Genomic DNA, 57,671 nt, shown 5'->3' with positions numbered 1-57,671 from the left:
ACGTGCAGCATGAAATGAAATTATTATCTGAGAAGATAAATAATCAAGTTAACAAAACCTTTTCGTTTAAACGATTTTTCAGAAGAGCGAAATCCAAAGCTTCGGGCATTAACGAATCAGAATTAATTCTTCAAGAACAAACCAATGCCAAAATCGAACAAATAATTGTTATTGAAAAAGGCTCTGGACTTCTATTAGCAGAATATTCAAAAAACAAAATGGCAGATGAAGATATGGTGGCTGGTATGCTTACAGCTATTAAAAGCTTTGTTGAAGATGCCTTTAAAAAAGAAAGTCAAAATTTGCAATATATAGAATATGACCTTTACCATATTCATATTCAAAATTTTTCTTCCTTCTATATTGCCGTTGTAGTTTCAGGTGCTTACAATGTTATATTTAAGGACCAACTAGAAGACAAATTATTTGAATTTGCCGACAAGGAAAAAATAGTAAAACACTTAAAAAACAAATCGCTATTATCTAAAAAAATAGAAGATTTCTTTAAAAATGACAGTATCTAAAAAAATTGTATTAATAGGTCATTTTGGAGTTGGAAAAACCTCATTAATAAGGCGCTTTGTTGAAAATACTTTTTCTGAAGATTACAAAGTAACCATTGGTGTTCATATTTCTAAAAAAACTATAACTATTCCCGAAGGAGAACAAATTTCTTTAATAATCTGGGATTTAGAAGGACAAGACGATATAAAAAAAACGAGACCGTCTTATTTATTAGGTACTAATGGGTTTATTTATGTTTTTGATTTATCAAGACCTGTTACCTTCCAAAATCTTAATTCTGAACTGTCCTTTTTAAAAGAAAATTATCCTAATATCCCCGTAAAAGTAGTTGGGAACAAAATGGATTTAGTAAATAAAATTTATTTAAAAGAACACCAAACCTTTTTTGAACCCCATGTGGATTATTTTGTAAGTGCTAAAACAGGAAGTAAAGTTGAAAAACTATTCTCTAAACTTGCTGAAGACTTAATTTAAAGTAGATGCTAAAACCCTATTTAGAAAAATATCATACAAACAATTTTCAATATATTTTAGTTGATGATTCTGGATGTGTTTTAGAAGTAGACAATCCTATTTTTCCCATAAAAGTAAACGATAAAATACAAGACACCCATCCTTTCTTTGAGGTTTTAAACAACTTGATTTTAATAAAAAATGAATGTTTCGAGTTTACTTGTATTAACCTAGAGTTTAATGGTAAACCTTATGTTGTCGACCTTACTTTTAGACCTCAAAATAATCAAGAAAATCTTTTAATTATTGAGAATTTAACCAAACATTACAATAACTATCAACTTACCGCACAAACTAGAAACGAATCCATTATAAACTCTCAAATTCTTGTTCTTAAAAATGAATACTTACAAGAAAAAGAGACATTTAAAAATAATTTTATTGCCAATTTTAGCCATCAACTTAGAAACCCAATTACGGCATCTATAATATTTAGCGATTTATTAAATAATAGTGATTTAACAACTGAGCAAAAAAACTACATCAATATTATTCAATCGGCTAACAAAGATTTAAAAAACAGAATTGAAGATATACTTGATATTTCAAAAATAGAATCGGGAAAGTTAATTTTAGTTGATAAAGTATTTAATTTAAAAGAATTGCTGAATGAAGTTGCTATTATGTACGAATACATGGCAAATAAAAAGGGTATTGATTTTAATTTCAAAATAGCCGAAAATATTCCTGAATTTGTTGAGGGCGATCAATATCGATTAAAACAAATCTTAAACAATCTTTTGAATAATGCCATAAATAATACCACAAAAGGCTCCATAACACTAGATATATCACTTAATTACAAAAGGGCGAAAAAGGTTAATCTTCATTTTGAAATTACAGATACTGGTTGTGGCATAAATAAAGAACATCTTGAAACTATTTTTAATCGGTTTACTAACTTAGAATCGGATGTGAAAATTGACAGAGGTTTTGGCTTAGGTTTGTCTATTGTAAAATACTTAATTACCGAAATGGATGGTAATATAAAGGTTGAAAGTGAAATAGATAAAGGCTCTAAATTTATATGTAATTTAAGTTTTAAAACATCAAATTACAACCAGAGCCAAAAGGAAGAATTGTTAAATAAACAATTACTGAAATTAGACAGAAGATATAATGTTCTGTTAGTTGAAGATTCAGAATTAATACAGCTTACTATTTTAAAAACATTAGCCTCAACAGGGCTGTTTTATGTGAATATTATAAATAAAGGCGAAGAGTTAATTCCCAATATTATTGATAAAAAGGTAGATATCATATTATTATCCAATACAATAGAAGGTTTCTCTGCCATAGACTTAGCGGCTTCAGTAAGAAATCTTTCAAAAGAATATAAAAAAACTCCAATTATCGTTTTATCAACTCAAGCCTATAAAGAAGACATTAAGCGCTTTAAACAAAACGGCATCAACAATGTTATAATAAAACCTTTTGATAAGAAAAACCTGTTGGAAGGAATTCAGAAATACTTAAAGTAATCAACGGGTTAGATAATTTTTTACTTAATACATTAAACTGCCATGGCATAAGAATTCGCTAAACGTTCTTTGGCTCTCTTAATTCTCATTTTTACTGCACTTTCACCAATTCCTAGAACATTTTCGATGTTTTTAAGACTTAAATTTTGCTTATACTTTAACTCTAGAATAGAACGATCATTTACCGGTATTTCTTGTAAAGCATTATTTATTCGTTTACCTTTTCTTTCTAAGTGATCCATAGAATCATCTCTATCTTCAGCGTAGTTTTCAATATCGAAATTTTCTGTTAATCGCATTTCATATTTACGTTTAGGATTTCTATTAACGTAATTAACACAGTGGTTATAGGTAAAAGAATACACCCAAGTAGAAAATTTAGACTTACCTTGAAAACTAGATAGCTTTAAATATAACTTTAAGAAAATATCTTGAGTTAAATCTTTAGCCTCATCTTCATTTTTTACAAAATGGTAGCATTTATTATAAATATTATGTGAAAATCTGTCATATAATACACTAAATAATGCGGTGTCGTTGTGGTCTACAATTCTGGATACTAATTCTTGATCTGTCAAAACTAATTGGTTTAAATGTTAAGGTATGCCAATATTAAAGCTTGATACTTTGTTCTGATTTTTGTAAATAAATAATTTACAAAACTAGACTAAATGTAAATTATATAGATAAAGCGAATATATTAATGTAGGAAATGACGTGTTTGATAAAAAAGTAGAATGCAATTATTATAGAAGTGGACCAATTGTATTCTTAAAGTCTCACTTAATTCATTAAAAAAAAATCCCTTTTCAAATTCATGAAAAGGGATGATATCATGTAGAGAGCTTTTCAATTTACAGAAAAGTAACCAACCAAATTTTAACCCTAACTTAAAGTTAATCCTGTAATCTTACTTGACTCTCTACAATATCTTTAATAGGCACTATCACTTTGCCTGTATCTGTTAATATGGTTATTGTGATGCCATCAATTGACTCTACTTCACCTTTAATATCATTAAATTCTATTTTTTGTCCTATTTCATAGGTCTTTCTTGTATAAAATGTTCTCATCAAATCTCCAACTACTTTTTGAGACCCAAAACCAAATGCCAATGCGAATGCCAATAAAAAGGCCGCAAGAATCATAGTTATATTACTTGTAATGATTTCGGTGTCAATTCCAGCTTGGTTTAAGGCTGTAATCGAAACATAGATTAAGATTAGAAAAAATACAAACTGGCTTATCAGTTTTGCTCCTGATAAATCCATGGACTCAAACAGCGATTTCAATCCTTTCTTAACAAGGTTTGCTAAAATTAAACCTACAGTAAATATGACTAACGCTGCAAATAATTGTGGCAAATAAGCTAATAAATTGCTTATTTGTTGAGAAATCATGGTTAAGTTCATAATATCTGATGCCATAATAATAAGCATCACATACATGACCCATTTTACAAAGTTTGAAACTATTTTAACCGTATCAAAGTTTAACTTCTTGCCTTCAATAATCTCAATTTCATTAATAGCATCATCCAATTTGTTAGCATTAGCAAGCTTTAATACCTTCTTAATAATTTTTACAATTAATTTGGTAATTAACCAACCAAAAATTAAAACAATTAAAGTTCCTATTATATTTGGAAATATTTTTGATATTTCAAGCCACATCGTTGATAGAGATTCCATGGCCATATCTTTCCATTTTGTCGCTTTTTCCATTTTTAAATTATTTTTTTAGGGATTTTAGGTTTGGTTTATTATAATTTACTTTGATTTTCTACTCTTAATAACGGTTTCAATAACATCGCCAATATTATAAGAAAATAACGTTGCCAGGTCCATGATGAGTTTTGCCATGGCAATATCATTCATCACTTTCTCCTTGAGTTCTGGCGGAACTTCCTTAATAGGCTGGTTTATATGTTTAAATGGATTATCCATTATTTGTCATTTTCGTTATAAACGCTTATAAGTTTATCTTTTGCACGTTTTATTCTCATTTTAACTGCACTTTCTCCTATTCCTAAAGCACTTTCAATTTCCTTAATACTTAAATTATCTTGGTACTTTAATAATAAAATCATTTTCTCTTGCGGAGAAATGAGTTCTAATGCTACTTTTAATTTATCAACCTTCATACTTAGAAAACTGTTGTCGTCTTCCTCCTCTGATAAGTTTTCTAAATCAGTATAATCTACCGACTGCTTTTCAAATTTTTTAGCCGTGTTTCTGGTTACGTAATTTACACAGTGATTATATGTAAACGCATATAACCAAGTTGAAAACTTCGATTTACCTTTAAAACTAGCCAACTTTACAAAGAGCTTTAAAAACACATCTTGTGTTAAATCTTTAGCTTCATCTTCATCTTTTGCAAAACCATAACATTTATTGTACACCAATCGTGCGAACCTATCATATAACGTCTCGAAAAGCAATGTGTCATTTGTTTTAACAATTGCTTGTACCAAATCTTCATCAGATAAACTATTTATATTGTCGAGGGTTTTCAAAATTAGCTTGCGCTATTTACGTGTTATGTAGATTAAGACACTACATTTTATAATTAGTCACGCGTTTTTGAAAAAAACTAAAAATATACAGTTTTATTAAACTTTTGTTAACTCCGTATTATTTATGAATTTCTTTATCCGTTATATTTAAATTAGCTAAAAATTAACGGCATGAAATTTATTTACACTTTACTTTTAGCTTCACTTTTTATTTTACCATATCAAACTTTTGCAAATGATGATTTTTGGGGACAAACCGGACACCGCGTCGTTGGTAAAATTGCGGATGACTATTTATCAGGAAAAGCTAAACGTGAGATACAACGTTTGCTTAACAGAAAATCTCTCGCGTTCGTTTCAACCTTTGCCGATGAGATAAAAGCAGATAAACGTTATAACGAATTTTACACATGGCATTACATCAATATGTCTTTAGATGAAAACTATGAGGATTCAGAGAAAAACCCTGAAGGCGATTTAGTTTCAGGAATTAATTATTGTAAAAAAATCATTTCTGATGATGAAGCTTCAGATGACGATAAGGCGTTTTATTTAAAACTTCTAATTCATTTAATAGGCGACTTACATCAGCCCATGCATATTGGTTTAAAGGAAGATCGAGGCGGAAACGATTTTAAAGTACAATGGCATTATGAGGATTCTAATCTTCATAGAGTTTGGGATTCCGATATGATTGAAAAATTTGATATGAGTTATGTTGAATTAGCTGAAAATGCCGATGTTTTAAGTAAGGCACAGGTGAAAGCCATTCAAAAAGGATCAGTTATTGATTGGGTAAATGAAACGCATGAATTAACTAGAAAAATATATGACTCAGCAGAACCAGAAGAAAATTTAAGATACCGTTATTCTTATCATCATTTTAAAACAGTTAGAACGCAATTACAAATAGCTGGAATTCGTTTGGCTAAGGTGCTAAATGAGCTGTTTTAATTATAATTGTTTCCAGTTTTGAATCATAATCCTTAATTAGCCTTATAAACAGTAGTAGGCGAAATGGTTTATTTAAAAATTAACTATCTTGTTTGAATAAACTAACTATATAAGGTATGAACAAATCAGTTAAAACAGTTTTATTAGTAGTCGGATTAGGACTTTTAGGCTATGGTATATACACGCTAGTGGCTCCAGAAGCTGCTGTAAGTATTGGAGAATTAAGTATAGAAGCCCAAGATAATACTAACTCATATATTACTATTGCTTTAGGTATTGTAGCCTTAGCATTAGGATTCTTAGGAGGTAAAAAATAAAAAAAGGCTTACCAAAATGGTAAGCCTTTTTTTAATTATTTTATTTAATAATCTATATATGTAAAGCTCTATCCTCAGTAGCTGCTAATGCTGCTTCTTTGATAGCTTCTGTGAATGTTGGGTGCGCATGAGACATTCTAGAAACGTCTTCAGCAGAGGCTCTGAATTCCATAGCAACAACAGCTTCGGCAATCATATCCGCCGCACGTGCACCTATCATATGTACGCCCAAAATTTCATCTGTAGATTTATCTGCAAGAATTTTTACAAATCCGTCTAAATCCATACTTGCTCTACTTCTACCTAAAGCTCGCATTGGGAAAGAACCAACTTTGTAATCGACACCAGCTTCTTTTAATTGTTCTTCAGTTTTTCCAACAGCAGCAACTTCTGGCCAAGTATAAACTACACCTGGTATTAAGTTATAGTCTATGTGTGGTTTCTGTCCAGCAAGTGTCTCTGCAACGAATACACCTTCTTCTTCCGCTTTATGAGCTAACATCGCGCCTTTTACAACATCGCCAATAGCATAAATATTAGATGCACTAGTTTGCAAATGATTGTTTACTTCTACTCGACCTCTATCATCAAGCTTCACACCTGCTGCTTCCGCATTCAAGCCATCCGTATATGGGCGACGACCAACAGAAACTAAACAGTAATCACCTTTAAATTCTACTTCTTCTCCTTTTTTGTTATCTGCTTTTACTATAACTTCTTTTCCTTTACGCTCCACAGATTTCACTTTGTGAGACACCTGCATTGAGAATTTAGCTTTCTTAAAAACCTTATTAAGTTCTTTAGATAAACCAGCATCCATGGTTGGAATAATTCTATCCATGTACTCTACAACAGTTACTTCTGACCCTAAACGTTTGTAAACTTGCCCTAATTCTAAGCCAATAACGCCTCCTCCAATTACAATTAAATGTTTTGGAATTTCTTTAAGTTTTAAAGCTTCTGTAGAAGTTATAATTCGCTCTTTATCAATGTTTATGAATGGTAAACTTGAAGGTTTACTTCCAGTTGCAATAATTGTGTTTTTTGCTTCAATTTCAGTCGTTTTATCACCTGAAATTGTAATATGCGTAGCATCTTTAAAGCTTCCTAAGCCTTGATAAACATCAATACTATTCTTCTTCATTAAAAAATCAATACCACCTGTAGTTTGGTCTACAACAGCTTGTTTTCTAGCAATCATTTTTTCAAGATTAACCTTAACCTCGCCTGGTACTTCTATACCATGCTCTTCAAAATGCTTAATAGCATCTTCGTAGTGGTGTGACGAATCTAATAACGCTTTACTTGGAATACAACCTACATTTAAACAAGTACCACCAAGTGTGGCATATTTTTCTATAATGGCAGTTTTCATGCCTAATTGCGCGCAACGAATCGCTGCAACATATCCTCCAGGACCCGAACCAATAATGGCTACATCGTATGAATTCATATAATAACTTTGAAGTTTTAGTATTTAAAAATCTAAATTCAAAAATACAAATTTAGATTCAAGGCATTCAAGGAATACTCTTTTTTTTGGAAATTAATCGTGTTTATGAATATCTTTTAAAATCCAATCTAATTCGGTGTCAATATTTAATTGTCTGTCTTCTAATTTTGGTAAAATGGTAATATCTGGTTTTACACCGTAACCATCAGGATTTTGTTTTTGTGGAGCTTCTATTTGCATGAGCCCCATCCGTACTTTAATTTTAGTATTTGGCAATTGGTAAATTTTGTAAATACCGGCTACTGTACCGTTATAAGCTCCTCCAGTTTCTTCACCTACAAAAGTAGCGCGGTTATTTGCTTTTAAATGCGTTGAAATCAACGAAGATGCCGAAAAAGAATTGCCATTAATCAAAACATACAATTTCCCATTATAATGCATAGGTTTAGGTGGTTTTATCTTGGTATGCTTGTTAAACTTGTAATATGTTTTACCATCGCGGTTTCTAGTTTTAAATAGATTATGAGCCGCTACAACTGGATAAAATACCGCACTCAATACTTTTAAACTATTAGGGGTTGTGTTACTCATAAATGATTTTAAAAAAGGTGTTCTGCTCGTTACTTCGCTTTCTGTAATAAACTGGTAAGATTCATCTGTTAAATAGGAATATAAATAATCTATTTCGGCTATTCTACCACCACCATTGTCTCTTAAATCTAAAATAAAATACTTGGTATTGGCAGAATCTAATTTAGTAAAACTCTCTTTATAAAACCTTTTATAATTGCCATTGGAAAAGCTACGAAGCTTCATGTAAGCTACACAACTATCTTTTCCTATAAAACTAAAATTTCGGGTGTACTTGTTATTTTCACCCAGATATCCATATTTTCTGTTATCTTTTCTTCTCTTCCGCTTTGCCAGTTTTTTTACATTCTTTTCTTCTTTTGAAAGTTTATTGACTTTTACTTCTTCTACAGAAGTACTATCTTCAGGAGCGCGTTTTTTCTTCTTCTTATCTTCTTTCTCAATACGTTTAAAAACTCTCGAAAACAACGAATCTTTCGATCTAAAAGTCACTTTTAAGCTATCAGCAAACCCTTTATCTCGATAATAAAATGTTGAAAAGCCCTTTGAAACATAGCGATTATGCAATGTTATGTTATAACCATCTGAAGCAAATCGTGTTTTATATCTTTTCACTAAATCTTTTGCAGATTCTCCTTCAATAGTAACCACTTCTTTGCCTTTTAAAATTGAATCTTTGCCCTTATAATGTTTTACCCAAAGCTTGTCTTCTAAATATTCAAATTCTAATTTATAAAACTCAAAAGATGTCTTCTTTAATTGTTTTCTTTCATTTCGCGTAAATCGTTTTGAGACAGAACTTACAGCTACATGACCTTGTTTTACATAAGCTACCACTGGCGCTATTTTTCTATAAAAAGTGCGAGAATCTATTGGTTGATTTATGGTGGATTTCAAACTATCAAATTTAAAATCTAATTCTTCTTTAGAAATGTATTGATATAACTTAGGGTGATGCCGCTTAAGTTGATGGTATAGCTTATCAATATCGCTATGCAAATTTTCAACACTATGTAATTTGGTAATCTGCTCGTTATGTTTAGCCACACTTTTACATGACACTAAAACAACAATAACCATAAGCATAAAAAGTATTCGCTTCATTCAGGCTAATTTAATGGTATTTAAGTAATCAAAAAACCGATTAATCATTCTTTAACTTTTTCAATGTCGTTAAGTGAAAATCTCACAATAAATTATGTAGTTTTGTGCTTCATGCAAAAGAACATTAACATACAAAATAAGAAAGCGCGCTTTCAATATGAAATTTTAGATAAGTATACTGCTGGCATTGTGCTAACGGGTACCGAAATAAAATCTATTAGAAGTGGTAAAGCCTCTATTGCTGAAAGCTTTTGTGAATTTAATGAAAAGGGTGAGTTATTTGTAGTTAACATGACCATTGAAGAATACCTTTATGGCACGTATTACAACCATAAACCTAAAGCTACTAGAAAGCTGCTTTTGAACAAAAAAGAGCTTAAAAAATTAAATAAGGAAGTTCAAAACACTGGACTCACCATTATTCCGTTACGCCTGTTTATAAATGAAAAAGGCTATGCAAAACTTGTAATTGCATTAGCAAAAGGTAAAAAGCTTTATGATAAGCGAGAGACCATAAAAGACAGAGATAACAAGCGAAACCTAGACCGTATTAAAAAAATATACAAATAATTTAAGGGTTTATTAACGCTTATAATTATTGAGTTTTCCTATTTTTCAACTTTAAATTTTTATATATGAAGAAGTTCTTAGTTGTACTCTTAGTCATTGCTGTTTCTGCAAGTATTCAAGCACAACAAAAAAACAAAAAAGCAATTCAAGAAGCTCTTGAATTTAAGATAGATAGCACTTCCGTTTTAACTTTAGATAGTACAATCAAAACACTTTATGCCGTTATCTCTGGTGAAAAAGGTCAAAAAAGAAATTGGAAACAATTTAAGTTTCTATTTAAGCCAGATGCAAAATTAATTCCGTCAGGGCAAGATAAAGAAGGTAATTTTGGAGTAAGATATATGAGTCCGGATGATTATATCAAGAGTTCAGGAAAATGGCTAGTTGAGAATGGTTTTTTTGAAAAAGAAATTAATAGAAAAGTTGATACCTTCGGAAATATTACTCATGTTTTAAGTACATACGAATCGTTTTATAGCGAAGCCGATGAATCTCCATTTATGCGAGGCATCAATAGTATCCAATTAGTAAATGACGGCAAGCGCTGGTGGGTTGTAAATATTTTTTGGACTCAAGAAACCGAATACAATCCCATTCCAAAGTTATACTTACCATAACCATCAATTAATTTCAAATTTTTATGATCAAGAAATACTACATCCTTACTTTCTTTCTAAGTTTTTTTATCTTAAAAAGTTTAGCCCAAGACAAAGCAAAACCTATTTTTAAAGATGGTGAAGCACAAATAGTTGAAGCTTTTAATACACCAGATAAATGGATTAGACATGATTTATTTGTTGAAACCACATTTGATACTGATGGTGATGGGAAACTAGACCGCATGCACGTATCTGTTACTAGACCATATCAAACAGAAACTGAAGGTTTGAAATTACCTGTGATATATGTTTCTAGCCCGTATTTTGCTGGAGTTGCTCCAGATGTGGATGGTCTATTTTGGGATGTTAATAACGAACTTGGTGAACTATCTGAAAAACCACGTGTACATCCTGAAGTGACACGCAGAGGCAAACGACCTATAATTTCGAATTCGCATATTAAAAAATGGGTGCCACGAGGTTATATTGTGGTGCATTCGTCTTCACCTGGTACAGGGCTTTCACAAGGTTCTCCAACAGTTGGTGATGACAACGAATCTTTAGCACCAAAGGCTGTTGTGGATTGGTTATGCGGAAAGGCAAAAGGGTTTACTGAACCTTATAATAATAAAGAAGTTAAAGCTTATTGGAGCACTGGTAAAGTTGGAATGACGGGAACTTCATACAACGGCACCATTCCCTTAGCGGCTGCAACTACTGGCGTAGAAGGGTTGGAAGTGATAATACCTATTGCACCAAACACATCTTACTATCATTATTACCGCTCTAACGGTTTGGTGAGATCTCCGGGAGGCTATTTGGGTGAAGATATTGATGTATTATATGATTTTATTCATAGCGGTGGCGAAGAACCAATTATACCATTAAAAAACACAAAACTTAACGACTCCAAAATTCCTGAAAAATCTATATCTAAACGTGTATACAGTAATGCCAAAGTGAGAGATACCGAAATGAAAAACGGAATGGATAGAATTACAGGCGACTATAATGATTTTTGGGCAGGACGGGATTATTTAAACGATATGGACCCTATGAAGGCTGCATTATTGATGTCTCACGGTTTTAACGATTGGAATGTTATGCCAGAACACAGCTATCGTATTTACAAAAAAGCGAAAGAAATGGGATTACATACCAACATCTATTACCATCAAAATGGACATGGCGGACCACCACCTTTAAGTATGATGAACAAGTGGTTTACTAAGTATTTACATGGTGTTGATAATGGCATTGAAAACCAACCCGATAAAGCTTATATCGTTCGTGAAAATGATGAAAGAAATCAACCAACTCCTTATAAAGATTACCCTAACCCTGATGCGCAAGATGTTACGCTATTTTTAAGTTCTGGAGCACCTAGCATGGGAGGATTAACTACTGAACAGTCTCAAACTTTAGGGCAAGAAACTTTAATAGATGACTATTCAATAGCTGGCGAAGAATTAGCTAAATCAGAAACAAGTAAACACCGTTTATTGTATGTGTCTCCCACGTTATCAAAAGACTTACATATATCGGGAGTTCCCAAAATAACAGTAAAATTGGCGAGCAGTAAACCTGCAGCTAATTTATCAGTTTGGTTGGTTTCGCTACCTTGGAATGAAGGTAAAGTAAAAATTACCGATAATATCATCACTCGTGGTTGGGCAGATCCTCAAAACCATAAATCGTTAACTGAAAGCGAACCGCTTATACCTGGTAAATTTTATGATGTTACTTTCGAATTACAACCAGATGATCAAATAATTAAAGCAGGACAACAAATAGGTTTAATGATTTTTTCAAGCGATAAAGAATATACTTTACATCCAAAACCAGGAACTGAATTAACCATTGATTTAGACGGCACTAGTTTGACATTGCCTGTTGTTGGAGGATTAGAAGCACTTAATTTAGCAATTGAAGAATAACAAAATTGAATCAAGAAGATACAAACAACGAAGAAAATTACTGGACCCAACGTTACAATGAACGGCAAACAGGTTGGGATGTTGGTGAGCCGACAATACCTTTAAAGACCTATATAGATCAAATAAAAAATAAGTCGTTAAAAATATTAATTCCTGGAGCTGGTAATGCTTATGAAGCAGAATATTTATTTAAAAATGGATTCAAAAATGTACATGTTTTGGACATTTCTAAAAAACCGTTAGCACAATTTAAAGACAGAGTTCCAGATTTTCCAAACTCACAATTAATTCATGCCGATTTTTTTACACATCAAGATTCTTATGATCTTATATTAGAACAAACTTTTTTCTGTGCCTTTCCACCAACAAAAACCAACCGAGAGCAATACGCTGCTAAGATTCACAACTTACTTAATGAAAATGGAAAATTGGTAGGCTTATGGTTTTGTTTCCCACTTTTTGAAGACACAGAAAATCCGCCTTTTGGTGGCTCTAAAGCAGAATATTTAGAATATTTTCAACCGTATTTTAAAATAAAAAGTTTCGAAAGTTGTTACAATTCAATTGAATCAAGAAAAGGAAGAGAATTATTCGGAATATTTATAAAAAAGAACAATTAAGTCCTAATTTTTATCTCCTAGTAAAGGCACGAACCTAAACTCACCAAATTCTTCTTGTTCATATTCTTTAGGCCCTTTTCTTGTAAACATGGTCATAACTTGAATATCGTCTCCAACCGGAATTACTAGCCTACCTCCTATTTTTAATTGACTCAGTAAAGGTTTAGGGACATAAGGCGCACCTGCGCTTACAATAATGCCATCAAAAGGCGCTTCTTCTTCTAATCCTAAATAACCGTCGCCAAAAACCAATTTCTTTGCGCGATACCCTAATTTTGGCAAAAATTTGGATGTTTTTTTAAATAGCTCATTTTGTCTTTCAATACTATATACCTTAGCCCCTAATTCACATAAAACAGCAGTTTGATAGCCACTTCCGGTACCTATTTCTAAAATTTTATCACCAGGGGTAATTTGTAACAATTCAGTTTGAAACGCTACTGTATAAGGTTGCGAAATGGTTTGGTCTGCAGCAATAGGAAACGCTTTATCTTGATAAGCATGATCTAAAAAACTCGAGTCCATAAACAAATGCCTCGGTATTTTTCCAATAGCTTTTAATACTTTAGGGTCCTTTATTCCTTTGGCTTCTATGATGTTAACGAGTTGTTGTCTTAATCCTTTGTGTTTAAAAGTATCTTTCAATTTTAGTAGCGTTTATTTTGCTAAAATTAGTCAAACAATTTCAAGCTTAAAACTAAATTATCAGTTTTTATTTATCACACATTTTTAAGCCAAATTTTTAGATGAATTGCTTAACTTCACGTTTTAAATATCTTATTTTTGTTGAAAACGTAAATATTATGCTAAAAGCTGGAGTTCTAGGTGCTGGACACTTAGGAAAAATTCATTTAAGACTTCTTAAACAATCTGAAAAATATGAACTTGTTGGGTTTTATGATGCCGATGAAGAGAACGCTAAAAAAGTAGAGGCAGAATTAGGATATAAATATTTCAACTCCATAGAATCTTTGATTGATGCCGTGGATATGGTGGATATAGTTACGCCTACGTTGTCACACTATGATTGTGCTAAACAAGCCATTGCAAAAGGTAAGCATATTTTTATTGAAAAGCCCATTACAAATACTGTAGAAGAAGCTGAACATATCAGAGAGCTTTTAGCAGAAAATAATTTACGCGGACAAGTAGGTCATGTTGAGCGTTTTAACCCTGCATATTTGGCAGTAAAAAATGAAATTAATTCGCCTATGTTTATCGAAACACATCGATTGGCAGAATTTAATCCGCGAGGTACAGATGTGCCTGTAGTTCTGGATTTAATGATTCATGATATTGATATTATTTTAAGTGTTGTGAAATCGAAAGTTAAAAACATTTCAGCTAGCGGAGTTGCTGTTATTAGTGATACGCCAGATATTGCTAATGCCAGATTAGAATTTGAAAATGGTTGTGTAGCTAATTTAACGGCGAGTAGAATATCACTTAAAAATATGCGTAAAGCACGTTTTTTTCAGAAAGACGCCTACATTTCTGTAGATTTCTTAACCAAAAAGTGTGAAGTTGTAAAAATGAAAGATGCCCCGGAAAATCCGGGTGATTTTGATATGATTTTACAAAATGCTGAAGGTGTAAAAAAACAAATTTATTTTGATAATCCTCAAGTGCCTGTAAACAATTCGATTCTAGACGAATTAGAAACCTTTGCTGATGCTATTAATAACAATACGACTCCAATTGTTACGCTTCATGATGGTACTGAAGCCCTGCGTGTTGCGACTCAAATAATAAATAGTTTTTAAGTTATAACAAAACGAAAAATACAATACCTATGAAAAACGTAGCTGTTATAGGTGCTGGAACCATGGGAAATGGTATAGCACATACATTTGCACAAAGTGGATTTTCTGTAAACCTTATAGATATAAGTGAAGCATCACTTGAACGTGGAATAGCTACTATTACCAAGAATTTAGACAGAATGATTGCAAAAGAAAAAATTTCTGAAGCAGATAAAAAACTGACATTGTCTCATATCAAAACACACACAAGTATTAGTGAAGGTGCAAAAAACGCAGATTTAGTGGTTGAAGCGGCTACCGAAAATTTAGAATTAAAACTAAATATTTTTAAAGAGCTCGATAAAGCCTGTTCAGATTCAGCAATTTTAGCATCAAACACTTCCTCTATTTCTATCACACAGATTGCTGCTGCAACATCAAAACCAGAACGCGTTATTGGCATGCATTTTATGAACCCCGTTCCTATTATGAAGTTAGTAGAAATCATTAGAGGTTATAACACCAGTAATGCTGTGACTCATACCATCATGGAACTTTCTAAGACTTTAGGTAAAGAACCAGTTGAGGTTAACGATTATCCTGGGTTTGTTGCTAATCGTATTTTAATGCCCATGTTAAATGAGTCTATAGAAACGCTTTACAATGGAGTGGCTGGTGTTGAAGAAATTGACACGGTAATGAAATTAGGTATGGCACACCCTATGGGGCCTTTACAACTAGCTGATTTTATTGGTTTAGATGTATGTTTGTCTATATTACATGTGATGTACGACGGATTTAAAAACCCTAAATATGCCCCTTGCCCTTTATTAGTAAATATGGTAAGAGCGGGTAAATTAGGTGTGAAGTCTGGTGAAGGTTTTTATGATTATTCTGAAAATAGGAAAGCCGAAAAAGTAGCACAACAGTTCCGAAAGTAAGCCAAGTGTTTTCAACCCATAAAATAGTTCATAAGCAAGGTTTAACATTAAAATAAATGGCTAAAATAATTCCTTTTAAAGCAGTACGACCAACGCGCGATAAAGTGAGTTTGGTGGCATCAAGGTCTTATCAAAGCTATACCCAAAAAGAATTAGAAGCCCGTTTAGATGGTAATCCGTTTTCATTTCTTCATATTATAAATCCTGGTTATAAATATCATCAAGAAATTACTGGAAAAGCACGCTATACTTTAGTAAAAAACAGGTATTTAGAGTTTAAAGAAGATGGTGTTTTTATACAAGACGAAACACCTGCATATTATATTTATAAAATTGTTAACAGGGACGGAATTGCATTTTCAGGAATTGTAGCTGCTGCAAGTGCCGAAGATTACAAAGCTGATATTATCAAAAAACATGAAGATACGCTTGAATTTCGCGAAAACATTTTCAAAGATTATTTAAAAACGGTTGGATTTAATGCTGAACCCGTACTCCTTACCTATCCAGATAATGACGTTATAAGTGATATAATTGCGGAAACACAAAAAGAACGTGCGGAATTTGAATTCACCACCCATTTTAGAGACACCCATTATTTATGGCTCGTGAAAGACGAAGCCTCCATAAACAAAATAAAGACTGCGTTTAACACTATGGATAGTATTTATATTGCCGATGGTCACCACCGTTCAGCTTCATCATTTTTACTAGCCGAAGATTTAAAAGCAGAAAATAAAATGCATTCTGGAGACGAAGCTTATAACTATTTTATGAGTTATTTAATTCCAGAATCAGAATTAAAAATATACGAATTCAATCGTTTGGTTAAAGATTTAAACGACTTAACAAAAGATGCTTTTCTAATAAAATTAGATGCCGTTTTTAGAATAGAAAACCGAGGAACAGAACTTTATAAACCCACCGGAAAGCATCATTTTAGTATGTATTTAGATGGCGAGTTTTATTCACTTTACCTCAGAAAGCATAATTATAGTCTAGATAATCCGTTGCTCGCATTAGACACACATATTTTATACAAAACGGTTTTAGAACCCATTTTAGGGATTTCAGATTTACGTAACGATACACGAATTGATTATTCTCATGGTAAGAACGATTTGGTAAACATAAAAATGAAAGTAGATAAAGGCGACTATGCTGTTGGGTTTGGTCTGGTACCAATATCAGTCGACGAACTCAAAGCTATTGCAAATTCAGGGTTAACCATGCCTCCAAAAAGCACCTTTATTGAACCCAAATTAAGAAGCGGTGTTACAATCTATGAATTTTGATATCATTAAAAAAATGAGCATTAAAGAAAATCTTCTAAATATAAAATCAACATTACCAGAGCATGTTAGTTTAGTGGCTGTTTCTAAAACGAAACCTGTAAGCGATTTAATGGAAGCTTATCATGCGGGTCAGCGCGTTTTTGGAGAAAACAAAATCCAAGAAATGGCCGAAAAGTATGAAGAGATGCCAAAAGATGTTGAATGGCACATGATTGGGCATGTACAGCGCAACAAAGTGAAATATATGGCGTCTTTTGTGTCGCTAATTCATGGTGTTGATAATTTTAAATTGTTAAAGGAAATAAACAAACAAGCTGAAAAGCATAATAGAGTGATTGATTGTTTGCTTCAAATAAAAATAGCTTCAGAAGATTCTAAATTTGGAATGACGTCCAATGAGGCGTCTGATATTATGCAATCAGAACCCTTTTCAGAATTAAAGAACATCAAAATTACTGGACTTATGGGAATGGCAACATTTACCGATGATGAAACTCAAATAAAACGTGAATTTAAATTTCTTAAATCAACTTTCGATAGTTTAAAAGACCTATCAAATTTTAACTGTAAACTCGAAATTATTAGTATGGGTATGAGTGGCGATTATCAATTAGCAATAGCATGCGGAAGTAACATGATTAGAGTTGGAAGTAGTATCTTTGGTGTAAGAAATTATTCAAATTAAAATTTAGTAATAAATTAAAATAAGCATACCATTTACGCAATATTAGACATAGAAACAACTGGCGGAAAGTACAATGAAGAAGGCATCACCGAAATAGCTATATACAAATATGATGGTCATGAAGTTGTCGATCAATTTATTAGCCTCATAAATCCTGAACGCGATATACAACCTTTTGTAGTTAACCTAACAGGTATAAATAGTAACATGCTACGTAATGCGCCAAAATTTTATGAAGTTGCAAAACGCATTGTAGAAATCACTGAAGATTGTATACTTGTTGCCCATAACGCTCAATTTGATTATCGCATTTTATGCACAGAATTTAGCCGATTAGGGTTTGAATATGAACGCAAATCCTTATGTACTGTTGAACTTTCTAAAGGATTAATTCCTGGGCAAGCATCTTATAGTTTAGGTAAATTAGTGCGTTCTTTAGGAATACCGGTAACCGACAGGCACCGAGCTTCTGGCGATGCATTAGCAACCGTTAAATTGTTTAAAATGCTGCTAGATAAAGATTCTGAAAAAAGCATCATAAAAAATTCTGTTAGGCTAAATCCGAAACATCAACTCGAACCAAGACATATAGATATTATAAGTGAGTTACCTTCAATAACAGGGGTATATTACATTCATAAATCTGATGGTGAAATAATCTACATTGGGAAGAGTAACAATATTAAAAAACGCATTAACCAACATTTTACTGGTACAAATGCTAAATCAAAAAAAATACAATCTCAGGTTACCGCAGTAACTTACGAAGCAACCGGAAGTGAATTGGTGGCGCTTCTAAAGGAAAGCGAAGAAATAAAGAAAGTAAAACCCATCTATAACCGGGCGTTACGTCGATCGATATTTACTCATGCATTATATCACTATAAAGATGAGCACGGTTATATTAACCTGAAAATTGATATCGCAGATGGTAGAAAAAAACCCATTACAACCTTTAGTAATCGCATGAGCGGAAAAAGTTTTATAACAAAAGCTGTTGAAGATTACAACTTATGCCAAAAATTAACTGGATTGTATAAAACCAAAACCAGTTGTTTCAACTACGAAATTAAAAACTGCGAAGGGGCTTGTATTCAAGTAGAATCGCCAGAAATTTACAACAAACGTGTTTCCGAATTAATTAAAAAAAACAGCTATTCAAACAAAAACATGGTAGTAGTTGATAGAGGTCGCGATGTAGACGAAAGAAGCGCTATTCTTATAGAAAACGGCGTATTTAAGGGCATCGGCTTCTTTAATCTCAACTATCAAATTAATAATCTTGATGTATTAGAATCTATTATTACGCCTATGCAGAATAATAGAGACACTCAACATATCATACAAAGTTACCTAAGAAGAAACAAACGCCTTAGGGTTATAGAATTAGACTAACCTATGAAAAAATATATTTTACCAATTTTATTATTTACAGCCTCATTTGCCCTTTCTCAAGAAAATTATAATACTGAATCTTACAGTGTCTCACTTGAAGACATTGAGAGCAGTACTTTTGTAAAAGATTCCACCGCTAATGCATTTGTGATTTATGAATATGGCAATAGTTACATTCATAAATATGATTACGATTTAAGAACGGAAGAAAAATATAAAATTAAAATTATAAATAGAGAAGGCTTTGAAAATGCCAACGTAGTAATCTATCAATATAAAAATTCATATCAAAGTGAAAGAGTTGAGGATATCTTTGGAGCCACATATAACATGATTGATGGTAAAGTCGTAAAAACACAGTTACAAGAACAGGATATTTACAAAGAACAACTTGATGAAAACCGAACTATTATAAAATTTACATTGCCAAATATAAAAGAAGGTTCGGTAATTACTTATAGTTATAAAACAAGATCTCCATTTATTTTTAAATACCACGGGTGGGATTTTCAAAGTGAAATTCCTAAGCTCTACAGTGAATACAACACAAGTATTCCCGGAAATTATCTTTATAATATAAAGCTTGTAGGAGGACAAAAACTAGTGATTAATGAATCTGCAATTGAGAAAAAATGCTTAGAAACATTTAGAGGTGCTAGTGCCGATTGTGCAGTAAGCAAATATGCCATGAAAGATATACCCGCTTTTATTGAAGAGGATTATATGACCACTAAAAGCAATTATTTAGCACGAATTGAATATGAGCTACAAACATTTAAGGGTATGGATGGCACCGTAAAACACTATACCAAAACATGGGATGCCGTAGATAAAGAATTGCGAACGGATAAAGAAATTGGCAAACAACTTAAAAAAAAGGTCGATGCCGAGGAAATTTTACCTACTTCTATTTTTAATGAAGCAGACGATTTAAAAAAGGCAAAAGCCATTTTCCAGTTCGTTCAAGAAAATTATACATGGAATGAAGAATACAAATTATTCACAGGTGCTTCAATAAATGATATTATTAAAACCAAATCAGGTAACGTTTCATCTATAAATATTTTACTTCATAATCTATTAAAAGAGTCTGATATTGAAGTTAAACCTGTTTTACTTTCGACTAGAGAAAATGGATTTCCTACAACTTTATTCCCAGTTCTTTCAGATTTTAACTATCAAATTGTCCAAGCCAAGATTAACAATAAAACTTACTTATTGGATGCCACAGACAATTATTTAAATTTTGGCGAAATTCCTTTTAGGTGTTTGAATGATAAAGGTAGACTAGTAGATTTTAAGAATGGAAGCTCTTGGATTGATTTAAAACCAAGCACACCTTCTAAAGTGTTTTATAACGTTGAAATAAATTTAAACGACGTTATTCTTTCGGGCAATGTTAATACTAAACGAACTGGATATCATGCATTTAATTCAAGAAAATTGTATTATAAAAATAATAGTGAATACTTAAATAAACTAGAAAACAGGCACCCAGATTTAGAGATTTTAGATTTTGAAGTTATAAGTGAAAGCAAAACCAGTCCAGATTTTAAAGAAGCCTATAACATTGAATATAACTATGCTGGTGCAGGCGATAAAATTTACTTAAACCCTTTTATATTCAAGTTTTTTAATGAAAATCCTTTAAAATTACAAGAACGAACTTATCCCATCGATTTTGGATATGAAGACAGTTATTACTACCTCTTCAAACTCGAATTAAATGATGAATATGAAGTTATCGAAATGCCGAAAACGGCTAATTTAATTTTGCCAAACAATACAGGTCAAATTTTATTAAATGCGTATCAAATAGGTGAAAATTTAAACATACTTTTTAAAATTGATTTTAATAAATCCATATATGAAGTTGAATATTATCCATATTTAAAAGAGTTTATGGCTAAAATTGTAGACATACAAAACAATTCACTTATCTTACTTGAAAAAACTAAATAATCTTTTTAGTACTTTTGAGAATATGAGCAACACAACAAAAAAATCCTGGAGAACATCGCTTTATAAAATTATATATGAGGCTGAGACTTCTGCCGGAAAATTATTCGATGTTGTTTTAATGATTACCATTATTGCGAGTATTTTACTTGTTATGTTAGAAAGCGTTAAGAGCATTGATAGTAAATTTCACAATTTTTTAAACATATCTGAATGGGTTATTACCATCCTTTTTACTATTGAATATATTGCACGTATTATTACCGTAAAACAACCTGCCAAATATATTTTTAGTTTTTATGGTATCATCGATTTGTTATCAACCATACCAAAATATATATCACTTTTTTTCGGTGGTATTCATGCTTTGGCAGCGTTAAGAGCCTTACGTTTGTTGCGTATATTTAGAATTTTAAAACTGGCCAGATATTTGGGCGCATCAAATAATCTTGTAAATGCTTTAAAAGCAAGTCGCGCAAAAATATCAGTTTTTCTTTTTGCTGTCATTATAGTTGCTATCATTTTAGGAACTGTTATGTACCTTGTAGAAGGAGAAGAGAACGGATTTACCAACATACCAAAAAGTGTGTATTGGTGTATTGTAACCCTTACTACTGTAGGCTTTGGCGATATTGCACCACAAACACCATTAGGCCAATTTATAGCCTCAATGGTTATGATTTTGGGTTATGGCATTATTGCAGTTCCAACAGGAATCGTATCTGCTGAATATGCTAGCCAAGGCACTAAACAAAAACCCGAACCGCCCAAAACGAATTTAAACACACAATCTTGCGAAAATTGTCTTGCTACAAACCATAAAGACAAAGCAGACTATTGCTACAACTGTGGAGAAAAGTTATACGGTTAATGTTTATGAAGTTATTAATCGTATCAATAATTCATAATCACGGTGTGAATAAATCCAGCATTTATTAATCTAATTCAGTTAAAAAACAATAAGGCTTCAACTTTAAAAAAAGCATTTATTAGCCATAGTTTATTAATTTCAAAATTGGTATTAATCATAAATTCAATTTAACTTTACAAAATAAATTTTGGTTATTATCAATTCAAAAACAAAATATCTTATTTCGGTTGTTGGTCCTACCGCCATTGGAAAAACGTCTCTAAGCATTAAGCTGGCTCAACACTTTAAAACCGAAATTATTTCAGCCGATTCGCGTCAGTTTTTCTGCGACATGCAGATTGGTACTGCAGCCCCATCACCAGAAGAATTAGCTGCAGCAAAACACCATTTTATTCATCATAAATCAATAAACGATAATTATAATGTTGGCGCTTTCGAAAAAGATGCAATACAATGTTTAGATAAACTATTTAAAACTCACGATATTGCTATTATGGTTGGTGGCTCTGGCTTATATATTGATGCCGTTACAAAAGGTTTAGATTATTTTCCTGATGTAGATCCTAACATTCGTGAGAACTTAAATAAGCAATTGGAAACTCATGGTTTGAAGTATTTACAGGATCAATTACATGAGTTAGATTCGGCTTCATACAACACCATTGCCATTGATAATCCGCATCGCGTCATTCGTGCTTTAGAAATTTGTTTAGGCACAGGCAAGCCTTATGCTTCATTCTTAAATAAAGCGAAAGGACATAGACCATTCAAAACCATTTCTATAGGTATTAATGCAGAAAGAGATATAATTTACAATCGAATTAATCAACGTGTTGATATGATGATGGAACAAGGTTTATTACAAGAAGCTAAAAAACTTTATCCTTTTAAGAACCTAAATGCGCTAAATACAGTTAGCTACAAAGAATTGTTCAATTATTTAGATGGCACTTGGGATTTAGATTTTGCCATTTCAGAAATAAAAAAGAATACACGTCGTTTTGCAAAAAGACAACTCACCTGGTTTAGAAAAAACCAAGACACCATTTGGGTAGATTATAATGAATCTGTTGAAACCATTATAACAAAAATTGAATTGCAATTAAAATGAAAAACGAATCGGTATTAGACAATCCAGTTTGGTATGCACTCACAGAGCAACATGACGCACATTGTATCGACTATGGCGCTGTAAAATTTTATAAAACCGATTTTACGCCTTTTGGTGCAACTCAAAATCCAGAAGAAACCGCAAGCGCCATTGAGCAACATTCTAGATTACTAAAAATTTTTTTTATTGTTGGAAACAAACCTACAATGCCGGCATCGTTTAAACCGCCAATTAAATATGTTGGTTTACAAATGATTATTTACCATAAAATAAAATACCCAATAACCGAAACAATAATAGAACTAAACGAAGCGCATTACCAAGACTTAATGGCTTTAACAAAGCTTGTTTATCCTGAATTTTTTAAACCTAAAACTAATACTTTGGGGCGATACTATGGGATTTACAAAAATGAAAAGTTAGTTGCTATTACTGGCGAGCGCATGCAAACCAATAACTTCATAGAAATAAGTGCGGTAATAACACATCCTGACTTTTTGGGTCATGGCTACGCAAAACAACTAATAACACATACTGCTAATAAGATTTTTGAGAATAATAAAATTCCGTTTTTACACGTCGATGAAACAAATTTGGGACCTATAAACCTGTATAAAAAATTGGGTTTTGTAAGGAGAAGAAAAATTGAATATTGGAAAATAAGTTGTTAAAATGTAAATTTTTAAGGGCTTTAAATTGTCGTTTTATTGCATAGAAACTTGACTATATTTCGCATTAATAACTATATTTTTTCCGTTAGCTAAATTCCCAAATGTGAAATTAGTAACTTGATGACCATCGGTATTGTTAGGATGTATAAAATGCGATCTGTTTCCTTTATACCTTAAATTAGATGGTGTTTGAGGTAAAGCTATTTCCACATCATTATTTTGAAGAATCATATTTAAACTAATAAAATCATCATCAATATTAAAAATTTTAATGTTCCCAATATTCCCATCTATAATAGCGCTTCCAAATAAATGCTCCACTTCAATATTAGACGATACAGCGTTTAATACTAAATGTTTCACATTTGAAAGTTCAGCATTGGTAACATAATTTAAATTTAATTCACCTAAATTCCAGTTTTTCACATAAATAGGTGAATATGAAGCATTAATGGAAGTTAAACTTCCATTAATGCTTTCTGCTTTAAATTTGGTATGTGATAAATCGGCTTCTAAATTATCAATATTAGCTGCAAACTCAATTTCACCATGCCTAACGTTTACTTTTAATTTAGCATCTTTTGGCATTTTTATTTTTATTGTTTTCTTAATGTTAGGGTTCGCTTTGTTATGAAACAATCGTTCTATTTCTTTCTCTCTATCTTTTATTAAAATAGAGCGCTCTTTCATATGATTTTTGTGTTCTTCTGCTCGCGCTTTATGTTCTGCAATACGTTTCTTTTGTTCTTTTAATCGTTCTTTTTGCGCTAACATACGTTCTGCTTGCGCTTCAGCACGTTCAGCTTGATGTTCCATACGTTCTGCGTAGCGTTCACTCCAATTTTCTATTTGTTCCGCGTAGCGTTCGCCAAATTTTTCACCCCAAGCTTCCATCTTTCTAGCATAGTCTTCACCAAATTTTTCACTCCATTCTTTTCCAAACTTCTCGCCCCATTCTTCCATTTTTTTGGCATAATCCTTTCCATATCTAGATTCAAACTTTTTTGTCCAGTCCTTTAAATACTGTTCACCATTTTTCTGGTAGGCATCATAATCAAAACTAAAAGCCCTAACACCTTCAGGCAATTCTGGTAGTTCTGGTAACTCAGGCATTTCGGGCATCTCTGGCATTTCAGGCATGTCAGGCATGTCAGGCATGTCAGGATTAAAATGCATCTGTGGCATATCTGCCAATTCAAATTTTAACTCCTGAAGCAAGGCTTTTACATCGTTTTCATGAAAATCACCCGAGTCATGGCTCGCCCATAAAGAAGATGTATGACCTCTATTTGTTCGTATAGACACCTCGTTACTGGTAGCATCAATATCTACATTCCACTGCTTTAAAGCTTCTTGAAGCTCTTCTTTACTTAAACTTTCGCCTTCTATATAAGCTTCAATTTCAATGGTGTTCTTATTCCATGTGTCAAAGACAATATTGCAATAGCTCGTGTTCAAATCAACAACAACATCCTTATCAACTTTTATAGATTGAGATACTTTTGTTAATTTTTGTTGCGCCAAAATATTCCCTATACTTAGAAAACAAAAGGCTATTAATTGGATTATAATTCTGTTCATTTTTTGATTTTTTTAGATTGATTTTGTCATTCCTTCGGCATTCACCTCCGAAGTATTAAATGCTTTCAATTGAGATTTCAAGCGGTACAATAAATTTAACCTAAGCTTTAGGTTATCAATCAAAGCATTAACTGTTAATTCACTTGGCCCTGAATCGGTTAACTCCAAAGATAATTTTTGGTATTCTTTATCTAGCTCATTCAATTGCATCAAATACCCATCAAATAAAGCTTTGGTTTCCGGAGTATATGTCATTTTAGACAACTCCAAATTAATACTCGCCAAATAGTAATCTTCTACCTTTTTTAAACCAGGGGAAATATCACCCAAGGTTTTAGTATCAACTGTTTTGGTCTTAGCAAGCATTGGAGTATCATCAATATTTTGTGTAGAAAAATACTTGAAACCAGCCAAAGTAAAACCTAAAAGTATCACCGCACTTGCTACAATTCGCAGCCAACTAAATCCAGATGTTTGAGTTACAGGCAAAGCCTCATCTAACTTATTTAAAAAGCGCTCTTGATGATTTTTGGGCATCTTTTCATTCGTTATTTTATCATTTTTAAATAACTCTCTAAGATCTTGTGCCATTTTTTTTAAGTGTTAACAGTTTTTGTAATTTTACTTTTCCTCTAGATAGTTGTGTTCTTGATGCCACTTCGGTAATGTCTAGAATCTCCGAAATTTCCTGATGGTCGTAACCCTCAATTAAATAAAGCATCACAACATATCGATACTTATCAGGCAACTCATTTATCGCCGCTTTAACATCGTTTAATGTTATCGTATCGTCTACTAACCATTTGCTGTCTTCTTCTGTATCTACAACTTTCAACGAAACCGCATCCAAAGCAACAAGGTGTTGTTTCTTCGCTTTCAAAAAGTCAATACATTTATTAACAACAATACGTTTTAACCATGCCCCAAAAGTGACCTCTGCTTTGTATTGATGCAATTTTGTAAAAGCCTTAATAAAAGCCTCTTGCACCACATCTTCAGCATCGGCAGCATCCTTTAAAAACCGTTTAGCAACAATATACATACCATCGCAGTACTGGTTGTATAACTGCAGTTGTGCTTTGCGGTTGTTCTGTTTACATTGTTCAATAATGTCAACTTTAAACATGCTGGTTTTACTTTTGGTATAAGTTAGTTCATTTTAAAGACGAATAAAAAAACAGAGTGTTGCAAAAAAAATGAAATTAAAAATTAAAAATAATCTTTTTTAGGGCGTTACCCCACTTCTGTCGGGGTCAGGCTATTCGTTGCAAGTCCTCGTGCCTGTGGGCTTTCCACTGCTATCCTTAACGCGGGCGTTTCTGTTAAAACCTGTTTTTAATAGCAAAATTTTACACTTTTATAACAGGCCAATTCACATGCAAAATCATGTACAACAAAACTAAATAATTTCACGTTTGTATATTTATTAGTTATTCCTTTTAAATTATCTTTGCACCTTAATTAATTGCTGTATATGAACACCTTTTTAAAGAACACCTTAATCCTTTTATCCATTCTGGCTTTAGGATTATTTTTATATTCTGTTTTTGTAGAAAATATATTTGCCAAACGCCTTAGTCCTAAAGATACTGTAGAGTTTAAACTAAACGACTTAAAACTAGAAGTTTTCTATAACCGTCCATCTAAAAAAGATCGCGAAATTTTTGGAGCATTAGTCCCTTACAATCAAGTTTGGAGAACTGGAGCTAACGAAGCCACTACCTTCGAAACCAACAAACCGTTAGAAATTAAAGGCGTTAATATTCCTGCAGGGAAATACACCTTATGGACAGTACCTAAAGATTCTACATGGACTGTTATTTTCAACTCCAAACAATATTCATGGGGTGTCAATGCCCAAATGCAACCTATGTGGGATCCAAATTACGACGTATTAAATATTGAAGTACCGGTGGAAAAATTAGATAATACCGTAGAACAGTTTACCATCGCATTCGATAATTCTACAGACAAACTGTATCTAACTATGGCTTGGGATGATGTAAAGGTAGCAGTACCTTTAAAATAGAAGCCGATATTAAGTTCGGCTTGAAACGAAATATTATCGTAAATTTAGACAAACATTCGTCTGCTTGTGTCAAAATCTAAAAAATCAGCCTTAGAAGAAAAAAAAGGGGTTTCCATTTCCGAAATCACGAGTAAATCTTCAATTGATGCTTTTAAAAATAAGCGAAAAGCAGATATTGACACTTCCAATTTAATAGAATCCCTTCTCAATAAAGATATAACAGCATTAAGTAGAGCGATAACTTTAATAGAAAGTAAAAATCCTCAACATAAAGAAAAAGCCACTAACATCTTGCAAGCTTGTTTACCACATGCTAATAATTCCATTAGAATTGGTATTACCGGAGTTCCTGGAGTTGGCAAAAGCACCTTTATTGAAACCTTCGGAAAACATCTTACCGCGATTGGTAAACGAGTTGCTGTTTTAGCGATAGACCCGAGTAGCACCATTACAAAAGGTAGTATTTTAGGTGATAAAACCCGAATGGAAGAATTAGTAAAAGACGAAAATGCTTTTATCCGTCCGTCGGCTTCTGGAGATTCTTTAGGTGGTGTTGCTAGAAAAACAAGAGAGTCCATTATTCTTTGTGAGGCCGCAGGTTTCGATGTGATTATTATTGAAACTGTTGGTGTTGGCCAAAGCGAAACAACTGTACATAGTATGGTCGATTTCTTTTTGCTTTTAAAGTTGGCTGGTGCTGGTGATGAACTTCAAGGTATTAAACGTGGTATTATTGAAATGGCAGATGCCATTGCCATTAACAAAGCAGATGGCGATAACCTAAAACGAGCCAAACTTGCTAAAGTAGAATTTAATAGAGCACTTCACCTCTACCCTGCAAAATCATCAAATTGGCAGCCCCAAGTAACCCTTTGTAGTGCTTTAAAAAATGAAGGAATTGATGCTATATGGGATATTATTTCAGAATATATCAAAACAACAACAAATAATAATTATTTCAATACAAATCGAAACGAGCAAAATAAATACTGGCTCATTCAAACCATAGAAGAACAACTCAAATCGAATTTCTTTAATACCCCAAAAATTAAAAAGGCACTTAAAAATCAACTCGAACTTCTAGAAACAAATCAAACCACACCTTTCGCCGCGGCAGAGTATTTACTAAAACTTTACAGCTAAATACTTACGCAATAAAAACTTGCTGAGTTTGTAAAACCCAAATCCAGAAATAGCGCCAAAGGTCATACCACAAAATACATCCAGCGGGTAATGTACCCCAACATAAATCCTACTGTAAGCCACTACTGCACTCCAAAATAGTAAAATAAAGATTAAATTTTTGTAGTATGGTTTCAGCATTAAACCCGCAAAAACCGCAGCAGCCATAGAGTTTGAAGAATGCCCTGAGAAAAAACCATATTTACCACAGCGCACTGCTATAAAACGTAATTCATCTGCAATTTCGGCAACACCGCACGGTCGAGGCCTCATAAAACCTCTTTTAAAAACGTTAGTTACTTGGTCTGTAAACGTAATCATTAATACAATTACAACAATAAATACTAATAAAGCATTGACTCCAAAATGCTTGTGCAGCAAATAAAGTAAAATCACATACAAGGGTATAAAAGCAAATTTGTTGGTAATTAAAAGCCACAAACCATCCCAGGTTGTCGAGCCTAAATTATTTAAAAACAAGAATAATTCTGTGTCGTATTCTAAAAGTTGTTCAATCATTAGTAATTATTTCAGCGCCTGCCTGCTGGCAAGCAGGTTACCACAAGGGTCGGGCTTTCCTTTACAATCTTTTTGCTCGTGCCTTACAAAAAGGATTTCCATTACAATCCCTAACGCAACTTAGTCTTCGTATTTAGCTATTTCGTTATCATAAAACGCTGTAGCCTCTTTTATAGCATTTTCGGTTTCAGTTTCTAATTCCTTTTGGTCTTCCATATCAAAATCTTCAAACCATTCCACCTCATCATTCTCAAGATTAATAATAAACCTAGGAAATTCAGTATGAATAACATAAATGGCGTTAGGAAATTCGGTATTATCACCAAGTATAAATTTAGGAAGTTTCATTTTCATAATTATTTGTTAGACAAAATTAATTTTTTTGTCAAATAGTTAAATCGAATATACAATAAAATTGCAGCTGTTGTTAAACCTGCTAGTAATCCTAACCAAATTCCAAAGCTACCATAAGCATCTTCTTTCCCTAAAAACCAACTTATAGGAAAGCCAATAAGCCAATACGAGATGAATGTAATTACCGTTGGAATTTTTACATCTTGTAAACCTCTTAACGCGCCCAATACCAAAACTTGTATACTGTCGCTTATCTGAAAAATAGCAGATGCAATTAACAATTTAGAAGCAATACTTACCACTTCTTGATTGTCTACAAAATTTTTAGCGTCATCAAAATCTACATATATTTTTGGCAGATTCTCATGAAATACAAAGAAAAACAAAGCAAAAACTAAGGCAAAAATTGTACCCATAAAAAATAAGGAATAGGCAATTCTACGTAACTCAAAATAGGCTTTTAGTCCTTTTTGATTACCAACACGAATCATGGCCGCAACACTTAAACCCATGGCAACCATGAACGTCATGGAACTTAGGTTTAAAGCAATTTGATTAGCTGCTTGCGGATTTTTACCCAATAACCCACTTAACCAAATGGCAGCTGTAAATATGGCGACTTCAAAAAACATTTGCATTGCACTGGGTGCGCCAAGGTTTATAATTTTTCTAAGCATAAGTTTATCAAGTATAAAAAACTTAATATGAGTTACATAAGCCTTCGATTTCTTTTTGCCTTTTAATAAAACCCATAAATGCCAAACCATAATTATTCTAGAAGCCAACGTGCCATAAGCTGCACCAACAATACCTAACTCAGGGAATCCAAATTTCCCAAATATTAATAAGTAATTTAGAATGATGTTAACTATGTTCGCTAAAAGCGTTGCATACATAGGATACTTGGTCATAGATAAACCATCGCTAAATTGTTTAAACCCCTGAAAAATAATTAATGGTATTAATGAAACTGCAACCAAGTCTAAATACGGAATTGCTAATTCCACAACCTCAACAGGTTGCTTCATTAAATACATTAATGGCTTTGCAAAAAATACTAAAAGAAAAAGTAAAACGCCCAGAACGGTACATAAAAACAATCCATTTTTAAAAGCCGATTTCCCTTTTACAAAATCTTCAGCAGAGTCTGCTTCAGCAATTAATGGTGTAATAGCAGTAGAAAAACCTATACCTAAAGACATGGCAATAAACATAAAACTGTTTCCTAAAGACACTGCCGCTAATTCAGCAGTTCCCAATTGCCCAACCATAATGTTATCAATAAAACTAACAAAAGTGTGTCCAAGCATTCCTAACATTACAGGTGCGGCAAGTTGCCAATTGTATTTAAATTCTTTTGTATAGTCGCTAAATTGCATTTCACAAATGTAGTATTTAGCTATTATTTAATATAAATATTAAACTATTCTTTTAATTTATTATCAAATTAACAAATGTTAATAAAACATGATAACTTGTAAGTTTTATATTATAGATTTTTAATATTTTTACGGTGCCTTAAGTCGTTCTCACTAAAACTATATAGCATTAGGAAACATTTAGCTATTTATAGGGATGAATTATTTATGCTGTGGTTTCTAAACAAAAAGGAGGAAATAAATTTCCTCCTTTTTAATTCTATATTCAATTCATCATTAATGATGAAATATTAAATTTTCACCTTGTTTTACTGTACTAAAATTATGCTCTTTTAATTTAGTATCAATAAATTCAGTGACACCTTTTGAATACATTTCATGTAATTCTACAATGCCATATTTAGTTTTTGATAACCAATCACTGTAGTTTTCAGTAAAAACAATTTTCTCAGAACCTTCTATATCAATTTTCAAAAAATCTATCGAATCTAATTGATACAATTTCATTATATCATTTATCGAATAGCCTTTAAACTCACCTTCATCTTGACTAACTTCTTGAACTTGAAACGCCCACTTTCCTGCTTTCTTATTTCTAATAGATAAATGAGATGTTTTACTCCATACACCCCCATGAATACCTTTTACGTTATTATAAGCAGATGTGTTTTTCTTAATCATATTAAAATTTGATTCATCAGGCTCTACTGCGATAATTAGTGCGTTTTCAAATTTCTTAGCAAAATAAAGTACAGAATAACCACAATTAGATCCTGCATCAATAATTGACTTTACAGGAAAATCAATATCAATATTATGATCTTCTTCAAGAAAAATTTGCTTAAATATTTTAAAATCACTTGTGTTGGCTCTGAGATATATTGGATTATTATAACCTTTAACATTAAGCGCAATAAGGTGCTGCTTTTTAAATTTGTTTTTAAACAATAATGATATGAATTGAATGGGTCCTAATAAATAAATCCATTTGGGAACCCATTTTATCTGATATATTCTATTAATAAGTTTATATATAAATGTTTTTTTTAATTTCATAAGTTATTTTAAACTATTCTATTAGAGTTGTTGAATATTCGACTTTGCATTCTCAAATTCCTGCATTATTTCTTCAACAATCTGATGGACAGGTTGTATATCGTGTATCAGCCCTGAAATCTGGCCTATTTCTAATTCGCCTTCTTCTAAATCGCCTTCAAACATACCGCGTTTTGCTCTTGCCCTACCCAATAAGTCTTTAAGTTGCTCTGGCGTTGCACCAGATTTGTAAAGTGCTTCAATATCTCTATAAAACTTATTCTTTATTAATCTAACGGGAGCTAATTCTTTTAAAGTTAATTGGGTATCGCCTTCTTTGGCATCAACAACGACTTGTTTAAATGCTGTATGTGCCGAACTTTCCTCACTAGCCACAAACCTACTCCCTATTTGAACACCATCGGCACCTAAAATCATAGTGGCTAACATCGCTCTACCTGTTGCAATGCCACCTGCAGCTATTAAAGGAATATGTATTTGCTCTTTTACCATTGGTATTAATGTTAGTGTAGTAGTTTCATCTCTACCGTTATGTCCGCCAGCTTCAAAACCTTCAGCAACAATAGCATCAACTCCAGCTTCCTGAGCTTTCAATGCAAATTTTACACTGCTTACAACATGCACAACAGTAATACCGCGTTCTTTTAACCAAGAGGTCCAAGTTTTAGGGTTGCCTGCCGAGGTAAATACTATTTTTACATCTTCCTCTACAATGATATCCATGATTTCCTGTATATTAGGATAGAGCATTGGTACATTGACTCCAAAAGGTTTATTTGTTGCTTTTTTACATTTAATAATATGTTCTCGCAATACATCAGGATACATAGAACCTGCACCAATGAGTCCAAGAATACCAGAATTGCTAGATGCGGACGCTAGTCTCCAACCACTATTCCATATCATGCCCGCTTGAACAATTGGATATTTTATATTAAAAAGTTTGGTAATTCTATTCGACATTATTGTTTTATAAGTTTAACAGATTTTGAAAACGTTTTACTAGTAAGTTTTACAATATATAGTCCTTGTGCCAAAGAAACAGTACTAATTTCATTTATACTTTCAGAAATATTATAAGTATTAATTTCTTCTCCTAAAATGTTGTAAATTTTCAAAGTAGTGCTTTCAGCTAAATCAGGTAGTTTTATAAAAAGATTATCCCTTACAGGATTAGGATAAATTTGTACATCAAAATTATCAGCAAGATCCGTGTTAAAAGCCAATGTTGTATTCAAAGCCCATTCAAGATTGGGAATACCGTAACCTAAAAAATAATCTGGTGAAGTGAATTGAGAGCTAGACTCACGAACCAGTTGCATAATTTCAGCGTTTGTTTTGTTTGGCAATGCTTGCCATAAACAAGCTATCCCTCCTGCTAAAATGGGTGAACTAAAAGAGGTTCCGTTTAATGTTCCAATGACATCGTTTGTGCCTATTACATAACTTGCTTGACCTTGAGCAACAACATCTGGTTTTTGATTGGGCTGTGTCGCATTTCCTCTTGAGCTAAATGATGCATAATTACCATTCAAATCAACTGCTCCTACGGTAAAAGCACCTGATGCATCAGCTGGTGCACTAACAATGCCCCAAGACGTATTTCCAGAGTTTCCAGCCGATGTTACTAATAAAAGTCCTTTCTCAAATGCAATATTAGCACCTTTACTTATAAAAGCGGTATTGCCATCCATATCGGCTTGGGTATAACTGTAGTTAGGATTGTCATATGTAGTATAACCTAATGATGTATTAACAAGATCAACACCTAAACTGTCCGCACGTTCAACAGCTTCAACCCAATAACTTTCTTCTACTGGATTTTCATTAGGGGCATCTTCAGTTATAAATAGATAATAAGAAGCATCAGGTGCTGTACCCACAAAATTATTTTCAATGTAACCTGCCATATCACTTAAAACCCAAGTACCATGGCTACTTGTAGTCCCTGTGTAAACATCAATATCGCGGTTAACAAAATCATAAGTTCCTAGTATATTACCTGCATTTCTTAATCTTTGAAACGATGTCATGTTATCTACGTTTGGAAAACCAGAATCTAAAACTGCTATGGTCATGCCGTCTCCCGTATAATCGGCTAGATGCAGTTTATCACCATTAAACATTTCAATTTGGTTGGTTGCATCACCGTAATTGAAAACTGTAAAGTTGTTTTCTTCTTTCGAAAGTTTGGTATGGTTTAGTTTAGTTTTCGTTTTCGTGTTTTTCGCATTTAAATTTTTATCTGCAAAATCAATTACTGAAACAAAAGTAAAACTAGTTAAAGACTCAATTTCTGTTTGTGAGCCTCTCACATGCACAGCATTGAACCATTTCGATTTTGCCAAAACAGAGATTCCTGTTGCATTTTTTAGTTGCGTAATATAGGTTTCGTTAACGGGTACATCTCTGTCGTCAATAACAACGCCATGAGCATTTTTTCTATCTATTGCTTTTTGCGTAAGAATACTTAAGGGGTTGGCTATTGAAGCAGCTACATTTTCCTTGTAAGCAAAGTAAATCCAGGCATCTTCAATTTGCGCAATTAAATTGTAATGGAAACAACAAAATACCAGAAGCAGCAACACTTTTTTCATAACCTAAGATTAAGCAATGCTAAGTTATGAAATTACTCCCGAACCTATTAATTCATTTTCAATATACCATGCAACAAATTGTCCTTCTGTGATTGCTGATTGAAATTCTTCAAATTCAACGTACAAACCACTATCCACTTTATACAAAGTAGCTTTTGCTAATGGTTGACGATAACGAATTCTCGCTTTTACCTGCATTGTTTGATCAACTTGTAAAGCCAAATCTTCGCGAATCCAATGTAACTCTTCATTAGCTACGAAAAGCGCTTTTTTGTATAATCCAGGATGCTCTTTACCTTGTCCTGTATAGATAACGTTTTGTTCAACATCGGTATCGATTACAAATAATGGCTCAACAGTTCCACCAACCGATAATCCTTTCCGTTGGCCTTTAGTAAAATAATGGGCGCCTTGATGTTTACCAACCACTTTACCATAATCAACTTTATAATTTATTTTTCTAGATAAGTGTTTTAATTTTTCTTCTTCCGAATCAAATAACAATCTATCTTCTTTATATATGTCTTGCTCTTTCGGAATTTCAACAATAATACCTTCTTTAGGTTTTAATTGTTGTTGAAGAAAATCTGGCAACTTTACTTTACCAATAAAGCATAAGCCTTGGGAGTCCTTTTTTTCTGCAGTTACCAAATCTAATTTTGTAGCTATCTCTCTAACTTCTGGTTTAGTTAACTCACCTATAGGAAATAAAGCTTTTGATAATTGCTCTTGCGATAATTGACACAAAAAATACGATTGATCTTTATTACCATCTACCCCGGCTAAAAGTTGATAAACTTTACTGCCATCTTTTTCAATAACACCTTTTCTGCAATAATGACCCGTAGCAACGTAATCTGCACCAAGCTCTAATGCTATTTTCATGAAGACATCAAACTTAATCTCTCTATTACATAGTACATCTGGGTTTGGTGTTCTTCCTTTTTCGTATTCATGGAACATATAATCTACTATACGCTCTTTATACTCCTCACTTAAATCGACTGTTTGAAAAGGGATTCCTAATTTTTCTGCAACTAACATAGCATCATTGCTATCGTCTAACCATGGACACTCATTGGAAATAGTCACAGAATCATCATGCCAGTTTTTCATAAACAAGCCAATCACCTCATAACCTTGCTCCTTTAATAAATAAGCAGCAACACTTGAATCTACACCACCAGAAAGCCCAATAATAACGCGTTTCATTCTTTAAAAATTAGTGTACAAAGATACACAATATTGTAACATTTAAAGGGCTTTTGGCTATTCGAAAATACTATATCAAAATAGTTTTGTTTATTTTTTTTTAAAATATATTGAACAAAACTTGTTTGTTTGTTTAATTATTTTATATATTTGTTAAACAAAATAAAACCTTACACTATGAAAAATTTAAAATTATTAGAAAAGTTAAGCTTAATCATTGTATTAATGATAGCATTTACATCATGTAGTAATGATGATGACAACAGTACTCCTGCACCACAACCACTTAATATTGTTGAAACTGCACAGTCAGTTAGTGATTTAAGTATATTGGTTGAAGCTGTAGTGCAAGCTGGATTAGTTGATGCTTTATCGGCATCAGGGGATAAAACAGTTTTAGCACCAACAAATGCCGCGTTTTCAGCTTTTCTTGCTGAAAAAGGATTTAATTCCTTATCTGAAGTACCAAATGCGTTACTTACACAAATTTTATTGAACCATGTAATTGACGGTGCAAATATTCCATCTTCCGCACTTATTGATAATACAGGGTATGCAAACACTTTAGCTGACGGACCAAACGGAACGAAATTAAGTATCTATTATGATGGTACTTCGGGAGTTTCTTTCAACGGAGGAGCTTCAGTAGCCATAGCTGATGTTAGCACTACAAACGGAATTGTGCATGTAATTGATACGGTAATTGATTTACCTACTATAGCGACGTTTGCTACAACTAATCCTGCGTTATCAACGTTAGTTGGAGCGTTAGCCTATGCAGATACAGGAATGCCAACTGTACCATACATTCAAACAGTTTCTACATCAGATGCTGGACCGTTTACAGTTTTTGCACCTACAAACGATGCATTTGCTGCCTTATTAGCGGAATTAGAAATTGATGCGTTAACAGATTTAGAGACCTCGACTGTAGATGCTGTATTATTACACCACATTGTTAATGCCAACGTTCTATCTAGCCAATTAGCAAGTGGAGAAGTAAGTACGTTAGGTGGAGCTATAACTGCAGATGCTTCGGTATTCACTTTAACAGATGCCAACGCGAGAACAAGTAATATCGTAACAAGTTTAATAAATATACAAGGAACCAATGGTGTGGTGCACGTTATAGATCGTGTAATCCTACCAGCTGCTGAATAATTTTAGTTTGGTTTGTTGAATGTAGACATCCTTTTAGTCTATTCCCACTAAAAATTGTCTATGAAAAAGGCGCCTTAAGAAATTAAGGCGTTTTTTTTATGTATTTAGGTTTATAGCTGAAATCTTTTTCTGTTACTTTTTTTCCATTTTCAAAATTCTCCCAAACACCATCTTTCTTACCACGCTTATATTGCCCTTGAGTTACCAACTCTCCTTTTGGATTATAAAATTTTGCTTCACCATGTAATTCATCATTTTCATAAATAAAAGATTTTAGAACCACACCTTTTACCGAATACCACATAGATACTCCATTTAATTTACCGTTTATATAACTTTTCTTTTCTGCTACCTGACCGTTGGGATAGTATACAAAACACTCTCCATTCAATAAGCCTTCATCGTTATAATACTCAACAGTCAATAATTGATCTGAGTTTTTTTGATAGTATTTCCAAGTACCAATATAAATTTTACCGTTCATTTTACCTTCACTAATAATCCGTCCGTTTGATGCTAAAAATTTAACTTCTGAGATATTATCATTTTCATTAAACAGTTTTGTTGCTGTTAAAATGGCTTTATTCTTATAATTTTTATAAAACTTGAATAAGCCAATTTCTTTACCATGATAAAACTGTCCTTCATATCTAGTAATATTAGTGCCATCAAAATTCTTTTTCCAAGAGCCATGACGTTTACCGTTTTCATCAAATGCATTTATATCCTGTGCTAGAACCAAATTGCAAGTCAGTGTTAAAACTATTAAACTAAATATCCTCTTCATTTCTTTTATTATTTCGCTTTCGCGGAAACTATATCTTGTTAACGATTGTTTTATAAGTTTGTTATATCAAAAAAGCTGCCAGATTGTAACTTGACAGCTTTTTGTTTTAAATGTTATTTTGAAACGTTTTCAGTTTATATTTACTATTTGCGTTTCTTTTGTGCTTGCTTTTGTTTTTCAGCTTGTTCCATCATTTCAGCCATTTTCTTCTGAAAACGATTCTCTTTTTTAGGCTGCTTTTTCTTCTCTTGAATCTGTGCATGAATTTTATCTTCATCAAGAATAAAGTTTTTAATCACTAATATAATTCCAATACTAATTAGGTTTGAAATAAAGTAATATAAACTTAAACCAGAAGCATAGTTGTTAAAGAAAAACAGCATCATGATAGGTGAGAAATACATCATATATTTCATCATTTTTGCCATATCTGGCATACCTTCTTGTTGCGGTTGAGCTTGCATATTTTGACCAGTAGTTAATCGCATGTAAAAGAAAATAGCTATAGAGGCCAAAATTGGAAACAAACTAACATGGTTACCGTAAAATGGAATGTTAAACGGTAAATTGGCAATAACATCATACGATGATAAATCGTCTGCCCATAGGAATGATTTTTGTCTTAAATCAAACGCCGAAGGGAAAAACTGAAATAAAGCATAAAACACTGGTAATTGAATTAATGCCGGTAAACATCCTGCCATTGGGCTTGCACCTGCTTTAGTTTGAAGCGCCATAGTTTCTTGCTGCGCTTTCATTTTGTTGTCTTTATACTTCGCTCTAATTTCATCCAATTCTGGCTTTAAAATTTTCATTTTAGCCTGAGATAAAAACTGCTTATACTGCACAAATGATAATAAGATTTTTACCAAAATAGTCATAACCACAATAGCAATTCCGTAAGGCATATATCCGCCCAAGAAGCCAAAAAGAGGCATAAAAATATAGCGGTTTATCCAACCAAAAATACCCCATCCAAATGGTACTAATTCATCTAGATTTCGATTGTATTTATTTAAAACTTTAAAATCACTAGGTCCGTAGTACCAATCCATCGATTGATTTAATTCTCCACCTTGCAACTCTAAAGGTATAGTTGTGGCAAAATGCTTGGTGTAAACCGTATCAATAGCCTCATCTTTTACAAGATTCTCAGTATTTACTTTAACTGTTTTAAAACGATTATCCGTTAATAAAACCGAAGAGAAGAAATGTTGCTTATAGCCTACCCAAGTAACATCTTCAATTACATCTTCTCCATCTCTGGTGTAATCTGCTTTTCCGTCTTCATAATCATAATGAATGTCTGTATATCTATTTTCATATGAAATACTTTTGGCGTGTCTGTAACCTTTAAGCTTCCAGTCTAAATTTATAGCCTGCGAACTGTTTATAACGTTACTTAAACCTTGAGAACGAATAGCAAAATCGATCATGTAATCGTTATCTTTTATTTCGTATCTATATTCTAAAAATTGATTTTCTGAAACTTTAAGTTTCATCGAAACCACTGTAACGTCAGCATTTTTTGTAACTGTTGGTACAAATGGCAAATCTTTAGTATTTAAAATTCTACTATCAGTAGTGCCGAAATTAATATTAAAAGAGGCATTATTATCTTTGATTAAATAAATAGGAATAGAATCAAAATCTACAAATTGTTTTAATCGAACTTCGGAAAGATATCCACCTTTGTTATTAAATTTAAGTGCTAATAAATCACTTTCAACCACGGTTTCTTGATCTGAAGATTGTAATGCTGAATAAGCAAAAGCACCTAACTTATTTTTTAACTGAACTACTTGAAGTGAATCGGCATCGGCTCCAACTGCATAGTCGTTGGCTGTAGTTACAAGTGTTTGCTCACCAACATCAGCTTTTTTTTCAGCCTCAACTTGCTCTTGTTTAGCTTTTTCCTGTGCTTCAATTTCTTCAGGTGTAGGCTGGTTTTGCCAAAGCATATAAGCCAATATTGCAAAAATAAGCACAAAGCCTATAATCGAATTGAGATCTAATTTCTTTTCTTCCATCTATTCTTTCGTATCGTTTAAAACTATTCCTAATTATTCAGGAATAACACAAGCTTATCAATAAGCTATCCAATTTTACTTTTGTGCCATAGTGGCATTATTTTTCTTTCTTTTGTAATTCAACGAAGCTTTTACAAATGCCACAAAAAGTGGATGTGGATTAGCAACAGTACTTTTATATTCTGGGTGATATTGTACACCAACAAACCAAGGATGTTCTGGTATTTCGATAATTTCAACTAATCCTGTATCTGGGTTTAAGCCTGTAGCAATCATTCCTGCGTCCTCAATTCTTTTTTTGTAATCACTATTAAACTCGTATCGGTGTCTGTGACGTTCTGTTATACTTTCGGCCTTATAAATATCTCTTACTTTACTACCCAATTTTAAATCGCAAGCCCAAGCACCTAAACGCATAGTTCCACCTTTATCGGTAATATTCTTTTGGTCTTCCATTAATCCAATAACTGGATTTTTGGTATTTAAATTCATTTCGGTAGAATCTGCATCAGCAATTCCTAGTACATTTCTAGAAAATTCAATAACCGCCATTTGCATGCCTAAACAAATGCCTAAAAAGGGCACTTTGTTTTCTCGCACATATTGCACCGCATCTATTTTACCATCAATTCCGCGCTCTCCAAAACCTGGAGCAACTAAAACACCATCTAAATGGGCTAATTTAAGTTTGGCGTTGTCTTTATTAATATATTCAGAATGCACAGATTCTACATTAACCTTCACTTCATTTTCTGCTCCTGCATGAATAAAGGCTTCTAAAATGGATTTATAAGAATCTTGAAGCTCCACATACTTTCCAATTAAGCCAATAGTGATTTCAGTTTTAGGATTTTTATGACGGTGTACAAATTGATTCCATTGTTCAATATCTGGTTTCGTGCTTTTTAAATTCAATTTATCAAGAACCACCTTATCTAACCCTTCTTCAAGCATTAAATTTGGTACATCATAAATGGTTGATGCGTCTATAGATTGAATTACTGCATTTTCTTTTACATTACAAAACAGTGCTAGTTTTCTACGCAACTCTTTAGGTAAATCATGCTCGGTTCTACAAACTAATATATCTGCTTGAATTCCACTTTCCATCAATGTTTTAACACTGTGTTGGGTCGGTTTTGTTTTTAGTTCACCTGCCGCAGAAAGATAAGGTACTAAGGTTAAGTGAATAACTATACCATTATTTTCACCTAAATCCCAACGTAATTGTCGAACAGCTTCAATATATGGTAGAGATTCAATGTCACCAACTGTTCCTCCAATTTCAGTAATTACGATATCATACTTACCAGAATTTCCTAAGATTTGAACACGTTCTTTAATTTCATCGGTAATATGCGGCACTACTTGAACCGTTTTACCTAAAAACTCACCTCTACGCTCCTTTTCAATAACACTTTGATAAATTCTTCCGGTAGTAACATTATTGGCTTGACTTGTTGGTCGGTTTAAAAAACGCTCATAATGACCTAAATCCAAATCGGTTTCTGCACCATCCTCGGTAACATAACATTCGCCATGTTCATAAGGGTTTAATGTTCCTGGATCTACGTTAATGTAAGGATCTAATTTTTGAATGGTAACTCTATAGCCTTGAGCTTGTAGTAATTTAGCAAGAGATGCTGCTATAATTCCTTTTCCTAGTGATGATGTAACACCGCCGGTTACAAATATGTATTTTGTAGTAGTTGTCATGTTGCGCTTATAAACGCAGGCAAATTTACAAAATTAAAATAGTTATTAGAGAATTGTTTTTAGATATTTAAAAGGATTTATAAACTACTTTTTAACGATATGTTTTTAGAGTTCATTTTATTAAATTTAAATACAAAAAAATGAGTTGACAAAGTATAACTTATCTATACCTTAACTGAAAAAAAAAAGTGATAAGGTTATACCTCTACAACCTGCTCCTTTTTTTGAAAAACATAGGTTAAAAACCACATAATAGTAAAGGTTGGAATAATATCAAGTCCAGGTATAATTTCTTCTATAAACGACACGACTCCAGCAATTTTACCTTTAGTACCTTTATACATTTTGCTCATTAAATATCCTGAAGCTGGTGCCCAAATAATATCGAATACCGTTAACATTCCAATAGCATCAAACACAATACTTAATGCAAGCTTTTTATTTTTACTTAAGTTTTCTAAATTCATAGTTATTTTTTAATAGTTATATAACAAATAACATACCAGATTTATTTTCCTATAAGCTTTAAAAATTCATTTCTGGTTTCAATTTTTTCAAATTGCCCTCTAAAACCAGATGTTGTTGTGATTGAGTTTTGTTTTTGTACACCGCGCATCATCATACACATATGCGAAGCTTCAATAACAACCGCAACACCTTGTGGTTTTAATGTATCATTTATACAATCTAAAATTTGTTCGGTTAATCGTTCTTGAACTTGCAATCGACGCGCAAAAACATCAACTATCCGCGGAAGTTTACTTAGTCCAACAATTTGCCCATTCGGAATGTATGCTATATGTGCTTTTCCAAAAAAAGGTAAAATATGATGCTCACAAAGCGAATACAACTCAATATCTTTAACAATAACCATTTCATTGTAAGATTCTTTAAACATGGCTTCTTTTAAAATTTCAACAGGGTCTTGGTCGTAGCCTTGTGTTAAAAACTGCATCGCTTTTGCAGCTCTTTCTGGTGTTTTAACAAGTCCGTCTCTTGTAGTGTCTTCTCCTAAGTCTTTTATGATGTCTTCATATCTAGATTTAACATCATCAGTTATTTTCATATTGTATTCTTCAAAGCTTTTGTATGCCATAATGCGTGTTTGTCAAAAAAATAAAACTAAAGGTAGCTAAAAATTACATTTTCTACTGATAATCTAATTCGCGTATTCAATTTTTTAACTTTTTATTATGAATAATAAAAGATAACAAAATTAGTTTTGTTATAGTTATCAGACTAATAACGCATCATCAATCAATCAATCAATCAAAATAATGAAACAATCAATATTCATTTTAATGCTACTCTGCTTTTTATTAAAAGTAGAAGCTCAATCAAAAAAAACATATCAAATAACTCGAACTGAAACTGCGCCAAATATTGACGGAGTGCTTGACGAAAGTCTTTGGTCCAACTTGCAAGTTGCTACTGATTTTATTCAATTTAGACCAGACGTTGGAAAATCACCTACAAAAGAAAAGCGCACCGAAGTGAAAATGTCTTATGATGATAACGCCATTTACATTTCGGCTTATTTATATGATAACCCAGAAGATATCATGCGCCAGTTTACCCAGCGAGATAACTTTGGACAGTCGGATTTTTTTGGTATTATTTTTAATCCAAATAACGACGCTCAAAACAATACCGAATTTTTTGTTTTTAGTACAGGCACGCAAGCTGATGCTGTTGAAAGCCCTAGCAATGGTGAAGATTTTGGATGGAATGCAGTTTGGGAAAGTGCCGTTAAGGTTGTAGATAACGGTTGGGTTTTAGAAGTGAAAATACCTTATAGAGCTCTTCGCTTTACCCAGCAAGACGACCCAACTTGGGGGATTCAATTCCATAGACATTACAGAAAAACCAGGTCTCAATTTACATGGAATCCCATTGATGTCACAAAAGGTAATTTCGGACTTTATAATGCTGAATTAAAAGGACTAAAAGACATAAAACCTCCTACAAGATTAAGTTTCTACCCCTATTCTTCAGCCTTGATAAGTACATTTGATGGCGAAACTGATACTGATTTTGCTGCTGGTTTAGATCTCAAATATGGCATTACCGAGAATATTACTTTAGATGCTACTTTAATACCAGATTTTAGTCAAGCAGGATTTGATAATGTGATTCTTAATCTTGGCCCTTTCGAGCAACAATTTAGTGAACAACGTCAGTTTTTTACAGAAGGTGTAGACTTATTTAATAAAGGAGATTTGTTTTATACTAGGCGAGTTGGTAGTAGACCTATAAGTAGACCTGCAACTGATGATGATGAAGAAATTACCAATTATCCTGATAAAGTACAGTTACTTAATGCAGTAAAAATATCTGGTAGAACTAAAAAGGGTTTGGGCATAGGTTTTTTTAATGCTATAACTGAAAAAACCGAAGTAACCATTGAAAAAACCGAAGTCATAAACGAAAACACACCTGAAGAGACAATTATTAAATCGAAAAGAAATGCTGTAGCCGAACCTTTAGCAAACTATAATATTATGGTCTTAGACCAACAGTTTAATAAAAACTCATCAGTAACACTTATTAATACCAACGTGACTAGAAATGGCGAATTTAGAGATGCCAATGTTACAGGTTTATTGCTTGATTTGGTGAATAAGAAAAACACCTATGGCGCCATTGGCGAAATTAAAATGAGCACCTTTAATGATGTTGCCAACAAAGACAACGGTTATAGCGCTAAAGCTGGTGTTGGAAAGAACAGTGGTAAAGTAAGATATAGTCTTGTTTATAATTATGCCGATGAAAATTATGATATAAATGATTTAGGCATATTATTTAGAAACAATTATAGTAATTATAATGCAGAAGTATCTTACCGAATTTTCGAGCCAACAAAAAAGCTAAATAATTTCTATACTGGTGTCTGGTTTAATTACAACCAATTAGCAAACCCGAATGAATTTACTGGAGCCAACGTAGGCTTTAATATTAATGCTACTAACAAAAAATTACATGGTTTCGGCATTAACGGTAATTGGAACATTAATAAACGCTATGATTATTTTGAACCTAGAAACGGGTTTGACAGCTACTTTATAACTAAAAATTATGCACAATCCAATGTCTGGTTTTCTTCAAATTATAATAACTTTTTTGCTATAGATGCTAATGTTGGATACGCCAGATTTTTTGATAAAGAAAGAGATAACTTTAATAATATATGGTATGGTATAAATCCGCGTTTTAAATTTAATGATAAATTTCTTTTGGTTTTAGGCTATTCTTATGATGATTATACAGCCGATAGAGGGTTTATTAACGGGCAAAACGTTGAAAATGAAATTATATTCGGTCAGCGTGATCGAATCGAAACAACCGTTCGAATCTCTGGAAGTTATAACTTTAACCCTTTCAATGCACTTACACTTAGCTTTAGAAATTATCTAAGTCGAGTAACTTATGATGAAAAAGTTTATAACCTACAAGATAATGGTAATCTTTTAGTGTCTAACACACATACCAAAACAACTATTGGTAACGACGCCGATTTTAACCCTGATGCCAATTTTAATACTTGGAATTTAGATTTTAGCTACACTTGGCAATTTGCGCCAGGGAGCCAATTAACAGCATTATATAGAAATCAAATTTTTAATTTATCCAATGAATCAAGAGATCCTTATTTTAAAAGTTTGAATAGTTTATTCGACCAAGAAAAACGAAATACTTTTTCATTACGATTAGTTTATTTTATTGACTATAATGACATAAAAAACGTTTTCAGCAACAAAAACAGTTCTTAATTGTTCATCACAGTATAAAGTAGTAAATTCACAGCTGGAATTTTTTACACATGATTCAAGCAAAAAACATTCATAAATATTACGGCAATTTACAAGTATTAAAAGGTGTAAATATTGCCATTAAAAAAGGCGAAATTGTTTCGATTGTTGGTGCTTCTGGTGCAGGAAAAACAACACTACTTCACATTCTTGGAACTTTAGATCAAGCTTCTACAAATGAAGATTTTGAGTTAGTAATTAATAACACCAATATCAATACGCTTAAAGATAAAACCTTAGCTAAATTCAGAAATGAACATCTTGGGTTTATTTTTCAATTCCATCAATTGTTACCTGAGTTTACTGCCATAGAAAATGTTTGTTTACCCGCTTTTATAAAAGGAACAAAAAAATCTGATGCCGAAAAACGAGCCAAAGAACTTTTAGATTTTTTAGGGTTATCGCATCGTTACAATCACAAACCAAACGAACTCTCTGGTGGTGAACAACAACGTGTTGCCGTTGCTAGAGCATTAATTAATAATCCGGATTTGATATTTGCAGATGAACCTTCGGGTAATTTAGATAGCGAATCTGCTGAAAATTTACACAACTTATTTTTTAAATTAAGAGATGAGTTTGGACAAACCTTCGTTATCGTTACACATAATGAAGATTTAGCAGATATGGCCGATAGAAAACTCACTATGGTTGACGGCCTAATAGTAGATAATTAATAGCTTGTTTTGACAAAAGCAGAACTCAAAGACTTTCTAAACGCAAAAGTAATTCAATATAATAACCCAAATTTTATTGAAAGCGATCCTATTCAAATTCCTCATCAATTTAGCATTAAAGAAGATATTGAGATTTCAGGATTTATAACCGCAACCATTGCCTGGGGAAACCGAAAAAGTATTATAAACAATGCCAATAAATTAATGGAATTGTTAGACCACTCTCCTTATGATTTTGTGATGAATCATGAAGTGAACGATTTAGAAAAGTTGGAGCAATTTGTACATCGTACGTTTAATGGCCATGATTGTATTCAGTTTATAAAATCCTTACAACATATCTACAATAATCATGGAGGTTTAGAATCTGTTTTTACTTCTGAAAGTGATACACTTCAAGAATCTATTTCAAATTTTAAAAGTATTTTTTTTGAGATTGACCATTTACCACGAACAGAGAAACACATTAGCGACCCGTTAAAAAATTCTGCCGCCAAACGTATTAATATGTTTTTACGATGGATGGTAAGAGATGATAATACTGGTGTAGATTTTGGTATTTGGAAAAGCATCGCTCCCAGCCAACTTTCATGTCCATTAGATGTGCATTCTGGAAACGTTGCTAGAAAATTGGGATTACTTAAACGAAAACAAAATGATGCGAAAGCCCTTTTTGAACTAGATCATGCTCTAAGGAAACTAGACCCTAAAGACCCTGTAAAATATGATTTCGCCTTGTTTGGTCTCGGAGTTTTTGAAGGATTCTGATTGTTTAAGAAGATAAAACAGTAGAGATACCAAAAATAACTTCCTATAACACTTATAAAAAAACGATCGACAAACTTATAAGTCCATCAATCGTTTATATAATTATGAAAGTGCTAATTTATTTAGCCTTTTAACCATGCCTCACGAAGCTTATGCTGTGCTTCGTTAGCATTTTCTTTTACTTTTAAAGCTTTTCCTTTGGTGTAACCTTGAGTTGTCGTAGTTTTAATTACAATTTCCTGTCCATCGCGATCTAAAACAACCTCTACATCTCTTCCAGGTTTCCAGCTAAATACTTCACCTAAAACTTTATTGGCATTTTGTAGTGTAACCTCTGCTCCATCAACCGACTTGATTACATCGTTTGGCATTGCACCTTGTTCTTTCCAGAAGCTGTTTTCTAAAACACTGTCTATAAAGAATACACCTATTGTTGGGTCGCCACTAACAATTGGCGCACCGTTAATGATAATGTAATTAGCTTCTATTAAATCTTCGGCAATTTCTAATCCTACTTTTGCGAAAAACTCATTGTAATTAATTGGAATATCACCCACAACGTGCGTGTTTAAAAATTCGCCAACCGATGGGTAAGTCATTGCTGTAATCTCCTCGATTAACTTATCGTCTTCAAATGGTTTATTTTTGCCGTATTTGTTTGACAACTCTTTCATTAATGAAAGGATGCCTCTGTTTCCATTACTTCCTTCGCGCATTAAAATATCAACGCACATTCCTATTAAAGCTCCTTTTTGATACACATTTATGTATTGATCTTTATAAGGATCTTTTAAGATGTTTTCACTCATAATGGTAAAACTCATAGCATCATTATAACGCTTAGAACTTTCTATTTTTTCCATTATTTTGTTATAGAAATCTTTCTCTTCAACAAGACCCTGATCTACTTGAAATAAGGTTGCAAAATACTCTGTAACGCCTTCGTACATCCATAAATGTTTTGAAAACGTAGGATTGTTATAATCAAAAAAGTGTACGTCTTCAGAGTGCACACTTAATGGAGTAACAATATGGAAAAATTCATGAGATACAACGTCTATCATGGCTTCTGCAATAGCGTCATCATTCATAGATTCTGGCAATACTACTACTGTTGAAGTATGATGTTCTAAGGCTCCGAACCCTTTTGGAGAGTCTTCTTTTCCTTCAGAAAGATATAAATAGATATCGTATCGAGGTGTAGAGTTGATATCCCCTAAGTATGCTTTTTGAGCTTTCATCATTTTAAAAACTACATCTTTAAGAGATTTAGCTGAATGTACTTTATTTGGAGAATACACACTTAAAACAATATTAATATCTCCTACCTGAAATTCTTCAACATCTAAATTCCCATACATCATTGGGTTATCAGTTATATCAAAATACCTAGGTGCGAAGTAACTAGTTGTGGTGGTTTTTCCATCTTCACTAACTTTAGAACTCACATTTTGTAACGCAGATGTTCTAATAAAATCTGTTGAAGCCGTAACATCTAATTTATACTGATTGTTTTTTAATGAATCAAAATACCCTATAAAACCATGTAAGTTTAACACATAGTTATTAGGTTCTATGTTTGTTCCTGAAGGAGAAAAAGGCGTGTCTTTCCCAATACCACCGCTAGTTTCAATATCGTAAGTATCGTTTACGTAGTAAGTAATTTTGTCTAATTCTTTAGCGTTGGTAATGGTCCAAGAATTGGTATCAACTTTGTTTACAGGTAATTCATTGCCAGCGTAATCTATAGCCTTAAAATCGTCTACATATTTCCCAAAATCACTTACTGAATATGTGCCTTGTACTACTCTTGGCAATCTGTAAGTCACAGTTTCTGTTGTAAAACGACCTGGATTAATAGTTACTGGTGCTTTATCATCAACAATATTAGAAAGATTAATTGATGTTTCAATGGGTAAACTCGTCGCTAAATCGTTGCTTACATTCTTAGTTGTACCACAACTAACTAACACAACTCCAACAAATAACGCAAATAGTGTTTTAGTATTCATTAATTTGATTTTTATAGTTTTTTAATTGACGCCCAAATTACCACAATGTTACGGGGTACTTTCTTAAGGTTTTGTTAAATTCGCAATATGCAAAGACCTTTAATAAGCATTCTAGTTCCATTTAAAAATACCGAGGAATTTATTGCCGACTGCTTAACCTCAATTATTAATCAAACTTATACCAATTGGGAGTTAGTTATTGCTGATGATCATTCAACCGATATGAGTTATTCTATTGTTGAAAATTTCGCCAAACAAGATGACCGAATTAAGCTTTTGAAAAACAGCGGACAAGGTATTATTGATGCTTTAAAGATGGCTTTTAATCAAAGTTCTGGAGAATTCATCACCAGAATGGATAGTGATGATGTTATGCGATTAAATAAATTGGAAATATTATCTAAAAACCTATTAATTCATGGCAAAGGACACCTAGCCGTTGGTAAGGTTAATTATTTTTCTGAAAAAGGCATTAAAGAAGGTTATAAAAATTATGAGATTTGGTTGAACGAGCTTACAGAAAAAGGAAATAATTATTCTGAAATTTATAAAGAATGTGTCATCCCATCACCTTGCTGGATGATTCACAGAAGTGACTTGATGGCTTGTAATGCCTTTAATCCTAAACGATATCCTGAAGATTACGATTTAGCTTTTCGGTTTTATAAACATCAATATACCTGTATTCCTAGTAACGACATTTTACACGATTGGCGAGATTATAGTTACCGAACTTCAAGAACAAACGAACATTATGCAGAAAATCATTTCATACCTTTAAAACTCGATTACTTTTTAGAATTAGACTATAATCCTAAGAAAAAACTTGTGATTTGGGGCGCTGGAAACAAAGGTAAATTTATTGCCAAAACACTGATTAAAAAGCAGATCCCTTTTGAGTGGATTTGCGATAACCCGAATAAAATTGGACGTGATATTTATGGCAACATATTAAAGCCATTTGATTATTTAGAGACTATTAACAATGCACAAAGTATTATTACAGTGGCAAACAAGAAGTCACAACAAGAAATAAAGAATTATTTGTTAAAATTAAATTTGAACTCTATTGAGGATTATGTTTTCTTTTGTTAATGAAAAAAATTATCTAGATTTGCTCAATCGAATAAACCATGCAGTTTAAACACCCAGAAATTCTTTACGCTTTATTTTTACTGCTTATTCCTATTATTGTTCATTTATTTCAACTTCGTAAGTTCCAAAAAGTTTATTTTACAAATGTCGCTTTTCTAAAAGAAGCTACTTTGCAAACACGTAAAAGTTCGCAAATAAAAAAATTGTTAGTGTTATTGACCCGCTTGTTTTTATTAGCAGCATTAGTGTTTGCATTTGCGCAACCATTCACTTCGAAAACAACCAGTTTTAAGAAAGAAAAAGAAACCGTAATATATCTAGATAATTCGTTCAGTATGCAAACCAAAGGCAACCAAGGTGAGCTGTTTAAACGGGCCATTCAAGATGTGATTGCGAACGTATCAGAGAACGAAAATATTACATTGATTACAAATGATAAAGTTTTCAAAAAAACCAGCATAAAAGCTATCAAAAACGAGTTACTTACGCTTAATTACACATCAAGCGATTTAAGTAAGCAAGCGGCATATTTAAAATGCAAAAGCTTTTTATCAAATAAAACTAATACATTAAATAATGTAATATTAATTTCTGATTTTCAAGAAGATAACACAAATTTAAATATTCTATCGGATTCAACAACTAACATCAATTTTGTAAAATTAAACCCTCTCAATAAAAATAACATTGCTATTGATAGTGTTTTTATTTCCAAAGTTAATCCAGACTTATTAGAGCTAAAAGTAGTGTTAAAAAATAGCGGAGTTTCAGTTGAAAACTTACCAGTTTCTTTGTTTAATAATGATAAATTAATTGCAAAGACATCAGTAGAAATTGAGCAAAAAGCAGAAACCATTTTCACCTTACCAAACCATGATGTGATTAACGGAAAAATTACAATTAATGACGCCAGTTTACAGTTTGATAATACGCTTTATTTTAATATCAATGAAGCCTCAAAAATTAATGTTTTAAGTATTAATGATGCTGATGATTCATACCTAAAACGCATTTATAACATAACAGAATTTAATTATGTTTCGGCACAACTAAATACATTAAATTACAATCTTATTGATAGTCAGCACCTCATTATTTTAAATGAATTGAAAAGTATTCCTTTAGCCTTAAATGCGGCATTAAAGCAGTTTATTCGTCAAGGTGGCAACCTAGTTATTATACCTTCTATAAAAAACAATAACGAATCTTACAATACATTTTTAACCAATTATAATCTAAGTTTTAATGAAATAGTTAATTCTGAAAAAAGAATAACGAGTATAAATTATGCACATCCACTTTATAATAATGGTGTTTTTGAAAAACAAGTTAAAAACTTTCAATACCCCAAGGTGAATAGTTTTTATACTTTAGCCTCAAAAAACTTATCTGCCGTTTTACAGTATGAAGATGAGAAGCTCTTTTTAGGTCAAAGACAGAATGTTTACTTATTTACGGCTTCAATAAATCAAGTTAATTCTAGCTTTAAAAATTCACCGTTAATAGTACCAACCCTTTATAATATTGCCAAACAAAGCTTTAAAATACCTGAACTTTATTACATCATAGGTAAAGAAAACGCTTTTGATGTAGATACAAAAATGCAACAAGATGCAGTGCTTTCTTTAGTTAAAGAAGACATTAGCATGATACCAAAACAGCAATATTTCAACAATAAGGTGGTCATAAATACTTTAGAAGACCCTTCAGTTTCGGGAACATATCAAATAAAAAACAAAAACGAAATCATTAAAAATGTGAGTTACAACTATAGCAGAAATGAAAGTCAATTAGCTTACAAAGACCTTTCTGCTCTAGAACAAGTAACAGTTAGTAATTCTATAACAGAAGTTTTCGATACTATAAAAAGTGATACAAAAGTTAACGCCCTATGGAAATGGTTTGTTATTTTTGCACTAGCGTTATTGATTATTGAAATGCTCATCTTAAAATTCTTTAAATGAACATACTTATAAAATCTGCCACGATTATAGATTCCAAAAGCGAGTTTCATAATTCAACTCAAGATGTATTAATTGAAAATGGTGTGATTACAATGATTTCCAAAAGCATTAAAAATCCAAATAATTACAAAGAAATTAAGCGCGACAATTTACATATTTCTCAAGGTTGGTTTGATAGTAGTGTAAGTTTTGGAGAACCTGGATATGAAGAACGCGAAACCATTGAAAACGGATTAAAAACGGCTGCTCACTCTGGTTTTACGGCAGTTGCAGTTAATTCGAATACAAATCCGGTAATTGATTCGAATTCTGATATTACTTTTCTAAAATCAAAAGCAAATAAAAATGCTGTTGAACTTTTACCAATTGGAGCCCTAACCATAGGGAGTAAAAGTGAGTATTTAGCAGAACTATTCGATATGCGTTCTGCAGGCGCCGTAGCCTTTTACGATTATAAAAAACCTATTTCTAATCCAAACTTAATGAAAATTGCGTTGCAATATGCTAGTAATTTTGATGGTTTGGTATGCTCTTTCCCACAGGAAAATAAAATAGCAGGACATGGTGTTATGAATGAAAATGTTACAAGCACAAAACAAGGTCTTAAAGGTATTCCTGCACTAGCGGAAGAATTGCAAGTTGCACGAGATTTATTTTTGCTTGAATATACTGGTGGCAAATTACATATTCCAACAATTTCTACCGCAACTTCGGTAGCTTTAGTACGCGAAGCCAAAAAGAAGAAACTTAATGTAAGCTGCAGTGTAGCCATACATAATCTTTACTTTACGGATGAAGTTTTAACCGATTTTAATACCAACTTTAAAGTATTGCCACCTCTTAGAACGCAGACTGATATCGAGGCTTTAATTGAAGCCGTGAAAGATGGCACTATAGATATGGTAACTACTGACCACTCACCTATTGATATTGAGGAGAAAAAAATAGAGTTTGATCACGCAAATTACGGAACCATTGGTTTAGAAAGTGCGTTCGGTGCTCTGCAAAATATCTTTACCACAAAGAAAACAATTGAAGTTTTGACCAAAGGTAAAACAAGATTTGGGTTAGAACAAACGCCAATACAGATAGGTAATACCGCAAACATATCACTTTTCAATCCTGATGAGAAATATGAGTTTATTAAATCTAATATCATATCCAAATCTAAAAACACCATTTTTGAAAATGAAACTTTAAAAGGTAGAGTTTATGGAATTATTGCAAAGAATAAAGCGGTATTAAATTGATAGATTATGACAGAGGAAGATATTTCTAGAGGAAGAAAAAATGCTATCATCAGTTACATTACAATAATTGGATTCATTGTAGCTTATTATTTAAATAATGAAGAAGATAAAAAAAGTGCTTTTGCTAGTTTTCACATCAGGCAGTCTTTAGGACTTTGGCTTTCATTTATTGTTGTGAACTTATCAATCACTAGAAATTTTGATATTTTTATGTTAAGAGCATCGGTATACGTGTTCTTTTTTACGCTAATAATTTATGGGTTATCGAATGCCATAGGAAGAAAATCACAACCCGTACCGTTGCTAGGTAATTTATTTCAAAAAATCTTTGCTAATTTAGGATCATAAATGATAAACACATCGCTTTCTTTACAACACTTAGTTCGTGAATCTAGTTTAACTGCAAACGCACCTTTACTCATCATGCTACACGGATATGGTAGTGATGAAAACGATTTATTTTCTTTTGCTTCAGAATTACCTGATGAATTATTTATCATCTCTGTAAGAGCCCCTCACCCAATGCAACCTTTTGGCAATGCTTGGTATGCCATTAATTTTGATGAAGAAAAAGGCAAATGGAGTAATAATGAAGAAGCCATAGCTTCTAGAGATTTAATTGCTACATTTATTAATGAAGCTTTGGCAACATATCCTGTTAACAAAAACAATGTTACGCTTTTAGGCTTCAGTCAAGGAACTATTCTGAGTTATGCAGTGGCCTTAACTTATCCTGAAAAAGTAAAAAATATAGTAGCACTTAGTGGCTATATTAATAAAGATATTATACCAGAAAACCTTGAAAGCAAAGATTACACCAACTTAGATTTTTATTGTTCTCACGGTAGTGCAGACCAAGTGATACCTGTAAATTGGGCAAGATTAACACCTCCATTATTAGATAGTTTGAATATCAAACATAAATACTCAGAATTTCCTGTGGGTCATGGTGTGGCACCTCAAAATTTTTATGAGTTTAAAGATTGGTTAATTAAACGTATCTAATTTATTTTATATCTTAAACCTTTAAACAAGGTTAAGATGAAATACAATACAACTTTTTTGCTATGTCTATTTCTGTTTATTGGAAGTAATACATTTTCTCAAAATGAAGACTTATTAAAAGCTATTAATCATGATTTGTGGGCAAACTTCTCTAAGGCTTTTGAGACTTTAGATTATCAGTTATTTTCAGATTTACACTGTGAAAACTTAACGCGTGTAAGTGGCGATAGCCATAAAATTAAAAATAAGACTGAATATATAGAAGTTTACAAAACCTATTGGCAAGATAAAAGTCTTAAGCAGATTATCTCCTTTAGGTTTTTAGAGCGTATTTGTGGCACCGAAAAAGCATCAGAGCGTGGTATTTACAAATTAACCCGAAATCCTAATACAGCTAATGAAAAGTCTTATTATGGCAAATTTCATGTGATATTAAAAAAAGAAGAGTCTGTTTGGAAGATTTTAGTAGATTACGATTCTTCAGAAGGAAATTCCATTAACGAAGAATCCTATCAAAATGCCTATGATATAAACGATTTTGAAAGTTTTAATAAATAAAAAAATCCAGCAGTATGCTGGATTTTATATCATTAAGTAAAGATTACTAGCTATTTACTACAAGTCTAAATCCTTCACCGTGAATATTAAGTATTTCAACTTTATCATCCGGCTTTAAATATTTACGCAATTTTGCAATATATACATCCATACTACGAGATGTAAAATAATTATCATCACGCCATATTTTAGTCAACGCTAATTCACGAGGCATTAAATCATTTTCATGTAGTGCTAACAAACGTAATAATTCGTTTTCCTTTGGTGAAAGTTTTACCGGATCACCACCATCAAATTTTAAGAATCGTAATTTCGAATTTAAATCAAATCGACCAATTTTAAATTCAAATTGTTTACTATCCGAAATGGTTTCTGTAGCTTTTCTTTGAATGATGGCTTTAATTTTCATTAAAAGTACCTCACTATCAAAAGGCTTATTTAAATAATCATCTGCACCCACTTTATAACCTTTTAAAACATCTTCTTTCATTGTTTTAGCAGTTAAAAAAATAATAGGCACATCCGTATTTTTTTCTCGAATTTCTTTAGCCAGTGTAAAACCATCTTTATAAGGCATCATAACATCTAGGATGCACAAATCGAAATCGTCTTTCTTAAATTTTTCAAAGCCTTCCATACCATTTTTAGCATGAGTAACTTCATAATCATTCATCATTAAATAATCCTTAAGAACAGTCCCAAAATTGGGATCGTCTTCAACTAATAAAATTCTTTTTTTATGCTCTTCCATAGTTATGATATTAACGGAAGCTTTATAATGAACGTGCTTCCTTTGTCCTTTTCTGATTCTACTGATACATGACCTTGATGGTCTTCTACAATTCGTTTAACGTAAGCCAATCCTAAACCATGGCCTTTTACGTTATGAATATTTCCTGTGTGTTCTCTATAAAACTTTTCGAACACACGTTTAGCAGCTGCTTTACTCATTCCGCTACCATGATCTTTAATTTTTAATAATATGTTTGTTCCTGCATTTTCGGTATACACCTCAATTTCAGGAGCTTCTGGAGAATATTTTATAGCATTATCCAGAATATTTACTATAACATTAGTAAAATGCGTCTCATTGGCTAACACAGACGACTGTTCAGCATTTAAAAATGTTTTAATATATCCTTGTCGGTCTTCAACAATAAGCTCTACATGTGTAATTGCATCTTCAATTAAGTCGTGCAGTTCCACTCTATCCTTACTGATGTTTAACTCATTTTTTTCTAGTTTAGATATTCTCAATACGTTTTCAACTTGCGCATGCATACGCTTGTTTTCTTCTTTTATCATGCCCAAATATCTAACAACTTTTTCTTTATCATCAATAACTTTAGGGTTTCTAATGGCATCTAAAGCTAAGTTAATAGTTGCTATTGGTGTTTTAAATTCATGCGTCATGTTATTGATAAAATCAGTTTTAATTTCTGAAATTTTACGTTGTTTTACCAACTGAAACAGAGCACTTGAATATGCAATAATGATGATAGATGTAAATAATATTGATAAAAAAATCATTTCTAAAACACCAGATAATATAAACTTTTTATCATCTGGAAAATCAACTAAAAGCCTATATGGTGTTTGATTGTTTTCATCATAAAATATAGGAACCTTAAAGTTCGATTTTGGATTATATTCAAAATTACTACTACTTACTTTTGTTGCTAAATCGTTACTATAAATTGCGTATTCAAAATCAATATCAATACCATCTTTTTTGAGTTTTTCTGTTAACAGGTTTTTAATTTCTGTACCAGAAACACGTTTATGAATGGGTGTACGTTTTGATATTTCTTTAAAACTCTTTTCAAAACTCAATCTTTGTGCTTCATCAATAGTACCGCTTCTAATAATTTTAGAAATTGGACTTTTTATATCTTTTTCTGAAATACCAGCGTTATTATAAATTTCGGCAGTTGACTGCGCAGTAATATTTTTTATATCTAGGCTATCTAAACCAATGTCAAAGAGCGAAGAAGAAAGTTTGTAATTTTCCTCCAATACATTACTTCTGTAAATGAGCGTTTCTTTTGTGCTATTATTTTTTTGATAAATGAGCAATTGAGAAACAGCATCTTCATCTACTTTCTTTTCACTATCTAAGCTTAAAAACTTAGAAAAATATTTTTCAGATTCGTTTTCCTCAACCGTATTTGAAACGTAATTAAGTGCCTTTACAACATTAAACTTAAATCGTTCCTTTTCGTTTTGAACTGAATCATTAATATAATAAGCTTGAATAGAGATAATACCAACTAGAGATAGACTCATGAGTATTATTAATAGGATGAATATTCTTTTGCTCATCATTCAAAATTAACATTTTAACATTTAGCGCTATCGTCTTTTAACCTTACATTAACAAAAATGTTAAAATTGGCGTTTCTTGACTTTTTTAAGAATTTCATTATGAATCTTTAAAACTTGCTTTTTTGTGTATTCAAGTTCGATATTTTCAATAACAAATTGAGAACGTTTTATTTTCTCATCATCTGTCCATTGATTTTTCATAATGGCTTCAATCTTTTCTGCTGAAGTATTGTCGCGTTTAAGTAATCGTTGTATTCTAGTTTTTTTAGGAGCTGTTACTGTAATTACAAAATCACATAATTTATCTCCTCCATTTTCAAATAAAATAGCTACTTCTTTTATTACGTAAGGTGCCTTTTGTTTTAAAACCCATTTTTCAAAATGTCTAGCCACTTTAGGGTGCACAATCGCATTCATTTGATGCAAATACGATTTATCATTGAATATAATATTAGCAATATAAGGCTTGTTCAATTTTCCACTGGTGTAAGCATCATCGCCAAATAGTTTAGTAAGTTTTCTTTTAATGATTTTCGATCTATTCATTAAAAGTTTCGCTTCCTCATCAGCTATATAAACAGGAATCCCTAAAGCTGAAAACTGTTTTGCTACTGTTGTTTTTCCACTTCCTATACCGCCTGTAAGTCCTACTATAATCATTTTGTAATTATAAATTCAATTCGCTGTAACCCTAATCTTGTGTTTTTTACCGTTTCTGGTTGCTTAACCAACTCTGGAATTAAAAAAGACTGG

At 32.3% G+C, this 57,671-nt stretch carries 57 protein-coding genes (2 of these 57 only partly in view); 30 read left to right on the top strand and 27 right to left on the bottom strand.

Annotation, left to right across the window (positions count from 1 at the left end):
* The 3 genes in view from O5O44_RS08110 to O5O44_RS08100 are tightly spaced (at most 5 nt apart) and all read left to right on the top strand, a layout consistent with a single transcriptional unit that may run on beyond the window.
* Window positions 1–524, top strand: the 3' portion of a protein-coding gene (locus tag O5O44_RS08110) for a cell envelope biogenesis protein OmpA (RefSeq protein ID WP_289193865.1). 295 nt of this gene lie to the left of the window's left edge; the window shows 524 of its 819 coding nt (coding positions 296–819); its start codon lies off the left edge, out of view; its stop codon occupies window positions 522–524.
* On the top strand, window positions 511–999 hold the full coding sequence (locus O5O44_RS08105) for a Rab family GTPase (protein ID WP_289193863.1): 489 nt from the start codon (window positions 511–513) through the stop codon (window positions 997–999). Before O5O44_RS08110 ends, O5O44_RS08105 begins: the two co-directional genes overlap by 14 nt.
* 5 nt (window positions 1,000–1,004) lie before the next feature.
* Window positions 1,005–2,519: an ATP-binding response regulator gene (locus O5O44_RS08100; RefSeq protein WP_289193862.1), complete on the top strand. Its 1,515-nt coding sequence runs from the start codon at window positions 1,005–1,007 to the stop codon at window positions 2,517–2,519.
* A 32-nt stretch (window positions 2,520–2,551) separates the two neighbouring features.
* Here the strand turns inward: O5O44_RS08100 and O5O44_RS08095 are convergent, their stop codons facing one another.
* The 4 genes from O5O44_RS08095 to O5O44_RS08080 all read right to left on the bottom strand — a co-directional run bounded on the left by O5O44_RS08095 (window position 2,552) and on the right by O5O44_RS08080 (window position 5,037).
* Entirely contained in the window at window positions 2,552–3,097 is a 546-nt protein-coding gene (locus tag O5O44_RS08095) for an RNA polymerase sigma factor (RefSeq protein ID WP_289193861.1), read from the bottom strand.
* 318 nt (window positions 3,098–3,415) lie between these two features.
* Window positions 3,416–4,243, bottom strand: coding sequence for a mechanosensitive ion channel family protein (locus O5O44_RS08090; protein ID WP_019386543.1), 828 nt, complete (start codon window positions 4,241–4,243; stop codon window positions 3,416–3,418).
* Between the two features lie 45 nt (window positions 4,244–4,288).
* The gene (locus O5O44_RS08085) at window positions 4,289–4,465 is read right to left on the bottom strand and encodes a hypothetical protein (protein WP_019386544.1); all 177 of its coding nucleotides are present in this window, start codon (window positions 4,463–4,465) and stop codon (window positions 4,289–4,291) included.
* Window positions 4,465–5,037: an RNA polymerase sigma factor gene (locus O5O44_RS08080; RefSeq protein WP_289193860.1), complete on the bottom strand. Its 573-nt coding sequence runs from the start codon at window positions 5,035–5,037 to the stop codon at window positions 4,465–4,467. The genes O5O44_RS08085 and O5O44_RS08080 overlap by 1 nt, the downstream gene beginning before the upstream one ends.
* Window positions 5,038–5,208: 171 nt before the next feature.
* Between O5O44_RS08080 and O5O44_RS08075 the strand changes: the two genes are divergently transcribed.
* Together O5O44_RS08075 and O5O44_RS08070 are read left to right on the top strand one after the other, a co-directional pair.
* The gene (locus O5O44_RS08075) at window positions 5,209–5,991 is read left to right on the top strand and encodes a S1/P1 nuclease (protein ID WP_289193859.1); all 783 of its coding nucleotides are present in this window, start codon (window positions 5,209–5,211) and stop codon (window positions 5,989–5,991) included.
* A gap of 116 nt (window positions 5,992–6,107) precedes the next feature.
* On the top strand, window positions 6,108–6,308 hold the full coding sequence (locus tag O5O44_RS08070) for a hypothetical protein (RefSeq protein ID WP_019386547.1): 201 nt from the start codon (window positions 6,108–6,110) through the stop codon (window positions 6,306–6,308).
* A gap of 52 nt (window positions 6,309–6,360) precedes the next feature.
* Here the strand turns inward: O5O44_RS08070 and lpdA are convergent, their stop codons facing one another.
* A complete protein-coding gene (lpdA, locus tag O5O44_RS08065; RefSeq protein ID WP_019386548.1) occupies window positions 6,361–7,761 on the bottom strand; it encodes a dihydrolipoyl dehydrogenase in 1,401 nt (466 codons plus the stop codon).
* Window positions 7,762–7,854: 93 nt separating this feature from the next.
* Window positions 7,855–9,456, bottom strand: coding sequence for a S41 family peptidase (locus tag O5O44_RS08060; RefSeq protein ID WP_289193856.1), 1,602 nt, complete (start codon window positions 9,454–9,456; stop codon window positions 7,855–7,857).
* 111 nt (window positions 9,457–9,567) lie between these two features.
* Here O5O44_RS08060 and smpB point away from each other — a divergent pair, with 111 nt between their 5' ends.
* The 4 genes from smpB (at window position 9,568) to O5O44_RS08040 (ending at window position 13,182) form a co-directional block, all read left to right on the top strand.
* Window positions 9,568–10,026, top strand: a complete 459-nt coding sequence (smpB, locus tag O5O44_RS08055; protein WP_019386550.1) for an SsrA-binding protein SmpB — start codon at window positions 9,568–9,570, stop codon at window positions 10,024–10,026.
* 65 nt (window positions 10,027–10,091) lie between these two features.
* Window positions 10,092–10,643, top strand: a complete 552-nt coding sequence (locus tag O5O44_RS08050) for a hypothetical protein (protein ID WP_289193855.1) — start codon at window positions 10,092–10,094, stop codon at window positions 10,641–10,643.
* 23 nt (window positions 10,644–10,666) lie between these two features.
* On the top strand, window positions 10,667–12,562 hold the full coding sequence (locus O5O44_RS08045) for a Xaa-Pro dipeptidyl-peptidase (protein WP_289193854.1): 1,896 nt from the start codon (window positions 10,667–10,669) through the stop codon (window positions 12,560–12,562).
* A 5-nt stretch (window positions 12,563–12,567) separates the two neighbouring features.
* Window positions 12,568–13,182 carry a methyltransferase domain-containing protein gene (locus O5O44_RS08040; protein WP_289193853.1) on the top strand — a complete coding sequence of 205 codons (615 nt, stop codon included), beginning with the start codon at window positions 12,568–12,570 and terminating at the stop codon, window positions 13,180–13,182.
* 3 nt (window positions 13,183–13,185) lie between these two features.
* Here the strand turns inward: O5O44_RS08040 and O5O44_RS08035 are convergent, their stop codons facing one another.
* Window positions 13,186–13,827: a protein-L-isoaspartate(D-aspartate) O-methyltransferase gene (locus O5O44_RS08035; RefSeq protein WP_289193852.1), complete on the bottom strand. Its 642-nt coding sequence runs from the start codon at window positions 13,825–13,827 to the stop codon at window positions 13,186–13,188.
* A gap of 158 nt (window positions 13,828–13,985) precedes the next feature.
* On the opposite strand from O5O44_RS08035, the gene O5O44_RS08030 reads away from it, so the two are divergent.
* The 9 genes from O5O44_RS08030 to O5O44_RS07990 all read left to right on the top strand — a co-directional run bounded on the left by O5O44_RS08030 (window position 13,986) and on the right by O5O44_RS07990 (window position 23,852).
* The gene (locus O5O44_RS08030) at window positions 13,986–14,945 is read left to right on the top strand and encodes a Gfo/Idh/MocA family protein (protein WP_026009934.1); all 960 of its coding nucleotides are present in this window, start codon (window positions 13,986–13,988) and stop codon (window positions 14,943–14,945) included.
* A 29-nt stretch (window positions 14,946–14,974) separates the two neighbouring features.
* A complete protein-coding gene (locus tag O5O44_RS08025) occupies window positions 14,975–15,865 on the top strand; it encodes a 3-hydroxyacyl-CoA dehydrogenase family protein (protein WP_289193851.1) in 891 nt (296 codons plus the stop codon).
* 56 nt (window positions 15,866–15,921) lie between these two features.
* Entirely contained in the window at window positions 15,922–17,160 is a 1,239-nt protein-coding gene (locus O5O44_RS08020) for a DUF1015 domain-containing protein (protein WP_289193850.1), read from the top strand.
* Window positions 17,161–17,173: 13 nt separating this feature from the next.
* A complete protein-coding gene (locus tag O5O44_RS08015; protein WP_289193848.1) occupies window positions 17,174–17,845 on the top strand; it encodes a YggS family pyridoxal phosphate-dependent enzyme in 672 nt (223 codons plus the stop codon).
* A 30-nt stretch (window positions 17,846–17,875) separates the two neighbouring features.
* Window positions 17,876–19,240, top strand: coding sequence for an exonuclease domain-containing protein (locus O5O44_RS08010; RefSeq protein ID WP_289196441.1), 1,365 nt, complete (start codon window positions 17,876–17,878; stop codon window positions 19,238–19,240).
* A gap of 3 nt (window positions 19,241–19,243) precedes the next feature.
* On the top strand, window positions 19,244–21,202 hold the full coding sequence (locus O5O44_RS08005; RefSeq protein WP_289193847.1) for a DUF3858 domain-containing protein: 1,959 nt from the start codon (window positions 19,244–19,246) through the stop codon (window positions 21,200–21,202).
* Between the two features lie 22 nt (window positions 21,203–21,224).
* Window positions 21,225–22,070: an ion transporter gene (locus O5O44_RS08000; RefSeq protein WP_289193846.1), complete on the top strand. Its 846-nt coding sequence runs from the start codon at window positions 21,225–21,227 to the stop codon at window positions 22,068–22,070.
* 187 nt (window positions 22,071–22,257) lie between these two features.
* Entirely contained in the window at window positions 22,258–23,181 is a 924-nt protein-coding gene (gene miaA / locus O5O44_RS07995) for a tRNA (adenosine(37)-N6)-dimethylallyltransferase MiaA (RefSeq protein WP_289193845.1), read from the top strand.
* The gene (locus O5O44_RS07990; protein WP_289193844.1) at window positions 23,178–23,852 is read left to right on the top strand and encodes a GNAT family N-acetyltransferase; all 675 of its coding nucleotides are present in this window, start codon (window positions 23,178–23,180) and stop codon (window positions 23,850–23,852) included. Before miaA ends, O5O44_RS07990 begins: the two co-directional genes overlap by 4 nt.
* A 33-nt stretch (window positions 23,853–23,885) precedes the next feature.
* On the opposite strand, the gene O5O44_RS07985 is transcribed toward O5O44_RS07990, so the two are convergent.
* Genes O5O44_RS07985 through O5O44_RS07975 form a run of 3 tightly spaced genes read right to left on the bottom strand, consistent with a single transcriptional unit; the run spans window position 23,886 to window position 26,559 of the window.
* Window positions 23,886–25,433: a DUF4097 family beta strand repeat-containing protein gene (locus tag O5O44_RS07985; RefSeq protein ID WP_289193843.1), complete on the bottom strand. Its 1,548-nt coding sequence runs from the start codon at window positions 25,431–25,433 to the stop codon at window positions 23,886–23,888.
* Window positions 25,434–25,445: 12 nt separating this feature from the next.
* Complete coding sequence (locus O5O44_RS07980; protein WP_019386564.1) at window positions 25,446–26,024, bottom strand: hypothetical protein; 579 nt, start codon at window positions 26,022–26,024, stop codon at window positions 25,446–25,448.
* On the bottom strand, window positions 26,008–26,559 hold the full coding sequence (locus tag O5O44_RS07975) for an RNA polymerase sigma factor (RefSeq protein WP_289193842.1): 552 nt from the start codon (window positions 26,557–26,559) through the stop codon (window positions 26,008–26,010). Before O5O44_RS07975 ends, O5O44_RS07980 begins: the two co-directional genes overlap by 17 nt.
* Window positions 26,560–26,907: 348 nt before the next feature.
* Between O5O44_RS07975 and O5O44_RS07970 the strand changes: the two genes are divergently transcribed.
* Together O5O44_RS07970 and meaB are read left to right on the top strand one after the other, a co-directional pair.
* Window positions 26,908–27,462: a DUF2911 domain-containing protein gene (locus O5O44_RS07970; RefSeq protein ID WP_289193841.1), complete on the top strand. Its 555-nt coding sequence runs from the start codon at window positions 26,908–26,910 to the stop codon at window positions 27,460–27,462.
* A gap of 66 nt (window positions 27,463–27,528) precedes the next feature.
* Window positions 27,529–28,605, top strand: a complete 1,077-nt coding sequence (gene meaB / locus O5O44_RS07965) for a methylmalonyl Co-A mutase-associated GTPase MeaB (RefSeq protein ID WP_289193840.1) — start codon at window positions 27,529–27,531, stop codon at window positions 28,603–28,605.
* On the opposite strand, the gene O5O44_RS07960 is transcribed toward meaB, so the two are convergent.
* From O5O44_RS07960 to mnmA, 7 genes are all read right to left on the bottom strand, one after another.
* Window positions 28,588–29,163, bottom strand: coding sequence for a phosphatase PAP2 family protein (locus tag O5O44_RS07960; RefSeq protein ID WP_289193839.1), 576 nt, complete (start codon window positions 29,161–29,163; stop codon window positions 28,588–28,590). The two genes, meaB and O5O44_RS07960, sit on opposite strands and share 18 nt — an antisense overlap.
* A 120-nt stretch (window positions 29,164–29,283) precedes the next feature.
* Entirely contained in the window at window positions 29,284–29,511 is a 228-nt protein-coding gene (locus O5O44_RS07955) for a DUF8828 family protein (protein WP_026009937.1), read from the bottom strand.
* 8 nt (window positions 29,512–29,519) lie between these two features.
* Window positions 29,520–30,896 carry an MATE family efflux transporter gene (locus O5O44_RS07950; RefSeq protein ID WP_289193838.1) on the bottom strand — a complete coding sequence of 459 codons (1,377 nt, stop codon included), beginning with the start codon at window positions 30,894–30,896 and terminating at the stop codon, window positions 29,520–29,522.
* A gap of 276 nt (window positions 30,897–31,172) precedes the next feature.
* Entirely contained in the window at window positions 31,173–31,952 is a 780-nt protein-coding gene (locus O5O44_RS07945; RefSeq protein WP_289193837.1) for an FkbM family methyltransferase, read from the bottom strand.
* A 21-nt stretch (window positions 31,953–31,973) separates the two neighbouring features.
* On the bottom strand, window positions 31,974–32,915 hold the full coding sequence (locus tag O5O44_RS07940) for an NAD(P)H-dependent flavin oxidoreductase (protein WP_289193836.1): 942 nt from the start codon (window positions 32,913–32,915) through the stop codon (window positions 31,974–31,976).
* Window positions 32,915–34,549, bottom strand: coding sequence for a S8 family serine peptidase (locus O5O44_RS07935; RefSeq protein WP_289193835.1), 1,635 nt, complete (start codon window positions 34,547–34,549; stop codon window positions 32,915–32,917). Before O5O44_RS07935 ends, O5O44_RS07940 begins: the two co-directional genes overlap by 1 nt.
* Window positions 34,550–34,573: 24 nt before the next feature.
* Complete coding sequence (gene mnmA / locus O5O44_RS07930) at window positions 34,574–35,761, bottom strand: tRNA 2-thiouridine(34) synthase MnmA (RefSeq protein WP_289193834.1); 1,188 nt, start codon at window positions 35,759–35,761, stop codon at window positions 34,574–34,576.
* A 177-nt stretch (window positions 35,762–35,938) separates the two neighbouring features.
* On the opposite strand from mnmA, the gene O5O44_RS07925 reads away from it, so the two are divergent.
* Complete coding sequence (locus tag O5O44_RS07925; RefSeq protein ID WP_289193833.1) at window positions 35,939–36,922, top strand: fasciclin domain-containing protein; 984 nt, start codon at window positions 35,939–35,941, stop codon at window positions 36,920–36,922.
* A gap of 82 nt (window positions 36,923–37,004) precedes the next feature.
* Here the strand turns inward: O5O44_RS07925 and O5O44_RS07920 are convergent, their stop codons facing one another.
* The 5 genes from O5O44_RS07920 to folE all read right to left on the bottom strand — a co-directional run bounded on the left by O5O44_RS07920 (window position 37,005) and on the right by folE (window position 42,551).
* The gene (locus O5O44_RS07920) at window positions 37,005–37,709 is read right to left on the bottom strand and encodes a toxin-antitoxin system YwqK family antitoxin (protein WP_289193832.1); all 705 of its coding nucleotides are present in this window, start codon (window positions 37,707–37,709) and stop codon (window positions 37,005–37,007) included.
* A gap of 143 nt (window positions 37,710–37,852) precedes the next feature.
* Complete coding sequence (gene yidC, locus O5O44_RS07915; RefSeq protein ID WP_289193831.1) at window positions 37,853–39,739, bottom strand: membrane protein insertase YidC; 1,887 nt, start codon at window positions 39,737–39,739, stop codon at window positions 37,853–37,855.
* 75 nt (window positions 39,740–39,814) lie between these two features.
* The gene (gene pyrG, locus O5O44_RS07910) at window positions 39,815–41,455 is read right to left on the bottom strand and encodes a CTP synthase (RefSeq protein ID WP_289193830.1); all 1,641 of its coding nucleotides are present in this window, start codon (window positions 41,453–41,455) and stop codon (window positions 39,815–39,817) included.
* Between the two features lie 197 nt (window positions 41,456–41,652).
* Complete coding sequence (locus tag O5O44_RS07905) at window positions 41,653–41,922, bottom strand: hypothetical protein (RefSeq protein ID WP_019386579.1); 270 nt, start codon at window positions 41,920–41,922, stop codon at window positions 41,653–41,655.
* 41 nt (window positions 41,923–41,963) lie between these two features.
* Entirely contained in the window at window positions 41,964–42,551 is a 588-nt protein-coding gene (folE, locus tag O5O44_RS07900; protein WP_019386580.1) for a GTP cyclohydrolase I FolE, read from the bottom strand.
* Window positions 42,552–42,732: 181 nt separating this feature from the next.
* On the opposite strand from folE, the gene O5O44_RS07895 reads away from it, so the two are divergent.
* The 3 genes from O5O44_RS07895 to O5O44_RS07885 are packed head-to-tail and all read left to right on the top strand — an operon-like array spanning window position 42,733 to window position 46,709.
* Entirely contained in the window at window positions 42,733–45,225 is a 2,493-nt protein-coding gene (locus O5O44_RS07895; protein WP_289193828.1) for a DUF5916 domain-containing protein, read from the top strand.
* A gap of 50 nt (window positions 45,226–45,275) precedes the next feature.
* A complete protein-coding gene (locus tag O5O44_RS07890; protein WP_019386582.1) occupies window positions 45,276–45,941 on the top strand; it encodes an ABC transporter ATP-binding protein in 666 nt (221 codons plus the stop codon).
* Between the two features lie 9 nt (window positions 45,942–45,950).
* Window positions 45,951–46,709, top strand: a complete 759-nt coding sequence (locus tag O5O44_RS07885; RefSeq protein ID WP_289193827.1) for a TIGR02757 family protein — start codon at window positions 45,951–45,953, stop codon at window positions 46,707–46,709.
* A gap of 122 nt (window positions 46,710–46,831) precedes the next feature.
* Here the strand turns inward: O5O44_RS07885 and O5O44_RS07880 are convergent, their stop codons facing one another.
* Window positions 46,832–48,721, bottom strand: a complete 1,890-nt coding sequence (locus O5O44_RS07880; protein WP_289193826.1) for a M61 family metallopeptidase — start codon at window positions 48,719–48,721, stop codon at window positions 46,832–46,834.
* An 87-nt stretch (window positions 48,722–48,808) separates the two neighbouring features.
* Here O5O44_RS07880 and O5O44_RS07875 point away from each other — a divergent pair, with 87 nt between their 5' ends.
* The 6 genes from O5O44_RS07875 to O5O44_RS07850 are packed head-to-tail and all read left to right on the top strand — an operon-like array spanning window position 48,809 to window position 54,593.
* Window positions 48,809–49,816, top strand: a complete 1,008-nt coding sequence (locus tag O5O44_RS07875; protein ID WP_289193825.1) for a glycosyltransferase family 2 protein — start codon at window positions 48,809–48,811, stop codon at window positions 49,814–49,816.
* Between the two features lie 38 nt (window positions 49,817–49,854).
* Window positions 49,855–51,780: a BatA domain-containing protein gene (locus O5O44_RS07870; protein ID WP_289193824.1), complete on the top strand. Its 1,926-nt coding sequence runs from the start codon at window positions 49,855–49,857 to the stop codon at window positions 51,778–51,780.
* Complete coding sequence (locus tag O5O44_RS07865) at window positions 51,777–53,030, top strand: dihydroorotase (RefSeq protein WP_289193823.1); 1,254 nt, start codon at window positions 51,777–51,779, stop codon at window positions 53,028–53,030. Before O5O44_RS07870 ends, O5O44_RS07865 begins: the two co-directional genes overlap by 4 nt.
* Window positions 53,031–53,036: 6 nt before the next feature.
* Complete coding sequence (locus O5O44_RS07860) at window positions 53,037–53,378, top strand: hypothetical protein (RefSeq protein WP_019386588.1); 342 nt, start codon at window positions 53,037–53,039, stop codon at window positions 53,376–53,378.
* A complete protein-coding gene (locus tag O5O44_RS07855; protein ID WP_289193822.1) occupies window positions 53,379–54,035 on the top strand; it encodes an alpha/beta hydrolase in 657 nt (218 codons plus the stop codon).
* Between the two features lie 36 nt (window positions 54,036–54,071).
* Window positions 54,072–54,593: a hypothetical protein gene (locus tag O5O44_RS07850; protein WP_289193821.1), complete on the top strand. Its 522-nt coding sequence runs from the start codon at window positions 54,072–54,074 to the stop codon at window positions 54,591–54,593.
* 46 nt (window positions 54,594–54,639) lie between these two features.
* Here the strand turns inward: O5O44_RS07850 and O5O44_RS07845 are convergent, their stop codons facing one another.
* From O5O44_RS07845 to O5O44_RS07830, 4 genes are all read right to left on the bottom strand, one after another.
* Window positions 54,640–55,344, bottom strand: coding sequence for a response regulator transcription factor (locus tag O5O44_RS07845; RefSeq protein ID WP_019386591.1), 705 nt, complete (start codon window positions 55,342–55,344; stop codon window positions 54,640–54,642).
* A 2-nt stretch (window positions 55,345–55,346) separates the two neighbouring features.
* The gene (locus tag O5O44_RS07840; RefSeq protein WP_019386592.1) at window positions 55,347–56,879 is read right to left on the bottom strand and encodes a sensor histidine kinase; all 1,533 of its coding nucleotides are present in this window, start codon (window positions 56,877–56,879) and stop codon (window positions 55,347–55,349) included.
* A 99-nt stretch (window positions 56,880–56,978) separates the two neighbouring features.
* Window positions 56,979–57,578 carry a dephospho-CoA kinase gene (coaE, locus tag O5O44_RS07835; protein WP_289193820.1) on the bottom strand — a complete coding sequence of 200 codons (600 nt, stop codon included), beginning with the start codon at window positions 57,576–57,578 and terminating at the stop codon, window positions 56,979–56,981.
* Window positions 57,575–57,671: the 3' portion of a YbbR-like domain-containing protein gene (locus O5O44_RS07830; RefSeq protein WP_289193819.1), read on the bottom strand. 860 nt of this gene lie beyond the right edge of the window; only the last 97 of its 957 coding nucleotides appear in the window; its start codon lies beyond the right edge, outside the window; its stop codon occupies window positions 57,575–57,577. Before O5O44_RS07830 ends, coaE begins: the two co-directional genes overlap by 4 nt.

Origin of the sequence: Algibacter luteus (genome assembly GCF_030344935.1) — a bacterium.
Lineage (GTDB): Bacteria > Bacteroidota > Bacteroidia > Flavobacteriales > Flavobacteriaceae > Arenitalea > Arenitalea lutea.
The sequence above is the reverse complement of the archived record's forward strand: the minus strand, read 5'-3'. Positions and strand labels throughout refer to the sequence as shown.

What these genes read in the sequence shown, in the direction of transcription:
- O5O44_RS08105 (WP_289193863.1), top strand. Translation starts at nt 511, where the DNA reads ATGACAGTATCTAAAAAAATTGTATTAATAGGTCATTTTGGAGTTGGA.
- O5O44_RS08100 (WP_289193862.1), top strand. Translation starts at nt 1,005, where the DNA reads ATGCTAAAACCCTATTTAGAAAAATATCATACAAACAATTTTCAATAT.
- O5O44_RS08090 (WP_019386543.1), bottom strand. Translation starts at nt 4,243, where the DNA reads ATGGAAAAAGCGACAAAATGGAAAGATATGGCCATGGAATCTCTATCA.
- O5O44_RS08085 (WP_019386544.1), bottom strand. Translation starts at nt 4,465, where the DNA reads ATGGATAATCCATTTAAACATATAAACCAGCCTATTAAGGAAGTTCCG.
- O5O44_RS08075 (WP_289193859.1), top strand. Translation starts at nt 5,209, where the DNA reads ATGAAATTTATTTACACTTTACTTTTAGCTTCACTTTTTATTTTACCA.
- O5O44_RS08070 (WP_019386547.1), top strand. Translation starts at nt 6,108, where the DNA reads ATGAACAAATCAGTTAAAACAGTTTTATTAGTAGTCGGATTAGGACTT.
- lpdA (WP_019386548.1), bottom strand. Translation starts at nt 7,761, where the DNA reads ATGAATTCATACGATGTAGCCATTATTGGTTCGGGTCCTGGAGGATAT.
- O5O44_RS08060 (WP_289193856.1), bottom strand. Translation starts at nt 9,456, where the DNA reads ATGAAGCGAATACTTTTTATGCTTATGGTTATTGTTGTTTTAGTGTCA.
- smpB (WP_019386550.1), top strand. Translation starts at nt 9,568, where the DNA reads ATGCAAAAGAACATTAACATACAAAATAAGAAAGCGCGCTTTCAATAT.
- O5O44_RS08050 (WP_289193855.1), top strand. Translation starts at nt 10,092, where the DNA reads ATGAAGAAGTTCTTAGTTGTACTCTTAGTCATTGCTGTTTCTGCAAGT.
- O5O44_RS08045 (WP_289193854.1), top strand. Translation starts at nt 10,667, where the DNA reads ATGATCAAGAAATACTACATCCTTACTTTCTTTCTAAGTTTTTTTATC.
- O5O44_RS08030 (WP_026009934.1), top strand. Translation starts at nt 13,986, where the DNA reads ATGCTAAAAGCTGGAGTTCTAGGTGCTGGACACTTAGGAAAAATTCAT.
- O5O44_RS08025 (WP_289193851.1), top strand. Translation starts at nt 14,975, where the DNA reads ATGAAAAACGTAGCTGTTATAGGTGCTGGAACCATGGGAAATGGTATA.
- O5O44_RS08020 (WP_289193850.1), top strand. Translation starts at nt 15,922, where the DNA reads ATGGCTAAAATAATTCCTTTTAAAGCAGTACGACCAACGCGCGATAAA.
- O5O44_RS08015 (WP_289193848.1), top strand. Translation starts at nt 17,174, where the DNA reads ATGAGCATTAAAGAAAATCTTCTAAATATAAAATCAACATTACCAGAG.
- O5O44_RS08005 (WP_289193847.1), top strand. Translation starts at nt 19,244, where the DNA reads ATGAAAAAATATATTTTACCAATTTTATTATTTACAGCCTCATTTGCC.
- O5O44_RS08000 (WP_289193846.1), top strand. Translation starts at nt 21,225, where the DNA reads ATGAGCAACACAACAAAAAAATCCTGGAGAACATCGCTTTATAAAATT.
- O5O44_RS07990 (WP_289193844.1), top strand. Translation starts at nt 23,178, where the DNA reads ATGAAAAACGAATCGGTATTAGACAATCCAGTTTGGTATGCACTCACA.
- O5O44_RS07985 (WP_289193843.1), bottom strand. Translation starts at nt 25,433, where the DNA reads ATGAACAGAATTATAATCCAATTAATAGCCTTTTGTTTTCTAAGTATA.
- O5O44_RS07980 (WP_019386564.1), bottom strand. Translation starts at nt 26,024, where the DNA reads ATGGCACAAGATCTTAGAGAGTTATTTAAAAATGATAAAATAACGAAT.
- O5O44_RS07975 (WP_289193842.1), bottom strand. Translation starts at nt 26,559, where the DNA reads ATGTTTAAAGTTGACATTATTGAACAATGTAAACAGAACAACCGCAAA.
- O5O44_RS07970 (WP_289193841.1), top strand. Translation starts at nt 26,908, where the DNA reads ATGAACACCTTTTTAAAGAACACCTTAATCCTTTTATCCATTCTGGCT.
- O5O44_RS07960 (WP_289193839.1), bottom strand. Translation starts at nt 29,163, where the DNA reads ATGATTGAACAACTTTTAGAATACGACACAGAATTATTCTTGTTTTTA.
- O5O44_RS07955 (WP_026009937.1), bottom strand. Translation starts at nt 29,511, where the DNA reads ATGAAACTTCCTAAATTTATACTTGGTGATAATACCGAATTTCCTAAC.
- O5O44_RS07950 (WP_289193838.1), bottom strand. Translation starts at nt 30,896, where the DNA reads ATGCAATTTAGCGACTATACAAAAGAATTTAAATACAATTGGCAACTT.
- O5O44_RS07945 (WP_289193837.1), bottom strand. Translation starts at nt 31,952, where the DNA reads ATGAAATTAAAAAAAACATTTATATATAAACTTATTAATAGAATATAT.
- O5O44_RS07940 (WP_289193836.1), bottom strand. Translation starts at nt 32,915, where the DNA reads ATGTCGAATAGAATTACCAAACTTTTTAATATAAAATATCCAATTGTT.
- O5O44_RS07935 (WP_289193835.1), bottom strand. Translation starts at nt 34,549, where the DNA reads ATGAAAAAAGTGTTGCTGCTTCTGGTATTTTGTTGTTTCCATTACAAT.
- mnmA (WP_289193834.1), bottom strand. Translation starts at nt 35,761, where the DNA reads ATGAAACGCGTTATTATTGGGCTTTCTGGTGGTGTAGATTCAAGTGTT.
- O5O44_RS07925 (WP_289193833.1), top strand. Translation starts at nt 35,939, where the DNA reads ATGAAAAATTTAAAATTATTAGAAAAGTTAAGCTTAATCATTGTATTA.
- O5O44_RS07920 (WP_289193832.1), bottom strand. Translation starts at nt 37,709, where the DNA reads ATGAAGAGGATATTTAGTTTAATAGTTTTAACACTGACTTGCAATTTG.
- yidC (WP_289193831.1), bottom strand. Translation starts at nt 39,739, where the DNA reads ATGGAAGAAAAGAAATTAGATCTCAATTCGATTATAGGCTTTGTGCTT.
- pyrG (WP_289193830.1), bottom strand. Translation starts at nt 41,455, where the DNA reads ATGACAACTACTACAAAATACATATTTGTAACCGGCGGTGTTACATCA.
- O5O44_RS07905 (WP_019386579.1), bottom strand. Translation starts at nt 41,922, where the DNA reads ATGAATTTAGAAAACTTAAGTAAAAATAAAAAGCTTGCATTAAGTATT.
- folE (WP_019386580.1), bottom strand. Translation starts at nt 42,551, where the DNA reads ATGGCATACAAAAGCTTTGAAGAATACAATATGAAAATAACTGATGAT.
- O5O44_RS07895 (WP_289193828.1), top strand. Translation starts at nt 42,733, where the DNA reads ATGAAACAATCAATATTCATTTTAATGCTACTCTGCTTTTTATTAAAA.
- O5O44_RS07890 (WP_019386582.1), top strand. Translation starts at nt 45,276, where the DNA reads ATGATTCAAGCAAAAAACATTCATAAATATTACGGCAATTTACAAGTA.
- O5O44_RS07880 (WP_289193826.1), bottom strand. Translation starts at nt 48,721, where the DNA reads ATGAATACTAAAACACTATTTGCGTTATTTGTTGGAGTTGTGTTAGTT.
- O5O44_RS07875 (WP_289193825.1), top strand. Translation starts at nt 48,809, where the DNA reads ATGCAAAGACCTTTAATAAGCATTCTAGTTCCATTTAAAAATACCGAG.
- O5O44_RS07870 (WP_289193824.1), top strand. Translation starts at nt 49,855, where the DNA reads ATGCAGTTTAAACACCCAGAAATTCTTTACGCTTTATTTTTACTGCTT.
- O5O44_RS07865 (WP_289193823.1), top strand. Translation starts at nt 51,777, where the DNA reads ATGAACATACTTATAAAATCTGCCACGATTATAGATTCCAAAAGCGAG.
- O5O44_RS07860 (WP_019386588.1), top strand. Translation starts at nt 53,037, where the DNA reads ATGACAGAGGAAGATATTTCTAGAGGAAGAAAAAATGCTATCATCAGT.
- O5O44_RS07855 (WP_289193822.1), top strand. Translation starts at nt 53,379, where the DNA reads ATGATAAACACATCGCTTTCTTTACAACACTTAGTTCGTGAATCTAGT.
- O5O44_RS07850 (WP_289193821.1), top strand. Translation starts at nt 54,072, where the DNA reads ATGAAATACAATACAACTTTTTTGCTATGTCTATTTCTGTTTATTGGA.
- O5O44_RS07845 (WP_019386591.1), bottom strand. Translation starts at nt 55,344, where the DNA reads ATGGAAGAGCATAAAAAAAGAATTTTATTAGTTGAAGACGATCCCAAT.
- O5O44_RS07840 (WP_019386592.1), bottom strand. Translation starts at nt 56,879, where the DNA reads ATGAGTCTATCTCTAGTTGGTATTATCTCTATTCAAGCTTATTATATT.
- coaE (WP_289193820.1), bottom strand. Translation starts at nt 57,578, where the DNA reads ATGATTATAGTAGGACTTACAGGCGGTATAGGAAGTGGAAAAACAACA.